The organism is Paracoccus chinensis (assembly GCF_900102885.1).
GTDB classification, from domain to species: Bacteria; Pseudomonadota; Alphaproteobacteria; order Rhodobacterales; family Rhodobacteraceae; genus Paracoccus; species Paracoccus chinensis.
The window spans coordinates 56,173-109,548 of sequence record NZ_FNGE01000007.1; the positions used below are offsets into that span (position 1 = coordinate 56,173).

Annotated in this window: 60 protein-coding genes (2 of these 60 cut by a window edge); 33 read left to right on the top strand and 27 right to left on the bottom strand. The window is 69.2% G+C overall.

Features of this window, described 5'->3' with window-relative positions:
• On the top strand, positions 1 to 1,220 hold the 3' portion of the coding sequence (locus BLQ03_RS08805) for a L,D-transpeptidase family protein (protein ID WP_090754969.1). Its footprint begins 142 nt before the window's first position; only the last 1,220 of its 1,362 coding nucleotides appear in the window; its start codon lies off the left edge, out of view; its stop codon occupies positions 1,218 to 1,220.
• Positions 1,220 to 2,053, top strand: coding sequence for an extensin-like domain-containing protein (locus BLQ03_RS08810; RefSeq protein WP_090754971.1), 834 nt, complete (start codon positions 1,220 to 1,222; stop codon positions 2,051 to 2,053). Before BLQ03_RS08805 ends, BLQ03_RS08810 begins: the two co-directional genes overlap by 1 nt.
• A 3-nt stretch (positions 2,054 to 2,056) precedes the next feature.
• Here BLQ03_RS08810 and BLQ03_RS08815 read toward each other — a convergent pair whose 3' ends face one another.
• The 4 genes from BLQ03_RS08815 to BLQ03_RS08830 all read right to left on the bottom strand — a co-directional run bounded on the left by BLQ03_RS08815 (position 2,057) and on the right by BLQ03_RS08830 (position 5,862).
• Entirely contained in the window at positions 2,057 to 2,740 is a 684-nt protein-coding gene (locus BLQ03_RS08815; protein ID WP_245688780.1) for a Crp/Fnr family transcriptional regulator, read from the bottom strand.
• 215 nt (positions 2,741 to 2,955) lie between these two features.
• Positions 2,956 to 3,864 (bottom strand): YsnF/AvaK domain-containing protein, encoded by a 909-nt coding sequence (locus BLQ03_RS18835; protein ID WP_245688781.1) that lies wholly within the window; start codon positions 3,862 to 3,864, stop codon positions 2,956 to 2,958.
• A gap of 44 nt (positions 3,865 to 3,908) precedes the next feature.
• Complete coding sequence (locus BLQ03_RS08825; RefSeq protein ID WP_217629687.1) at positions 3,909 to 4,400, bottom strand: YsnF/AvaK domain-containing protein; 492 nt, start codon at positions 4,398 to 4,400, stop codon at positions 3,909 to 3,911.
• Between the two features lie 136 nt (positions 4,401 to 4,536).
• Positions 4,537 to 5,862 carry a FliI/YscN family ATPase gene (locus BLQ03_RS08830; protein WP_175558815.1) on the bottom strand — a complete coding sequence of 442 codons (1,326 nt, stop codon included), beginning with the start codon at positions 5,860 to 5,862 and terminating at the stop codon, positions 4,537 to 4,539.
• 96 nt (positions 5,863 to 5,958) lie between these two features.
• Here BLQ03_RS08830 and BLQ03_RS08835 point away from each other — a divergent pair, with 96 nt between their 5' ends.
• The 11 genes from BLQ03_RS08835 (at position 5,959) to BLQ03_RS08885 (ending at position 12,579) form a co-directional block, all read left to right on the top strand.
• Entirely contained in the window at positions 5,959 to 6,342 is a 384-nt protein-coding gene (locus tag BLQ03_RS08835) for a FlgB family protein (RefSeq protein ID WP_090754975.1), read from the top strand.
• 2 nt (positions 6,343 to 6,344) lie between these two features.
• A complete protein-coding gene (gene flgC, locus BLQ03_RS08840) occupies positions 6,345 to 6,734 on the top strand; it encodes a flagellar basal body rod protein FlgC (RefSeq protein WP_090754977.1) in 390 nt (129 codons plus the stop codon).
• Positions 6,735 to 6,745: 11 nt separating this feature from the next.
• Positions 6,746 to 7,054, top strand: coding sequence for a flagellar hook-basal body complex protein FliE (gene fliE / locus BLQ03_RS08845; RefSeq protein WP_090754979.1), 309 nt, complete (start codon positions 6,746 to 6,748; stop codon positions 7,052 to 7,054).
• Complete coding sequence (locus BLQ03_RS08850) at positions 7,054 to 7,320, top strand: flagellar biosynthetic protein FliQ (protein ID WP_090754981.1); 267 nt, start codon at positions 7,054 to 7,056, stop codon at positions 7,318 to 7,320. The genes fliE and BLQ03_RS08850 overlap by 1 nt, the downstream gene beginning before the upstream one ends.
• Positions 7,321 to 7,323: 3 nt before the next feature.
• Positions 7,324 to 8,037 carry a flagellar hook-basal body complex protein gene (locus tag BLQ03_RS08855; protein ID WP_090754983.1) on the top strand — a complete coding sequence of 238 codons (714 nt, stop codon included), beginning with the start codon at positions 7,324 to 7,326 and terminating at the stop codon, positions 8,035 to 8,037.
• Positions 8,038 to 8,048: 11 nt separating this feature from the next.
• Positions 8,049 to 8,834 (top strand): flagellar basal-body rod protein FlgG, encoded by a 786-nt coding sequence (gene flgG / locus BLQ03_RS08860; protein WP_090754985.1) that lies wholly within the window; start codon positions 8,049 to 8,051, stop codon positions 8,832 to 8,834.
• A complete protein-coding gene (gene flgA / locus BLQ03_RS08865; RefSeq protein WP_090754988.1) occupies positions 8,834 to 9,244 on the top strand; it encodes a flagellar basal body P-ring formation chaperone FlgA in 411 nt (136 codons plus the stop codon). The genes flgG and flgA overlap by 1 nt, the downstream gene beginning before the upstream one ends.
• A gap of 11 nt (positions 9,245 to 9,255) precedes the next feature.
• Positions 9,256 to 9,987: a flagellar basal body L-ring protein FlgH gene (gene flgH, locus BLQ03_RS08870; RefSeq protein WP_090754990.1), complete on the top strand. Its 732-nt coding sequence runs from the start codon at positions 9,256 to 9,258 to the stop codon at positions 9,985 to 9,987.
• A gap of 8 nt (positions 9,988 to 9,995) precedes the next feature.
• Positions 9,996 to 10,613 (top strand): flagellar basal body-associated FliL family protein, encoded by a 618-nt coding sequence (locus BLQ03_RS08875; protein ID WP_090754992.1) that lies wholly within the window; start codon positions 9,996 to 9,998, stop codon positions 10,611 to 10,613.
• A gap of 161 nt (positions 10,614 to 10,774) precedes the next feature.
• Positions 10,775 to 11,743 carry a glycosyltransferase gene (locus BLQ03_RS08880; RefSeq protein ID WP_175558816.1) on the top strand — a complete coding sequence of 323 codons (969 nt, stop codon included), beginning with the start codon at positions 10,775 to 10,777 and terminating at the stop codon, positions 11,741 to 11,743.
• Complete coding sequence (locus BLQ03_RS08885) at positions 11,740 to 12,579, top strand: DUF429 domain-containing protein (RefSeq protein ID WP_090754996.1); 840 nt, start codon at positions 11,740 to 11,742, stop codon at positions 12,577 to 12,579. The genes BLQ03_RS08880 and BLQ03_RS08885 overlap by 4 nt, the downstream gene beginning before the upstream one ends.
• A 228-nt stretch (positions 12,580 to 12,807) precedes the next feature.
• Here BLQ03_RS08885 and secA read toward each other — a convergent pair whose 3' ends face one another.
• A complete protein-coding gene (gene secA / locus BLQ03_RS08890) occupies positions 12,808 to 15,513 on the bottom strand; it encodes a preprotein translocase subunit SecA (protein WP_090754998.1) in 2,706 nt (901 codons plus the stop codon).
• 199 nt (positions 15,514 to 15,712) lie between these two features.
• Here secA and BLQ03_RS08895 point away from each other — a divergent pair, with 199 nt between their 5' ends.
• The 4 genes from BLQ03_RS08895 to BLQ03_RS18990 all read left to right on the top strand — a co-directional run bounded on the left by BLQ03_RS08895 (position 15,713) and on the right by BLQ03_RS18990 (position 18,715).
• Positions 15,713 to 16,630 (top strand): peptidylprolyl isomerase, encoded by a 918-nt coding sequence (locus BLQ03_RS08895; RefSeq protein ID WP_245688782.1) that lies wholly within the window; start codon positions 15,713 to 15,715, stop codon positions 16,628 to 16,630.
• Between the two features lie 2 nt (positions 16,631 to 16,632).
• On the top strand, positions 16,633 to 17,964 hold the full coding sequence (gene argJ, locus BLQ03_RS08900; RefSeq protein WP_090755000.1) for a bifunctional glutamate N-acetyltransferase/amino-acid acetyltransferase ArgJ: 1,332 nt from the start codon (positions 16,633 to 16,635) through the stop codon (positions 17,962 to 17,964).
• Between the two features lie 46 nt (positions 17,965 to 18,010).
• Positions 18,011 to 18,433, top strand: a complete 423-nt coding sequence (mutT, locus tag BLQ03_RS08905; protein ID WP_090755002.1) for an 8-oxo-dGTP diphosphatase MutT — start codon at positions 18,011 to 18,013, stop codon at positions 18,431 to 18,433.
• 153 nt (positions 18,434 to 18,586) lie between these two features.
• Positions 18,587 to 18,715, top strand: a complete 129-nt coding sequence (locus BLQ03_RS18990) for a hypothetical protein (protein ID WP_090755004.1) — start codon at positions 18,587 to 18,589, stop codon at positions 18,713 to 18,715.
• 221 nt (positions 18,716 to 18,936) lie between these two features.
• On the opposite strand, the gene infB is transcribed toward BLQ03_RS18990, so the two are convergent.
• The 6 genes from infB to BLQ03_RS08940 form a co-directional block, all read right to left on the bottom strand.
• On the bottom strand, positions 18,937 to 21,480 hold the full coding sequence (gene infB / locus BLQ03_RS08915; protein WP_090755005.1) for a translation initiation factor IF-2: 2,544 nt from the start codon (positions 21,478 to 21,480) through the stop codon (positions 18,937 to 18,939).
• Positions 21,470 to 22,108 carry an RNA-binding protein gene (locus BLQ03_RS08920; RefSeq protein ID WP_090755007.1) on the bottom strand — a complete coding sequence of 213 codons (639 nt, stop codon included), beginning with the start codon at positions 22,106 to 22,108 and terminating at the stop codon, positions 21,470 to 21,472. The genes infB and BLQ03_RS08920 overlap by 11 nt, the downstream gene beginning before the upstream one ends.
• 16 nt (positions 22,109 to 22,124) lie before the next feature.
• Positions 22,125 to 23,798 carry a transcription termination factor NusA gene (gene nusA, locus BLQ03_RS08925; protein WP_090755009.1) on the bottom strand — a complete coding sequence of 558 codons (1,674 nt, stop codon included), beginning with the start codon at positions 23,796 to 23,798 and terminating at the stop codon, positions 22,125 to 22,127.
• A gap of 3 nt (positions 23,799 to 23,801) precedes the next feature.
• Positions 23,802 to 24,479 carry a ribosome maturation factor RimP gene (gene rimP, locus BLQ03_RS08930; protein WP_090755011.1) on the bottom strand — a complete coding sequence of 226 codons (678 nt, stop codon included), beginning with the start codon at positions 24,477 to 24,479 and terminating at the stop codon, positions 23,802 to 23,804.
• 202 nt (positions 24,480 to 24,681) lie between these two features.
• Positions 24,682 to 25,914: a saccharopine dehydrogenase family protein gene (locus BLQ03_RS08935; protein WP_090755013.1), complete on the bottom strand. Its 1,233-nt coding sequence runs from the start codon at positions 25,912 to 25,914 to the stop codon at positions 24,682 to 24,684.
• 26 nt (positions 25,915 to 25,940) lie between these two features.
• Positions 25,941 to 27,041, bottom strand: a complete 1,101-nt coding sequence (locus tag BLQ03_RS08940) for a carboxynorspermidine decarboxylase (RefSeq protein ID WP_090755015.1) — start codon at positions 27,039 to 27,041, stop codon at positions 25,941 to 25,943.
• Between the two features lie 209 nt (positions 27,042 to 27,250).
• On the opposite strand from BLQ03_RS08940, the gene grxC reads away from it, so the two are divergent.
• The 3 genes from grxC to BLQ03_RS08955 are packed head-to-tail and all read left to right on the top strand — an operon-like array spanning position 27,251 to position 28,803.
• A complete protein-coding gene (grxC, locus tag BLQ03_RS08945) occupies positions 27,251 to 27,511 on the top strand; it encodes a glutaredoxin 3 (protein WP_090755017.1) in 261 nt (86 codons plus the stop codon).
• Positions 27,512 to 27,514: 3 nt separating this feature from the next.
• Positions 27,515 to 28,354 carry a carbon-nitrogen hydrolase family protein gene (locus BLQ03_RS08950; protein WP_090755019.1) on the top strand — a complete coding sequence of 280 codons (840 nt, stop codon included), beginning with the start codon at positions 27,515 to 27,517 and terminating at the stop codon, positions 28,352 to 28,354.
• A complete protein-coding gene (locus BLQ03_RS08955; RefSeq protein ID WP_090755021.1) occupies positions 28,351 to 28,803 on the top strand; it encodes a MarR family winged helix-turn-helix transcriptional regulator in 453 nt (150 codons plus the stop codon). The genes BLQ03_RS08950 and BLQ03_RS08955 overlap by 4 nt, the downstream gene beginning before the upstream one ends.
• Positions 28,804 to 28,806: 3 nt before the next feature.
• Here BLQ03_RS08955 and ubiG read toward each other — a convergent pair whose 3' ends face one another.
• Positions 28,807 to 29,553 carry a bifunctional 2-polyprenyl-6-hydroxyphenol methylase/3-demethylubiquinol 3-O-methyltransferase UbiG gene (gene ubiG / locus BLQ03_RS08960; protein WP_090755023.1) on the bottom strand — a complete coding sequence of 249 codons (747 nt, stop codon included), beginning with the start codon at positions 29,551 to 29,553 and terminating at the stop codon, positions 28,807 to 28,809.
• A 60-nt stretch (positions 29,554 to 29,613) separates the two neighbouring features.
• On the opposite strand from ubiG, the gene pip reads away from it, so the two are divergent.
• Positions 29,614 to 30,591, top strand: a complete 978-nt coding sequence (gene pip / locus BLQ03_RS08965) for a prolyl aminopeptidase (RefSeq protein ID WP_090755025.1) — start codon at positions 29,614 to 29,616, stop codon at positions 30,589 to 30,591.
• Positions 30,592 to 30,664: 73 nt separating this feature from the next.
• Here the strand turns inward: pip and der are convergent, their stop codons facing one another.
• The 3 genes from der to BLQ03_RS08980 are packed head-to-tail and all read right to left on the bottom strand — an operon-like array spanning position 30,665 to position 34,232.
• A complete protein-coding gene (der, locus tag BLQ03_RS08970) occupies positions 30,665 to 32,146 on the bottom strand; it encodes a ribosome biogenesis GTPase Der (RefSeq protein WP_090755026.1) in 1,482 nt (493 codons plus the stop codon).
• Complete coding sequence (locus BLQ03_RS08975; RefSeq protein WP_090755028.1) at positions 32,146 to 33,468, bottom strand: PQQ-like beta-propeller repeat protein; 1,323 nt, start codon at positions 33,466 to 33,468, stop codon at positions 32,146 to 32,148. The genes der and BLQ03_RS08975 overlap by 1 nt, the downstream gene beginning before the upstream one ends.
• Positions 33,469 to 33,506: 38 nt before the next feature.
• Positions 33,507 to 34,232: a hypothetical protein gene (locus BLQ03_RS08980; protein ID WP_090755031.1), complete on the bottom strand. Its 726-nt coding sequence runs from the start codon at positions 34,230 to 34,232 to the stop codon at positions 33,507 to 33,509.
• Between the two features lie 185 nt (positions 34,233 to 34,417).
• Here BLQ03_RS08980 and BLQ03_RS08985 point away from each other — a divergent pair, with 185 nt between their 5' ends.
• Positions 34,418 to 35,017, top strand: a complete 600-nt coding sequence (locus tag BLQ03_RS08985; protein ID WP_090755032.1) for a superoxide dismutase — start codon at positions 34,418 to 34,420, stop codon at positions 35,015 to 35,017.
• Between the two features lie 220 nt (positions 35,018 to 35,237).
• Here BLQ03_RS08985 and BLQ03_RS08990 read toward each other — a convergent pair whose 3' ends face one another.
• Both BLQ03_RS08990 and BLQ03_RS18285 read right to left on the bottom strand, forming a co-directional pair.
• Positions 35,238 to 35,522: a hypothetical protein gene (locus tag BLQ03_RS08990; protein ID WP_090755034.1), complete on the bottom strand. Its 285-nt coding sequence runs from the start codon at positions 35,520 to 35,522 to the stop codon at positions 35,238 to 35,240.
• Positions 35,523 to 35,633: 111 nt separating this feature from the next.
• Positions 35,634 to 35,810: a hypothetical protein gene (locus tag BLQ03_RS18285; protein WP_175558817.1), complete on the bottom strand. Its 177-nt coding sequence runs from the start codon at positions 35,808 to 35,810 to the stop codon at positions 35,634 to 35,636.
• 272 nt (positions 35,811 to 36,082) lie between these two features.
• Between BLQ03_RS18285 and ccmI the strand changes: the two genes are divergently transcribed.
• The 4 genes from ccmI to zapE all read left to right on the top strand — a co-directional run bounded on the left by ccmI (position 36,083) and on the right by zapE (position 39,282).
• Positions 36,083 to 37,315 (top strand): c-type cytochrome biogenesis protein CcmI, encoded by a 1,233-nt coding sequence (gene ccmI / locus BLQ03_RS08995; protein WP_090755036.1) that lies wholly within the window; start codon positions 36,083 to 36,085, stop codon positions 37,313 to 37,315.
• Positions 37,312 to 37,779: a Holliday junction resolvase RuvX gene (ruvX, locus tag BLQ03_RS09000; RefSeq protein WP_090755038.1), complete on the top strand. Its 468-nt coding sequence runs from the start codon at positions 37,312 to 37,314 to the stop codon at positions 37,777 to 37,779. Before ccmI ends, ruvX begins: the two co-directional genes overlap by 4 nt.
• The gene (locus tag BLQ03_RS09005; protein WP_090755039.1) at positions 37,776 to 37,949 is read left to right on the top strand and encodes a DUF1289 domain-containing protein; all 174 of its coding nucleotides are present in this window, start codon (positions 37,776 to 37,778) and stop codon (positions 37,947 to 37,949) included. Before ruvX ends, BLQ03_RS09005 begins: the two co-directional genes overlap by 4 nt.
• Positions 37,950 to 38,160: 211 nt before the next feature.
• A complete protein-coding gene (gene zapE, locus BLQ03_RS09010; RefSeq protein ID WP_090755231.1) occupies positions 38,161 to 39,282 on the top strand; it encodes a cell division protein ZapE in 1,122 nt (373 codons plus the stop codon).
• 216 nt (positions 39,283 to 39,498) lie between these two features.
• On the opposite strand, the gene BLQ03_RS09015 is transcribed toward zapE, so the two are convergent.
• Positions 39,499 to 40,770 (bottom strand): bifunctional folylpolyglutamate synthase/dihydrofolate synthase, encoded by a 1,272-nt coding sequence (locus BLQ03_RS09015; protein WP_175558818.1) that lies wholly within the window; start codon positions 40,768 to 40,770, stop codon positions 39,499 to 39,501.
• Between the two features lies 1 nt (position 40,771).
• Positions 40,772 to 41,761 (bottom strand): acetyl-CoA carboxylase, carboxyltransferase subunit beta, encoded by a 990-nt coding sequence (accD, locus tag BLQ03_RS09020; protein WP_090755043.1) that lies wholly within the window; start codon positions 41,759 to 41,761, stop codon positions 40,772 to 40,774.
• 91 nt (positions 41,762 to 41,852) lie between these two features.
• Between accD and cls the strand changes: the two genes are divergently transcribed.
• The 6 genes from cls to BLQ03_RS09050 all read left to right on the top strand — a co-directional run bounded on the left by cls (position 41,853) and on the right by BLQ03_RS09050 (position 47,312).
• On the top strand, positions 41,853 to 43,280 hold the full coding sequence (cls, locus tag BLQ03_RS09025) for a cardiolipin synthase (RefSeq protein ID WP_090755045.1): 1,428 nt from the start codon (positions 41,853 to 41,855) through the stop codon (positions 43,278 to 43,280).
• A gap of 39 nt (positions 43,281 to 43,319) precedes the next feature.
• Positions 43,320 to 44,003 (top strand): AzlC family ABC transporter permease, encoded by a 684-nt coding sequence (locus BLQ03_RS09030; protein ID WP_090755047.1) that lies wholly within the window; start codon positions 43,320 to 43,322, stop codon positions 44,001 to 44,003.
• Positions 44,000 to 44,317, top strand: coding sequence for an AzlD domain-containing protein (locus BLQ03_RS09035; RefSeq protein WP_090755049.1), 318 nt, complete (start codon positions 44,000 to 44,002; stop codon positions 44,315 to 44,317). Before BLQ03_RS09030 ends, BLQ03_RS09035 begins: the two co-directional genes overlap by 4 nt.
• Before the next feature lie 67 nt (positions 44,318 to 44,384).
• Positions 44,385 to 46,118 carry a dihydroxy-acid dehydratase gene (gene ilvD, locus BLQ03_RS09040; protein ID WP_090755051.1) on the top strand — a complete coding sequence of 578 codons (1,734 nt, stop codon included), beginning with the start codon at positions 44,385 to 44,387 and terminating at the stop codon, positions 46,116 to 46,118.
• 16 nt (positions 46,119 to 46,134) lie between these two features.
• Entirely contained in the window at positions 46,135 to 46,920 is a 786-nt protein-coding gene (locus tag BLQ03_RS09045) for a DUF6478 family protein (protein WP_090755053.1), read from the top strand.
• A gap of 8 nt (positions 46,921 to 46,928) precedes the next feature.
• A complete protein-coding gene (locus BLQ03_RS09050; protein WP_090755055.1) occupies positions 46,929 to 47,312 on the top strand; it encodes a hypothetical protein in 384 nt (127 codons plus the stop codon).
• A gap of 4 nt (positions 47,313 to 47,316) precedes the next feature.
• Here the strand turns inward: BLQ03_RS09050 and BLQ03_RS09055 are convergent, their stop codons facing one another.
• On the bottom strand, positions 47,317 to 48,030 hold the full coding sequence (locus tag BLQ03_RS09055; RefSeq protein WP_090755057.1) for a GNAT family N-acetyltransferase: 714 nt from the start codon (positions 48,028 to 48,030) through the stop codon (positions 47,317 to 47,319).
• Positions 48,027 to 48,767 carry a competence/damage-inducible protein A gene (locus tag BLQ03_RS09060; RefSeq protein WP_090755059.1) on the bottom strand — a complete coding sequence of 247 codons (741 nt, stop codon included), beginning with the start codon at positions 48,765 to 48,767 and terminating at the stop codon, positions 48,027 to 48,029. The genes BLQ03_RS09055 and BLQ03_RS09060 overlap by 4 nt, the downstream gene beginning before the upstream one ends.
• Before the next feature lie 99 nt (positions 48,768 to 48,866).
• On the opposite strand from BLQ03_RS09060, the gene map reads away from it, so the two are divergent.
• Positions 48,867 to 49,667, top strand: coding sequence for a type I methionyl aminopeptidase (gene map, locus BLQ03_RS09065; RefSeq protein WP_090755061.1), 801 nt, complete (start codon positions 48,867 to 48,869; stop codon positions 49,665 to 49,667).
• 6 nt (positions 49,668 to 49,673) lie between these two features.
• Here map and BLQ03_RS18290 read toward each other — a convergent pair whose 3' ends face one another.
• From BLQ03_RS18290 to BLQ03_RS09090, 6 genes are all read right to left on the bottom strand, one after another.
• A complete protein-coding gene (locus BLQ03_RS18290; protein ID WP_175558819.1) occupies positions 49,674 to 49,820 on the bottom strand; it encodes a hypothetical protein in 147 nt (48 codons plus the stop codon).
• Positions 49,821 to 49,900: 80 nt separating this feature from the next.
• On the bottom strand, positions 49,901 to 51,706 hold the full coding sequence (locus BLQ03_RS09070) for an ABC transporter transmembrane domain-containing protein (protein WP_090755063.1): 1,806 nt from the start codon (positions 51,704 to 51,706) through the stop codon (positions 49,901 to 49,903).
• A gap of 111 nt (positions 51,707 to 51,817) precedes the next feature.
• Positions 51,818 to 52,210, bottom strand: a complete 393-nt coding sequence (locus BLQ03_RS09075; protein WP_090755065.1) for a DUF1761 domain-containing protein — start codon at positions 52,208 to 52,210, stop codon at positions 51,818 to 51,820.
• A 4-nt stretch (positions 52,211 to 52,214) separates the two neighbouring features.
• The gene (locus tag BLQ03_RS09080) at positions 52,215 to 52,634 is read right to left on the bottom strand and encodes an EVE domain-containing protein (protein WP_090755067.1); all 420 of its coding nucleotides are present in this window, start codon (positions 52,632 to 52,634) and stop codon (positions 52,215 to 52,217) included.
• Positions 52,631 to 52,906 carry a YciI family protein gene (locus tag BLQ03_RS09085; protein ID WP_217629688.1) on the bottom strand — a complete coding sequence of 92 codons (276 nt, stop codon included), beginning with the start codon at positions 52,904 to 52,906 and terminating at the stop codon, positions 52,631 to 52,633. The genes BLQ03_RS09080 and BLQ03_RS09085 overlap by 4 nt, the downstream gene beginning before the upstream one ends.
• Positions 52,903 to 53,376 carry the 3' portion of an NAD(P)H-dependent glycerol-3-phosphate dehydrogenase gene (locus tag BLQ03_RS09090; RefSeq protein WP_090755071.1) on the bottom strand. Its footprint extends 459 nt past the window's final position, so the window shows 474 of its 933 coding nt (coding positions 460-933); its start codon lies off the right edge, out of view — the gene reads right to left on this strand; it ends in the stop codon at positions 52,903 to 52,905. The genes BLQ03_RS09085 and BLQ03_RS09090 overlap by 4 nt, the downstream gene beginning before the upstream one ends.

The window sequence follows — 53,376 nt, forward strand, 5'->3', positions numbered from 1 at the left end:
CGGGCCAGTCGGCGCTGACGGCCAAGGTGCAGATCCTGCTGGACCGCGCGGGCGTGTCGCCGGGCGTGGTGGACGGCTTTCGTGGCGGCATGAGCGAAAGCGCCATCCGCGCCTTCGAGCGGATGCACGGCCTGCCCCAGGACGGGCGGCTCGACCCGCAGGTCTGGGTCCTGCTGCAGGCCCGGGCGGACGCGCCCCTGACCAGCACCTACACGATCACGGCCGAGGACGCGCAGGGCCTCGTCGAGAGCATCCCGAACGACTACGCCGAGAAGGCCAGGATGTCCTCGATGGGCTATACCTCGGTGCAGGAGAAGCTGGCCGAGCGGTTTCATATGGACGAAAGGTTCCTGGCCCAGCTGAACCCCGGCAAGAGCTTCGTGCCGGGCGAGACGCTGAACGTGACCGTGCCCGCCAAGCCCCTGAAGGCCAAGGTCCTGCGCGTCATCGTGGATGCCGAGCGCGGCCGGGTCGCGGCCTATGACGCCAGCGGCCGGATGGTGGCGGATTATCCCGCGACGGTCGGCTCGACCGCGACCCCCTCGCCGCAGGGAACGCACCTGGTCGAGGCGGCGGTGCTGGACCCCGACTATACCTACAACCCCAACATCAACTTCAAGCAGGGCGAGAACGACCAGGTGCTGCGCATCCCGCCGGGGCCGAACGCGCCGGTGGGGAACGTCTGGATCGACCTGTCAAAGCCGACCTACGGCATCCACGGAACGCCCACGCCCTCCAAGCTGTTCGTCAGCCAGAGCAACGGCTGCGTGCGGCTGACCAACTGGGATGCGCGGGAACTGGCCCACATGGTCCAGCCCGGCCAGACAGTGGTGGATTTCCTTGCCCCCGGCGTGACCATCGCCGACGTGACCCCCGCGGTCGAGCCGACGATCCTGCCGGAGGCGGCCGCAACCGCCGCAACGGGCGGGGTGACCGACGGGCCCGACGGCGCCCCTTCCGCCACGATCACGGCCAGCCGGCCCCTGCCCCGTCGGACGCTGCCGGGCACCACCCCGGTGACGGGCACAACGCTGCCTGCGGACGCCCCCGTGACCACGACGGCGACGGCCGGAACCGCCCCTGCCCCGACCGCGCCCCTGCCTGTCGAGGGACGCGACCCGCTGGCCGCCGCGCTGAGCAGCGCAAGCGACGGCGCGCTTAATCCCCAAGCCCTGACCGCCCCGGCGCAGCCCGGCGTCCTGCCTGCGGGCGTGAACTGATGCGGCAGGGGACAGGAGCCGCGCTGCTTCTGGCCTTGGCCCTGTCACTGCCCGCCACCGCGCAGGAGACCGCTCCGCCTCTCCCCAGCCCCGCTGCAACGGCGGGCGCGGATCGTCCGGCTCCTCGGCCCGGGGGCGACGACCCACCTGACAGCCAGGCTGCCCCCGCCCCCGCGGGATCGCTGATCCCGCCCGATGCCTATGCCGAACCCGTCGAGCCCTTCCGCAAGGTGCTGTCGCCTCTCGTGCCAAGGGTGGCGCGCGAATCCGACTTCGACCACGCGGCCTGCCTTTACGGGCTGACGCTGCTGGGCGTGGATCATGTCGAGGTGGCGCCCGTGGTCGATCCGGACGACCGGCAGTGCGGCATCTCGCGCCCGGTCGAGATCCGCGCGATCCAGCCGGGAGTCGTGCTGGAAGGGGACGCGGTGATGCGCTGCGAGACCGCGCGCGCGCTGGCGCTGTGGACGCGCGAGATGGTGATTCCGGCCGCGCAGCGGATGCCGGGCAGCCCGCGGCTGACCTCGGTCGCCACGGGCACGAGCTATTTCTGCCGTGGCGTGGTCGGCGACGGACCCGAGGCGCGGCTGTCGGAACATGCCCTGGGCAACGCGCTGGACATCGCGGGCTTCGGCTTCGGGAACGGCGTGCGGCTGGACATCGCGCCAGCGGCCGACCGGGGCGGGCTGGACACCGCCTTCCAGAACACGGTGCAGTCCGGGGCCTGCCTTTACTTCACCACCGTTCTGGGGCCGGGCAGCAACGCCGCCCATGACGACCACCTGCACCTGGACATCAAGCCGCGCGAAGGGGGACTGCGCCTCTGCCAGTGACGCTCAGCGGCGCTTGCGTTCCAGGTCGAGATAGCCTGGATCGAAGCGCGCAAGGCGGACAAGGCCCGGCCAGTCCAACACCTCGATCTCGGTCCCCGACCAGCGCACCAGCTTGCGGTCGCGCAAGTCGCGGACGGCGCGGTTGATGTGGATGGGGGAATAGCCGAGGATGCAGGCCAGCTCCCGCTGCAGCAGCGGCAGCGTCATCCGGTGGTTCTTCGCCACGCCCACGGCGGCAAGGCGCGTGTAGATCTCGCAGATCAGGTGGGCCAGATGCGCGCTGGACCGCAGCGCATTGGCGGCCACCAGCCACTGCCGGTGGATCGCGCCGTCGATGGCGGTGGTCATCCACAACAGCCGCGTCAGGTGCGGGTGATTCCGGGTCAGTTCCTCGAGATGGCTGTGCTCGACGAACTCGACCTCGGTCAGGCCAAAGGCGACGATGCTTTCCTGAACCTCGGACAGTACGAAGCCGTGCAGGTCCATGAAGTCCCCGGGGACATGCAGGGCGCTGACGACGCGCTGGGTGGTGCGGCCCGGCAGGATGTGCAGCCGCCCCGCCATGCCGCGCAGGACAAGGCAGCTCTCGGTCGGCTCGGTTCCGGCCGGGACGATGGTCTGGCCGTTGTCGAAGCTGCGCGTCCGGGTCGGGATGGCACGCAGCTTCGCCAGATCGCGCGCGCTCAATTCGTCACGCTGTTGAAGGTAACGGATAAAATATTCCGTAAGTGCCATCTTCCACCCCGCCGCACTGGCCAGCGGCTGATTGTCGAGGGACAAGGAAGGATGCAATCCCGGGAAACACCGCTTTAACAAAAGACTATGGAGCCGTTTGGTGCGGTCTGACAAATATCAAAAGGGGCGGACCGTGCCGCCCCTTTCCTCTTCGAGTGCCGATCCGCTCAGCGGCGGTTCAGGTCATCGTCCAGGTTGCGGTCCCCGCCGATCACCTGCCCGCGCTCGTCCTCGATCTCGACCTCGGTCTTGCGCACAGTGTCGCGCACGGTCTCGACGTGCGACTCGACGTCCTTGTTCAGCCCGATCTCCTCGACGACGCGGGCTTCCTTGTGGACCACGGGCGCTTCGGCATATTCGCGCGCCTCGATGCTGCGCTCCTGGAAGTCGGTGGCGCCGGCGGGGCGATCGACCGCGCGGCGCTCGACATGGACGCGCTCGCTGCGCAGTTCCACGTCCTGCTCGACCGGCGTTTCCACCACATAGGAGCGCACGCGGACCCGTCCGCCCTCGGTCTGGCGCTTGGCGACGGTCAGGCGCTCCTCGACGACGTCGATCTTGCCCTCGGCATTCAGGTCGGCGTCATAGGCGGTCTCGCGGGTGGTGGGGATGCCATCCGCCGCCGTGCCCATGCCGATGCCGGAGCCCTCGCTCGTCATGCCGGCGGTGTCAGCGGAGTAGCCAGTCCAGCCCTCGCTGCGCCATTCGGCCTCGCGCGCATCCAGGTCCACCGCGCCTTCACTGTCCAGGATGTCCAGCGCGGTTTCATACTGGTGTTCCGGGATGTTGCGGACGGTCACCAGATAGCCGCCGCGGTTCAGGCCCTCGGCATAGGTGTAGCGGTCTTCCTCGGGGAAGAAGAAGTCGCCGATCGATTCGAAGAAGCCGCGATCGGAACGCGCCTCGCCCGAATAAGCCTGCGTGTCGGCCACGCCGGCGCTGTCGTTACCGGTCAGCACGACGTCGGCCACGCCAGCCGCCTTCAGCGCCTGCACGGCCCGGTCGGCGTCGGCGCGGCTGTCGAACAGCGCCGACAGGCTGCGCATCGACCCGGTGTTCACGGATTCCATAGCCATTTTCACATCCTCACAAGTTACAGATCGCAGTCGGGAAGACCGCCCTAGCCCTCGCCGGGGCCGGGTTCGGCCGCTCCGGGCTCCAGCTGCTCGACCACGGCGCGCTGGCGGCGGAGTGTCACCGGAACCTCGACCGTCTCGGTCACGCGGGTCCGGCGAATGTGGATTTCTTCAACAACGAAAAGCTTCGTGACGAGCACCGCACGCTCTTCCACGACGGGGATGATGGTGACGTCACCCTCCTCGCGCGGGGCGGGCATGGCCTCGACCTCGCGCTCGACCGGGTGGCGGGTGACCTCCACCGTCTCGGCCTCAAGCGCGACCGGGTAGAGCACAGGTCCCTCGTCGGTCACGACCCGCACCCGGACGCCGCCGGTTTCGCGCCGTTCGACGGAAACATGGGCTTGCTCCTGAACGACGGTCAGGACATCTTCGGGGGAAGACACCTCGCCTGCCAGCTGGCCGGCAACCCCCTCGGGACCCTCGCGGTCCGTGGGGCTATGGGTCGTGGGATCACGATCGGTGCTGGCCGTCATGGAGGCTTGTGCCTTTCGTCGTTGTCTTTGTCGCGGCACGTCCACTTCTGCCGCTGTCCCGCAAGAACGTGCCCGCGAGGACTGGGGTTTCGACAATTCACAAAAGTTTTCTCTGCCCCCGGCGCGGCGAGGGGCCTCAGCCGGGACGGCCTGCAGGCCGGGCACGATTCGCCAGGGCATCCTCGAGCAGGCGGAAGCTGTGCCCCGCTTCAGGCGATTGCAGCGCCACGAAGCCGTCCAGAGCGGGCTGGATGCGCACCGCCTCGTCCAGACGAGGGTCGCTGCCCGGCGCGTAAAGCCCGGCCTTTATCATCAGCTCTGATTCCGCATAAAGCCCCAGTGCCGACCGCGCCCGGCCGATCAGCGCGTTCTCGGCCGCCGTCGCCGCATGGGGCAGCGAGCGCGACACCGAGCGCAGCACGTCCACCGCCGGGAACCGTCCGCGTTCGGCAATGGCCCGATCAAGAACCACATGCCCGTCCAGCACGCCGCGCAGGATATCGGCCACCGGCTCCTCCATGTCCGAGCCCGCCACCAGCACGCTGAAGATCGCCGTGATGTCGCCCGCACCCTCCGGTCCCGGCCCCGAGCGTTCGGCCAGCGCCATGATCATCTGCGAGGTCGAGGGCGGGAAACCGCGATAGCTGGGCGCCTCGCCCGAGGCCAGCGCGATCTCGCGATGCGCCTCGGCAAAGCGGGTGATCGAATCGGCCAGGAACAGGACGTGGCGGCCCTCGTCGCGGAAATGCTCGGCCACCGCCATCGCCGCCCAGGCGCAGCGGCGGCGCATCAGCGGCGACTGGTCCGAGGTCGCGGCCACCACCACCGCCCGCGCCATCCCCTCGGGGCCGAGCGTCGTTTCCACGAACTCGCGCAGCTCGCGCCCCCGCTCGCCCACCATGGCGATCACGACCACATCCGCCGTGACCCCGCGCGCAAGCGCCGACAGCAGCGTCGATTTCCCCACGCCCGAGCCCGCGAAGAGCCCGATCCGCTGGCCCCGCACGATTGGCAGCAGCGTGTCGAAGACCGCGAGCCCCGTGTCCAGCCGCGCGCCCAAGCGGCGCCGCGAGGCGGCAGGCGGCGGCGGGCTGCGGTAGCGCCTTTCTTGCGCGCCCCGCCGCAACGGGCGGCCGTCCAGCGGACGTCCCAGTGGGTCGACAATGCGGCCGATCCAGGAGTCGCAAGGTGCAATCAGGGGCCGGAACAGCAGCTCGGCCCGGGTGCCGATGGACAACCCGTCCGTCGGCCCCTCGGGCAGGACCAGGGCGTGTTTCGGGTCCAATGCGATGATCTCGCCGCTCAGCACGCCGTCCAGCAGCGCCACACGGTCGCCGACCGAGGCGATGTGGTTCAGCCCGCCGACCTCGACCAGCCCCGCGCGGATCGCGGCCACGCGCCCGAAATGGCGGCTGACGCGCAGGTCCCGGATGCGCGCCGCGATGGAGTCGATCCTGTCCATTCCGTCCCCCTGGCCTGCGGAAAATGCGTCCGACGAAACGGTTTATAAACCTGTTGCAGTTAAGACCGGGTTTATCGCGGCTGAGGAGGATCCTCTTTGTTTGCACAGATTGACACGATGCGGATGGCGCGCGACCTGGGCGCCCATGCGGCCCAGCGCCAGCGCGTGATCGCCACCAACGTCGCCAACGCCGACACCCCGGGCTACCGCGCCCGCGACCTACCCGAGTTCGGGGACAGCCTTCGTCGCGCCTCGCTGGAACTGCGCGCGACGCGGCCCGGGCACCTGACGGGGGCCCCCTCGGGCGCCCGCGCCCGGGCTGTCGAGGTGGAGGGCGAACCTTCGCCCAACGGCAATACCGTCTCGCTGGAATACGAGATGGTGCGCTCGGCCGACGCCAAGCGCGAGTTCGACCTGTCGCTGTCGGTCATGCAGTCCGGCATGAACCTGATGCGCACTGCCATCGGGCGGAGGGGCTGAGCATGACCGAGCTTTCCGCCACCGCCATCGCCGCCTCGGGCCTGCGCGCGCAGGGCGTCCGGCTGCGCCACATCTCGGAAAACATCGCCAATGCCGACACGCCCGGCTACCGCCGCAAGCTGGTCAGCTTCGAGCCCGGGCGCAATTTCGGCCGCGAGACAGGCGAGGTGCGCGCGGGCCGGATGCGCCACGACCGGGCCGAGCTGCCGCAGGTCTATGACCCCGGCCACCCGATGGCGGGCGAGGACGGCTATTACCTCGGGTCGAACGTGAACCTGATCGTCGAGATCGCCGACGCCCGCGAGGCCAGCCGCAGCTACGAGGCCAACCTGAAGATGTTCGAGCAGTCGCGGCAGATGTCCGCCTCGCTTCTCGACCTGATCCGCCGCTGAAGGGGCTTTCCATGATCTCGCTGACCACCGCCGCCCTGCAGACCGGCAGCCGCGTCGCCTCGGCCTATGCCGAGGCCCGTGCCGCGGCCGCCCCCTCGCCCACAGCCGCCGCGCCGCAGGGCCTCAGCGCCGCCGCACGCGACTTCGCCGCCGTGATGGAGCAGGCCGACGCGACCGCCCTTGGCGCCATGCAGGGCCGCAACGACACCCAGGCGCTGGTCCAGTCCATCGCCGAGGCGCAGATCGCGCTCGAGACCGCGGTCGCCATCCGCGACAAGGTCGTCGAGGCCTATCAGGACATCCTGAGGATGCCGGTCTGATGGACGAGAACCTGATCTTCGACGTGACCCGGCAGGCGCTCTGGATCGCGGTCCAGATGTCGGCCCCGCTGCTGGTCGTGGCGCTGGTCATCGGGGTCGCCATTGGCCTCTTCCAGGCGCTGACCTCCGTGCAGGAGATGACGCTGACCTTTGTGCCCAAGGTGGGTCTCATGCTCGCCGTCTTCTGGGTCACGATGAGCTTCATGACCGCGACGCTGGGCAGCTTCTTCACCGGCCGGATCCTGCCGCTGGTCGCGGGGGGCTGAGGCATGGACAACGCGATCTACGCCGCGCTGACCCGCCAGGCCGGGCTGATGCGCGAGATGCAGGCAGTGGCCAACAACATGGCCAACGGCTCGACCACCGGCTTCCGACGCGAGGGGGTGGTCTTCTCGGAACACATGACTGCCCTCGACCGCCAGCGCGGCACGCTGTCCATGGCGAACGCCCAAGGGCGCGAGGTGGACCTGACCCCCGGCGCGCTGGCGCAGACCGGCGGCAAGCTGGACCTGGCGCTGGAACAGGACGGCTTCTTCATGGTCGAGACGCCGCAGGGCAATCGCCTGACCCGCGCGGGCGCCTTCATGATGTCGCCCGAGGGCGAGCTGGTGAACGGCGACGGCCACCGCGTTCTGGACGAGGGCCAGGCGCCCATCGCCCTGCCCCCCGGCGCCGGCAGCATTGCCGTGGGCGCGGACGGCACGATCTCGGCCGACGGCCAGCCCGTGGGGCGCGTGGGCGTCTTCGACCAGCCCGACCGCGCGCTGCTGCGGCACGAGGGGGGCGCGCTCTTCTCGGCCGAGGGTGCCGAACCCGCCCCCGACGCGGTGGTGCGCCAGGGCTTTCTCGAGGAATCCAACGTCAATCCGGTCCTGGAGATCGCCCGCATGATCGAGGTCCAGCGCGCCTACGAACTGGGCCAGTCCTTCCTCGACGGCGAGGACGGGCGCATCCGCGCCGTCATCTCCGTCGCCGTCCGCTGAAAGGCATCCCGATGAGAGCATTGCAGATCGCGGCCACCGGCATGGCGGCCCAGCAGACGCGGGTCGAGGTCATCTCGCAGAACCTCGCCAACATGTCGACCACCGGCTACAACGCCCGCCGCGCCGAATTCGCGGACCTGGCCTACCAGCAGGTCACGCGTCCCGGCAGCATCGCTGCGGCCGACGGCACCATGGTTCCGGCGGGGGTGCAGATGGGCCTGGGGGTGCGCCCCACCGCCGTCACCCTGACGCTGGCGCAGGGCGCACTGGCGCAGACCGGGGGCGACCTGGACCTGGCCGTGGACGGGCTGGGCTATCTCGAGGTGACAATGCCTTCGGGCATGTCGGGCTATACCCGCGACGGGGGCCTCAAGCGTTCGGCGGACGGGCTGATCGTGACCTCGGACGGCTATCCGGTCGCACCCGGCATCACCATCCCGACCGAGGCGCGCAGTCTGTCGATCAGCGCGTCGGGCGAGGTCTTTGCCCATTTCGACAACCAGATCGAGCCACAGAACCTGGGCCAGATCACGCTGGCGAGCTTCGTCAACGAAAAGGGGCTGGAGGCGGTCGGCTCGAACCTGTTCCTGGAAACCCCCGCCTCGGGCGCGCCGCTGGTCGGCATCCCCGGGGAACAGGGACTGGGCACGCTGCGGCAGGGATACCTCGAGGAAAGCGCGGTCGATCCGGTGCGCGAGATTTCCGAGCTGATCAAGGCGCAGCGGGGCTACGAGCTGAACTCCAAGGTCATCACGGCGGCCGACCAGATGCTGGGCGCCACGGTGCAGGTGCGCTGATGCGACTTATCCTGATGCTGGCCCTTCTGCCCGCTGCCGCGCTGGCCGACGACCTGGTCGCCACCCGCAACCTGCCCGCCGGCACCATCCTGGCCACCGGGGACGTGGCCGTCACTCCCTCGGCCCGCGCGGGCCTGGCCCCTGCCGATGCGCTTGGCAAGCAGCTTCGGACCGCCGTCTACGAGGGCCGCCCAATCTCGAAGGGCCAGCTGACCACGCCCACGCTGGTCAGCCGCAATCAGCTCGTCACCCTCGCCTACGAGAACGCAGCCCTTCGGATCGAGACCGAGGGCCGCGCTTTGGGTGCGGGCGGCGAAGGCGACCTCATCCGGGTCATGAACCTCAGTTCGCGCGCCACGCTGATGGCCCGCATCAATGCCGACGGCACCCTAACCGTCGCCCAGCGCTGAAGGATTCGCGCATGAAGACGAAATACGTCCCCCTCGCCCTCTGCCTGCTGGCCGCTACCGCCTGCGGGCGGGTGGGCGACGTGGGCCAGGTGCCCGAGATGACTGCGCCCCACGCCACGCCCGAGTTCCAGGCGATGGCCGAACCCGTCCTGCCGCTGACCCAGGGCACGCTGCGTCCGGACACGGCGGCCTCGCTCTGGGCGGGCCAGCAGTCCTCGCTGGTGGGCGACCGCCGTGCCGGCGCGCGGGGCGACATCCTGACCGTCGTGATCGAGATCGACGACAAGGCCGAGATCCAGAACAGCTCGGGCCGTTCGCGGACATCCTCGGAGAGCGTGGGCATCCCGCAGATGATCGGCCTGCCGCAGCGGATCGACGAGCACCTGCCCGAGGGTGCGAGCATGGCCGAGCTTGCCTCGGCCAAGGGCGCCTCCACCTTCAAGGGCGCGGGCAACATCTCGCGCCGGGACAAGCTGACGCTGCGCGTCGCCGCGACCGTGATCGACCGGCTGCCGAACGGCGTGCTGCACATCCAGGGATCGCAGGAGGTGCGGGTGAACTACGAGGTGCGCGAACTGACCGTCTCGGGCTTCGTGCGCCCCACGGACATCAGCCGCGACAACGAGGTCGCCTATGACCGGATCGCGGGCGCGCGCATCAGCTATGGCGGTCACGGCCAGATCAGCGACGTCCAGCAGCCGCGCTACGGCCAGCAGCTGGCCGACATCGTCCTGCCCTACTGAGGTCCCCGATGCTGCGCAAACTGCTGCCCCTCCTTCTGTCGCTGGCCGCCTTCCTGGGAGGAGCGGCGGGTGGCGAGATGCTGAGGGGCTCCCCGATTGAGACCGGGGCTGCCGCCGAGGCGGCCGCGGAACATGCCGAAGGGGCCGAAGGCGGTCATGAGCCCGGGGCTGCCGCGACCCCGGCTTCGCATGGCGATGCGGCCGAGGAGGCGGAGCCTGTTGCCGGGGCCCACCCGGCAGGACACGGGGCGCCTTCCGGCGACCACGGCAGCAGCGCGGGCGGGCATGGCGCCGAGGAGGTGCCCGCAACGGCCTGGTTCGAGTTCCCGCAGCAGTTCCTGGTGCCGATCCTTTATGACGGACGCCTGGACAGCACGATGATCCTGACCTTGTCGCTCGAAATGCCGGGAACTGCGCGCGAGACCGTCCATGCCCATGAGATCAAGCTGCGGGATGCTCTGCTGCGGCAATTGCTGATCCACGCCAACACGGGTGGCTTCGACGGCAACTTCACCAGCGAGGCTCAGTTGCGCAAGCTGCGCGCCTCGCTGGTGACGGCGGTGCGGAACGTCGTCCCCGAGATCAGCGACGTCCTGATCGGCGACATCGGCCGGCAGGAGCGATGACATCAGGGACAGGCCGCGACGCGTGCCCGCTTGCCGTGGAACCTGCAGCCACTGGCGGAACACGGTCCCGGGCGCCTGCTTCCCGCCCGCAATGCACTCCGCGGGTCCTCCCGGCCCTTAGCATGCTGGCGCAGCCTTCTGCCGCCGGCTATGCGCGAGCCATGACCCGCATGATGCCCATCGCGATCCTTCTTGCCTCTTGTAACGGGGAGCGGTTCATCGGGACGCAACTCGACAGCCTGGCAGGTCAGACCCATGGCGACTGGCGCCTGATCGTTTCGGACGACGGGTCGAGCGACGACACGCTGGGGGTCGTGCGGCGTTTCGCGGCGGCGCATCCCTCGCGGCGGATCGAGATCCGGCAGGGGCCTCGCGCCGGAGCCACGCAGAACTTCCTGTCGATGATCGACCTGGTCGAGCCGGGCGAGGCGCTGGCCTTCTGCGACCAGGACGATGTCTGGCTGCCCCATCGCCTGTCACGGGGCGTGGCAGCCATTACCGCATCGGGGCCTTCGGGGCGAGGCGTCCTTCATGTCACCCGCACGACCATCTGCGACGAGGCGCTGAAGGTGCTGCGGCCTGCGCCATTGTTCACCCGTCCCCCGGCCTTCCGGAACGCCTTGGTGCAAGCCTGCACGCCTGCGAACACGATGCTGGTCGATCCGGAAGGGGCCGCCCTGCTCAAGGCCGGACGAAATGGCGCGGCAGAGGCCGACGTGATCTCGCATGATTGGTGGGCCTATCAGCTGATCGCGGGCGCGGGCGGGCGGGTCATCCGCGATCCGGCGCAGACGGTGCTGTATCGCCAGCACCGGGGCAACGTCATGGGCCGGAACGATACGGCCCGCGCGATCCTGGCTCGGCTGGGACAGCTGGGCGCAGGTGATTTCGGCGACTGGCTGCGCCAGAACCTAGCCGCGCTGAACGCGGCGCGCGACCTGCTGACGCCCGAGAACGCCCACGTCCTGGAAGAGTTCGCGGCCGCCCTCGGTTCGCCCGGCCCCCTGGCCGCAGCGCGGCTGGCGCGGCTGGGCGTTTACCGCCAGACGCGCGCAGGCACGGCAGCGCTGATGCTTGCCGCAGCAGCGGGACGGCTGCGGTCAGGGACCAGAGATGGCAGGGACCGATGAGTCCGGCGGACAGGCTGCGTTCCTCGATTGTCTTCGGCTTCGACTCGGCTTGGACCGATCGGCCGAAGGCTCCCGGCGCAATCTGCGCCGTGGGGTGCGACCGCGACGGAGACCTCACCTTCCATCCGCCGCGTCTGGTGTCCTTCGCCGAGGCGCAGGAGTTCATCACGACGGTGCGGCACGGCTATGATGTCGCGCTGGTCGCGCTGGATCAGCCGACCGTGGTGCCGAATGCCACGGGGATGCGGCCGGTGGAGAGACTTGCGGCATCGGTCGTCAGCCATGTCGGCGGCGGCGTGCAGCCGGCCAATCGCGGCAGGACCGGCATGTTCTGCGATCTGGCGCCGGTGTGGCGATTCCTTGCGGCTCTCGGTGCCGTCGAAGATCCTTTCCGGGCGCGCGCCGCCGCCGAGGACCTGTTCCTGATCGAGGTCTTTCCCGCCCTCGCCTTGCCCGCGCTGGACGACGGCTTCGCGGGCCGGCTCGCCGCCCCGAAATACAACCCGGCACATCCACGCAAGTTCAGGCTGGAACACTGGCAGGCCGTTGCCCGCACCGTAGGACGCACCGCCCTGTCACTTGGAATCCCCGCGCTTGCAGGCTGGGCCGAGGAGATGATGGCCCTGCAGAAGCCGCGCAAGGCCGATCAGGACCGGCTCGACGCCACGATCTGCGCTTTGATCGGGATCATCTGGAGGGCCGGGCCGACCGAAGGCAGCGCCATGCTGGGCGATCTGGGCCAAGGCTACATGGTAACGCCGATTTCGCCTTTGATCCGCCTGCGGCTGGAAGCCGCGGCGGCGCGGCAGGGCATTCCGTTTCACGTTGCGGATTGAGGCGGAGGAAGGGGCGCGAGTTCTCGCCCAAGCGGGTGACTGCCCGGAACCGCAGCGAGACAGCCTTGTCAGGCGAATTGTGGCAAAGCACGCCTCGGCAGGCCTCCCTGCGTTCGCCGTCGCGATCCCCCGTGAGTGCTTCCATCCCAAGCAGACGGAGGGGCCCTGAGGCGCCCTCCTGTCAACCCGGGTTGATGAGGCAGAACAGAACGTTCTTCTTCAGCCGCCTTACACCAGTCGCCCGTGGCAGTTCTTGAACCGCTCGCCCGAACCGCAGGGGCACGGGTCGTTGCGCGAAGGGTTGCCCCAGGTGGTCGGGTCGTTCTCGACAAAGCCGGGAGCATGGGCAGAAGCCTCGCCGCCCTCGGCCCCCTCATGCTGCGGGCGCGCGGCGGCGGCCTGCGCGGCAAGCTGGGCCTGGTACTGGCGCATCATCTGCTCGCGTTCGGCATCCGTCAGCGGGCGGATGCGGGCGAGGTTCTGCGTGACCTCGCCGCGCAGCCCTTCCAGCAGGTTCTCGAACAGCTGGAAGGCCTCGGTCTTGTATTCCGACAGCGGGTCGCGCTGGGCATAGCCGCGGAAGCCCACGACCGAGCGCAGGTGTTCGAGCGTCACCAGATGCTCGCGCCACTTGCCGTCGATCTGCTGCAGCAGGACCTGCTTTTCGATCTGGGCCATCTGCTCGGGGCCGAACTGCTCGGCCTTCTGGGCCATGTAGCCGTCGGTCGCCTCTCGGATGCGCTCGGCCACGGTCCCACGGTCAACACCGTCCTCGGCCGCCCAGTCGGCGATGGGCAGGTCCATGTTCAAACGCTCGACCACCGCGGCCTTGAAGCCTGCGGTATCCCACTGCTCGGGGTAGGAGCGCTCGGGCATGAACTCGTCCACGAGGTCGTCGATCACCTGATGGCGCATGTCGGCCACGATGTCGCTGACGTCTTCGGATTCCATGATCTCGCGGCGCTGCGAAAAGATCGCCTTGCGCTGGTCGTTCATCACGTCGTCGAACTTGAGCAGCTGCTTGCGGATGTCGAAGTTGCGCCCCTCGACCTTGGCCTGCGCGCGTTCCAGCGACTTGTTCACCCAAGGGTGGACGATGGCCTCGCCTTCCTTCATGCCGAGGGTGGACAGGACCTTGTCCAGACGCTCGGACCCGAAGATCCGCATCAGGTCGTCCTCAAGCGACAGGAAGAACAGCGAGCGGCCGGGGTCGCCTTGGCGGCCCGAGCGTCCACGCAGCTGGTTGTCGATCCGACGGCTTTCGTGGCGTTCCGTCGCCAGGACGAACAGCCCGCCCGCGTTCAGGACGGCCAGCTTGTCGGCGGCGTGCTCGGCCTCGATCCGGGCGCGCAGCTCGTCGGGGTTGGCCTGCGGGTTCGCAGCCAGCGCCTGCAGCACCTTCATTTCCACATTGCCGCCAAGCTGGATGTCGGTGCCGCGGCCGGCCATGTTGGTGGCGATGGTGACGGCGCCGGGCTTGCCGGCCTCGGCCACGATATAGGCCTCCTGCTCGTGCTGGCGGGCGTTCAGGACATTGTGGGGAATGCCCTCGCGCTTGAGCATCTCGGACAGCATCTCGGACTTCTCGATCGAGGTCGTGCCGACCAGCAGCGGCTGGTCCTTGGCGTGCGCCTCCTTGATCGCCTCGATCACGGCTGCGTATTTCTCGGTCGCGGTGCGATAAACGCGGTCGTGTTCATCGACGCGCTGGATCGGGCGGTTGGTCGGAACCTCGACCACCCCGAGCTTGTAGATCTCGGCGAATTCCTCGGCCTCGGTGGCGGCCGTGCCGGTCATGCCGGACAGCTTCTCGTAAAGGCGGAAGTAGTTCTGGAACGTCACGCTGGCGAGGGTCACGTTCTCGGGCTGGATGTCCACGCCCTCCTTCGCCTCGATCGCCTGGTGCAGGCCGTCGGACAGGCGGCGGCCGGCCATCATCCGGCCGGTGAACTCGTCGATCAGCACGACCTCGCCGTCCTTGACGACATAGTTCTGGTCGCGGCGGAACAGCTTGTGGGCGCGCAGCGCCTGGTTCGCGTGATGGACGACCGTGGTCGATTCGGGGTCGTAGAGCGTCTGGTTCGGCGGCAGGACGCCTGCTTCCTGCAGGCGCTTTTCCAGGAACTCGTTGCCGTCCTCGGTGAAGGTGGCGTTCCGGGTCTTCTCGTCGATCTTGTAGTGATCCTCGGTCAGTTCGGGGATGAACTGGTTCAGGGTCTTGTAAAGCTCGCTGCGGTCCTGCGACGGGCCCGAGATGATCAGCGGCGTCCGCGCTTCGTCGATCAGGATCGAGTCGACCTCGTCCACGATGGCAAAGTAATGGCCGCGCTGGGTCATTTCCTCGATCGAGCCCTTCATGTTGTCGCGAAGGTAGTCGAAGCCCAGCTCGTTGTTGGTGGCATAGGTCACGTCGGCGCGGTAGGCGTCCCGCTTTTCCTGATCGCCCTGAAAGGGATAAACAACGCCCGTCGTCATCCCGAGCTGGGCGAAGACCTTGCCCATCCACTCGGCGTCGCGCTTGGCAAGGTAGTCGTTGACGGTGACGACGTGGACGCCCTTGCCGGTCAGCGCGTTCAGATAGGCGGGGAAGGTCGCGACCAGCGTCTTGCCCTCGCCCGTCTTCATCTCGGCGATATTGCCCTGGTGCAGGAAGATGCCGCCCATCAACTGGGTGTCGAAGGCGCGCAGGCCCAGGGCGCGGCGGGCACCTTCGCGGCAGTTGGCGAAGGCCTCGGGCAGCAGGCGGTCCAGATCCTCGCCCGCCTGGGCGCGGCCCTGCAGCTCGCGCGTCTTGCCGATCAGGTCGGCGTCCGACATCGCCTGGAACTGCGGTTCCAGCGCATTGATCTGCTGAACCAGCGGCCTTACCGATTTCACCTTGCGGTCGTTGGGAGTGCCGAAGATCGACTTTGCCAGATTTCCGATGCCGAGCATGGTGTCCTGTCAGGTTTGGCGCGGCAGGCTTGACACCCACTTGCCCCGACCGACGGCCTTGCCCTATCACGAGGCCGGAAAATCGGCGGCGGGCGCGCATTTTCGGTTGCGCCGGATGTAGGCCCCGCCCGCCCTACTGTCAACGCCGACGCCCCGGCCGGGATGGCCGCAAGGCGGACCTTCAAAGGACTTCCGTGCCATGCTGAAATCTCTTCCCGCCCTGCTGGCCACCGCCGCGCTGATGACGCAACCCGTGCTGGCGCAGACCGCGCCCGAGACGCCCGCTCCGGCCGAGGCGCCCGCCCAGGCCACCCCGCCCGCGACGGCCGAAGCCGCCGGCGCCCCCAGCGCCGACACCGTGGTCGCCACCGTGAACGGCGAGGCGATCACGCTCGGTCAGATGATCGCGATGAAGGAGGGTCTGCACGCCGGCTCCGTCCAGGGGCTGCCCGATGCCGCCCTGTGGGACCTGATGCTGGACCAGATGATCCGCCAGACCGCCGTGGCCCAGGTCGCGGCCCAGTCGCCCACCAAGCGCGACAAGGCCTTCCTGGAAAACGAGCGCCGCGGTTATCAATACGCCTCGGTGCTGGAGCGCGTGGCCGCGCCCGAGCCGACCGACGAGGAGCTGCGCGCCGTTTATGACGCCGCCTTCGGCCAGCAGACCGAGCCCAAGACGGAATACAACGCCGCCCATATCCTTGTCGCGACCGAGGAAGAGGCCAGGGCCATCGCCGACGAACTCGCCAAGGGCGCGGACTTCGGCACGCTTGCCGAAGAGCGGTCGACCGACAACAGCTCGGCCAACAAGGGCGACCTGGGCTGGTTCACCGCCGACAGGATGGTCGAACCCTTCGCCAAGGCCGTCGAGGCGCTGGAAAAGGGCCAGGTTTCCGCCCCCGTCCAGTCGCAGTTCGGCTGGCATGTCATCAAGCTGAACGACGAGCGCACCCAGACCCCGCCCGAGTTCGAGGCCGTGCGCGAGCAGCTTGCCACCGAGGTCCGCCGCAACAAGGTCGAGGCCGAGATCCAGAGCCGGGTCGATGCCGCCGCCGTCGAGAAGACCCAAGGGCTCGACGCCGCGCTGCTGAACCGCTCCGAACTGCTGGACAACTGATCATGGCCAAGGACAAGGACGACGCCGAAAAGGCCGCGAAGAAGGCGGCCAAGAAGGCGAAGAAGGCCGAGAAGAAGGCCCAGGCCGCCAAGGAGGTGCTTGTCTCGCCCCTGGCGCCCGAGCGCTTCCCCGACCTGCCGGTCATCAAGGGCGTCCGCTTCGCCGCCGGCTCGGCGGGCATCAAGTACCAGGACCGCACCGACGTGACCCTGATCAGCCTGCCGCCGGGCACGGCCATCGCGGGGGCTTTCACGCGGTCCTCGACCCGGGCGGCCAGCATCCTGGACTGCCAGGAAAAACTGACCGGCACGCAGGACACCGACGGGGGTGCCGCGATCATCGTGAACTCGGGCAACGCCAACGCCTTCACGGGCGCCGAGGGCCAGCGCGCGGTGGATGCGGTGACGGATGCGGTCGCGCAGGCGCTGGGGGTTCCGGCGCGGCGCGTCTTCTCCTCCTCGACCGGCGTGATCGGCGAGCCCCTGCCCGCGCAGAAGATCACCGCGGTCGTGGACGAGCTTGCCGGCTCGCTGGACGAAAAGGGCATCGCCGCGGCGGCCCGCGCGATCATGACGACCGACACCTTCCCCAAGGGCGCGGGCGCCACGATCGAGGTCGGCGGCGGCACGATCCGCATCGCGGGGATCGCCAAGGGCTCGGGCATGATCGCGCCCGACATGGCGACGATGCTGGTCTACATCTTCACCGACGCGAAGGTGGAACCCCTTCTGCTGCAGCGGATCCTGTCCTCGCAGATGGACGAGACCTTCAACGCCATCACGGTGGACAGCGACACCTCGACCTCGGACGCGCTGATCCTGGCCGCCACGGGCCGGTCGGACGCACCGGCGATCACCGACCTGCGCAGCAAGGCCACGCGCCAGTTCACCCAGACGCTGCGCGGCGTGATGCTGGACCTGGCCCAGCAGGTCGTCCGCGACGGCGAGGGCGCGACCAAGTTCGTCGAGGTGCAGGTGACGGGCGCGGCCAGCGACGGTGACGCCCACAAGGTTGCCATGTCCATCGCCAACAGCCCGCTGGTCAAGACGGCCATCGCGGGCGAGGACGCCAACTGGGGCCGCGTCGTGGCCGCCGTGGGCAAGTCCGGGGCCTTGGCCGACCGCGACCGGCTGTCGATCCGCTTCGGTGACATGGTGCTGGCCGAGAACGGCTGGCGCGCGCCGGGCTATGACGAGGCCGCCGCCAGCGCCTACATGAAGGGCGACCGCCTGGTGATCGGCGTGGACCTGGGGATGGGGCGCGGCAAGCGCACCGTTTGGACCTGCGACCTGACGCATCGCTACATCGACATCAACGCCGACTATCGGTCGTAAGGCCGAACCGGGGGCTTCGCGCCCCCGGAACCCCCGCGGGATATTTATGACGAAGAAGAACGAGGAGGCTGTACGTGTCGTGCTGGTCGCGGCCGTGGCCCTGATCGACGCGGATGGTCGGGTCCTGCTGGCACGCCGACCGGCGGGCAAGGAAATGGCGGGCTTGTGGGAGTTTCCGGGCGGCAAGGTCGATCCCGGAGAGACGCCCGAAGCGGCCCTGATCCGCGAGTTGGACGAAGAGCTGGGCATCGAGACCTGGAACTCCTGCCTTGCGCCGCTGACCTTCGCCAGCCACGCCTATGACAGCTTCCACCTGCTGATGCCGCTTTACGCCTGCCGCCGCTGGCAGGGCACGCCGCGGCCGCGCGAGGGGCAGGAACTCGCCTGGGTTCGCGCGTCGGACCTGGCGCGCTATCCCATGCCTCCTGCAGATCTTCCGCTGGTCCCGATCCTGCGGGATTGGCTGTGACTTGAGACCATGGTCTCAAACGACTGTGGCGCCGTTGCGTCACTTAGCCGTTACACTGGCGTCTCCTGACTGGAACGCTAACTTTTTATAAACCATTTACAAGGAACCTGACGGAACCTCGAGTCAGGGCGGATTTCCGGAGGGGAAAAGAAGATGATTCGGACGATCACCGTGGGTAGCTGCATCTCTGTTCAAGGCATGTTCGAACGGGATCTGGGAAATGGCCAGATCGCTGTCCGCGTGGGCGAGCAGACCTATGTCGGAAAGCCGGTGGCACGCTGAGAAATCGGCAGCCTGGTCATCCGGGCAGCAGACGAAGGATGAGAAAGGCCGGGCAGCTTGCCCGGCCTTCCTTTTTTCCTGGCTGCCTTCAACTTGCAGCAGGCCCGCCCCTAGTCGGACCAAGCACGCGGCAGGGCCCCTCCCCTCGCCACCTCAGCCCTTGGCAAAGAAAAACAGCGCGCCCCAAGGGGACGCGCCGTTCCTGATTTCGGAAGGTCCGCTTACAGCCGGCGTTCGACCTCTTCGCGCTCGAAGATCTCGATGATGTCGCCCTTGCGGATGTCGTCGTAGTTCTCGAAGGCCATGCCGCATTCCTGGCCCGACTGCACTTCCTTGACCTCGTCCTTGAAGCGCTTGAGCGTCTTGAGCGTGCCCTCGTGGATGACGACGTTGTCGCGCAGCAGGCGCACGCCCGCCGAACGGCGCGCCACGCCCTCGGTGACAAGGCAGCCCGCGACATTGCCGACGCCGGTGACACGGAAGACTTCCTTGATCTCGGCATAACCGATGAAGTTCTCGCGCACTTCGGCCGACAGCAGGCCCGAGGCCGCTGCCTTGATGTCGTCGATCAGGTCGTAGATGATCGAGTAATAGCGGATCTCGACGCCCTTCTGGTTCGCGGCATTCCGCGCCGGAGCATTCGCCCGGACGTTGAAGCCGATCACCGGCGCCTTGGACGCCTCGGCCAGGCCCACGTCGGATTCGGTGATCGCCCCTACGCCGTAATGCAGGACCCGGACGCGCACCTCCTCATTGCCGACCTTTTCCAGCGCCTGGACGATGGCCTCGGCGGAACCCTGCACGTCGGCCTTCACCACCACCGGCAGCTCGGCCACGCTTTCGTCCGCCTTGGCCTTGGCCATCAGCTCCTGCAGCGTGGTCGCGGCACCGGCGGCGGCGCGCTTGTCCTTGGCCGCCTGGATGCGGTAGTCGGCGATCTCGCGGGCCTGAGCCTCGGTCTCGACGACGTTGAGGACGTCGCCCGCCTCGGGCGTGCCGTTGATGCCCAGCACCTCGACTGGAACCGAAGGACCGGCCTCGGTCACGCGCTCGCCCTTGTCGTTGATCAGCGCCCGGACCTTGCCCCACTGCTCGCCGACGACGAAGATGTCGCCCTGCTTCAGCGTGCCGTTCTGGACCAGCACCGTCGCGACGGGGCCGCGGCCCACGTCCAGCTTGGCTTCGATCACCGCACCCAGCGCCGCCCGGTTCGGGTTGGCGCGCAGTTCCAAGATCTCGGCCTGCAGCGCGATGGCTTCCAGCAGCTGGTCGATCCCCTGCCCGGTATGGGCCGAAACCTCGACATCCTGCACGTCGCCCGACATCGCCTCGACCACGACCTCGTGCTGCAGCAGGTCCGTGCGGACCTTCTGCGGGTTGGCCGTGGGCTTGTCGATCTTGTTGATCGCCACGATCATCGGGACGCCCGCCGCCTTGGCGTGGTTGATGGCCTCGACCGTCTGCGGCATCACCGCGTCATCGGCGGCCACCACCAGCACCACGATATCGGTCACGTTCGCGCCGCGCGCCCGCATGGACGTGAAGGCGGCGTGACCGGGCGTGTCGAGGAAGGACAGCAGCGCACCCGATTCCGTCGTCACCTGGTAGGCGCCGATATGCTGGGTGATGCCGCCGGCTTCGCCTGCAACGACATTCGCCTGCCGGATGAGGTCCAGCAGCGAGGTCTTGCCGTGGTCGACGTGACCCATGATCGTGACGATCGGCGGACGCGCCTGCAGATCCTCGGCCTTGTCCTCGACGGTCTGGATGACCTGCTCGACATCCGCGTCCGACACGCGGACGGCACGGTGACCGAATTCCTCGATCACCAGTTCGGCGGTGTCGGCGTCGATGGTCTGGTTGGCCGTGACCATCATGCCCATCTTCATCAGCGACTTGATGACGTCGGCCGCGCGTTCCGCCATGCGGTTCGCCAGTTCGCTGACCACAATGGTTTCCGGCAGCTGCACGTCGCGCACCTGCTTTTCGGCACGCTGCATCTGGCCCATTGCCTTGGCGCGGGCCTTTTCCTGCTTGCGCTTCATCGCAGCAAGGCTGCGCTGACGCCCGCCCTCGCCCCCGGCAAGAGCCTGGGTCAGCGAGAGGCGGCCCGTGCGGCGGCTTTCCTCGGCCTTGGCCTTGGCCTTGGCATCGCTGTCGCCGCCTGTGTCGCGGCGGTCGCGGTCGGTGCGGCGGGGACCCGCGGCCACGCCCGGCTTTTCGGCGCGCGCGGCGGCAGCCTCGGCCGCGGCGCGGTCGGGGGCGGCGGTGCGCTCGGCAGGCTTGGCGGTGACCTCGGCCTTCTTCTGGGCGCGCAACTCGGCTTCACGCAGCTTGCGGGCATCCTCTTCAGCCTTCAGCCGCAGGGCTTCCTCGCGCTCGCGCTCCTCGCGCTCCTTCGCCTCGATCTCGGCGCGGCGGCGCTCGCGTTCTTCCTCGCGGGCCTTTTCCTCGGCGGCGCGGCGCGCGTTGTCCTCGGCCTCGCGCGCCTTGGCGGCGGCAAGGGCCTTGAGGCGGCGCTCCATTTCGGCTTCGGTGATCCCGGCCGGGCGCTTGGACGGATCCGAGGCCACGGACGCAGGCGAGTTCGGCCGCAGCGCCGGGTTCGGGCCCGTCGCCGGCTTGGGCGTCACGACGCGCTTGCGCTTGGTCTCGACCACCACGTTATGCGTACGCCCGTGGCTGAAGCTCTGCTTCACCTGGCCGGACCGCCCGCCCGTGCCGCCGCCCAGACCCAGGGGCTTCTTTCCGTCTCTATCGTTCATCCGCTCTCGAATCCTTCCCGGCAGCCGAACTGCCGATATGCCCGCGCAGACCGTTCAGTCTGCTGGCGTCCCTGATCACCTTGTCGGTCAGGCCCCCCGGCGCGAGCGCGCTGTGTATGACATGATCGCGCCCAAAAGCCAAACCCAATTCCGATGCCGTGAGGCACCCGAACCAGCGGCCGCCGGTCGGCGTCCACAGCTTGCCCTTTCCCCGGTCCGAGCCGTCGCTGGCCTGGAACAGCACCTTCGCCTTCCCGTCGGCCAGCCAGCCCTTGACCTTCTCGAATCCCGCCACTGCGTCGCCGGCCTTGCGGGACAGCGAGATCAACTCGACCACCCGACGCGCCAGCGCCGCTTCGATCCCGTCCACGAGATCCGGCTCTGCCCTTACATGGGACTTCGCGCCGCGGGAAAACAGCCCCTTGTCGGCAGCTTTTTGCAAGGCAGGCCTGTCCGCCGTGACCCAGAAGCCCCGGCCCGGCAGTTTCTCGGCAAGATCGGGCACGACCGTGCCGTCCGGCCCCGCGACAAAGCGGATCAGCCCGGCCTTGGGCCCCACCTCGCCCGTGACAAGGCAGCGCCGTTCCGGCGCCGCCTCGCGGTCCTTTTCACGACCCCCGCGCGTCAAGCGGCACTCCGGGGCGTTACACCCCGGCCTCCTCGGCTTGGGTTTCGTCCTCGTCGGACGCGGGGTGCAGCTCGTCGGGGTCCACCCAGCCCAGCATGACGCGGGCGGTCATCACCATGTCCTGCGCCTGTTCCAGCGACACGCCGAAGGGTTCGAGGATGCCGTCGTCCTTGGTGCGCTGGCCGTTCTGCGTGGTCCAGCCGCCCGCAAGCTCCCAGTCGGCGCAGGTGGCGAAGTCCTCCAGCGTCTTGATGCCGTCCTTGGCCAGCGCCTCGACCATCTGCGGGGTCAGGCCCTCGAACTCGATCAGGCTGTCCTCGGCACCCAACTCGCGCGCCTTCTCAAGCGCGGCGCGGTTGGCGGCTTCCAGGTGATCGCGGGCGCGGGCCTGCAATTCCTCGGCCGTGCCCTCGTCCACGCCCTCGATAGAGAGAAGCTCGTCCAGGTCGACGTAGGCCACTTCTTCCAGGTTGGTGAAGCCCTCGGCCACCAGCAGCTGCGCGAAGAACTCGTCCAGGTCCAGCGTATCCATGAACAGCTGGGTGCGGGCGTTGAACTCGGCCTGGCGGCGCTTGGACTCCTCCTCCTCGGTGAGGATGTCGATGTCGAGACCGGTCAGCTGCGAGGCGAGCCGCACGTTCTGGCCCCGGCGGCCGATGGCGAGGCTCAGCTGCTCCTCGGGGACCACGACCTCGATGCGGTTGCCGCCGTCCTCGTCCACGACGACCTTGGCCACCTCGGCCGGCTGCAGCGCATTCACGAGGAAGGTCGCCTGGTCCTCGGACCACGGGATGATGTCGATCTTCTCGCCCTGAAGCTCGCCCACGACAGCCTGCACGCGGCTGCCGCGCATGCCGACGCAGGCGCCGACCGGGTCGATCGAGTTGTCATAGGAGATCACGGCGATCTTCGCGCGGCTTCCGGGATCGCGGGCCACGGCCTTGATCTCGATGACGCCGTCGTAGATTTCCGGCACTTCCATCTTGAACAGCTCGGCCATGAACTGCGGGTCGGTGCGCGACAGGAAGATCTGCGGACCGCGCGCCTCGCGGCGGACGTCCTTGACATAGGCGCGGATGCGGTCGTTCGGACGATAGCTTTCGCGGCCGATCTTCTCGTTGCGGCGCAGGATGGCTTCACCGCGGCCCACGTCCACGATGATGTTGCCGTATTCCTCGCGCTTGACGACGCCGTTGATGATGGTGCCGGCGCGGTCCTTGAATTCCTCGTACTGGCGGTCGCGCTCGGCCTCGCGGACGCGCTGCAGGATCACCTGCTTGGCCGATTGCGCGGCGATGCGGCCCAGCTCGACCGGGGGCACCTGCTCCTCGAAGATGTCGCCGACCTGCGGGCCACCGGCGAAATCCGTCAGCGGCGCGCCGTCGCGCAGCCAGCGCGCGTCCTTGCGGGACTCGAAATAGGGCTTGGCGTCCCGGACGGTGAACTGCGCCTGGTAGTTCTCGAGCGCCTCGTCCTCGACCACGGTGCGGACGCGGGTGAAGCGCGCGTTGCCGGTCTTGCGGTCGATGTTGACCCGGATGTCCATTTCCGCGCCGTAGCGGGACTTGGCCGCGCGGGCGAGGCTGTCCTCCATGGCCTCGATGACGAGGCCGGGGTCGATCATCTTCTCGCGCGCGACCGCTTCGGCCGTTTGCAGCAGTTCAAGCTGGTTGGCAGAGGTGATGGCCATCAATCACTCCTTGGTCGCGGCATCACGGCCGCCCTGTTCGGTTTCGGGGTCCAGCCCCTCGTCATCCATTTCGATCTCGTCGAAGCCCGCGTCGTCCGGGTCGATCGCCCGGCCGTCACCGATGCCCGCGCCGGCTTCCGCACCGGGGGGCAGCGTGCCCGCCTCTTTCCGCTGCTTCAGCATCAGCGCGATCAGCTCGTCAGTCAGCAGCAGCTTGGCGTCGCTGAGCCAGTCGAAGTTCAGGCCGATGGTGTGGGTCTCGCCATGTTCCTCGATGTTCAGCAGGACCTCGTCGCCCTCGACGCCCGCCAGCACGCCCTTGAAGCGCTTGCGGCCGTCGATGGGCTGGTTGGTTTCCAGCCGCGCGTCATAGCCTTCGAAGGTCGCGAAGTCCTTGAGGCGCGTCAGCGGCCGGTCGATGCCGGGGCTGGAGACCTCGAGATGATAGGCGTCCTCGAGCGGGTCTTCCACGTCCAGCGTGGCGCTGACGGCCGTCGAGATCTCGGCGCAGTCCTCGACGTTGATGCCGCCCTCGGGGCGGTCGGCCATGATCTGCAGCGTGGCGGTCCTGCCGCCCTGCAGGCGGATGCGCACGAGTTCGAAGCCCATGCCCTCGATCACCGGCTGGATGATCTCGGCCAGGCGCCGGTCGATGGCGGTCTTGGCGATGAGGTCGGTCATTGTCCGATCCTGAAAATGAAAAACGGGCCGTCAGGCGGCCCGTGCAAGCATCCGGTGGGCGAAGTTTGGACCCCCGCGCCGCTGTGAGGCCTAGATAGGGGAAGACTGTCCCGATTGCAAGGCCCGCGACGGCCTGACGGCCTTTTCCCGTCGGCGACACTGGCGGCCGAGCCTAAACAGCCCGACCGCCCCTTGTCGCGGCTCAGATCGGGCGGTCGCCCTCGGCGTCGATGACGCGGGTGGGCAGGCCCATCTCGCCCAGCAGTTCCAGGAAGGGACGCGCGGGCAGATCCTCGACATTGGCCATGCGCTTCACGTCCCAGGGGCCGCGCGCAATCAGGATCGCCGCCGCGACCGGCGGCACGCCCGCCGTGTAGCTGATGCCTTGGCTGCCCACTTCCTCATAGGCCTCCTTGTGGTCGGCGACGTTGTAGATGAAGACCTCGCCCGGCTGGCCGTCGCGGGTGCCCTTCACCAGGTCGCCGATGCAGGTCTTGCCGGTATAGTCGGGCGCGAGGCTTGCCGGATCGGGCAGCACCGCCTTGACGACCTTGAGCGGCACGACCTCCTGCCCCTCGGCGGTCGTCACCGGCTGCTCGGACAGAAGGCCGAGGTTCTTTAGGACCGTGAAGACGTTGATGTAATGCTCGCCGAAACCCATCCAGAAGCGCACGTCGGCCTGCGGATAGCGGGCGGACAGGCTGTGAACCTCGTCATGGCCCGAGAGATAGGCGGTGCGCTTACCGACGACCGGCAGGTCCCATTCGCGGCCGACCTCGAACATGCTGTTCTCGCGCCACTCGCCGCCCTGCCAGGAATAGACGGTGCCGGTGAATTCGCGGAAGTTGATCTCGGGGTCGAAGTTCGTGGCGAAGTAGCGGCCGTGCGAGCCCGCGTTGATGTCCACGATGTCGATGGACTCGATCCTGTCGAAATACTCGTCCTCGGCCAGCCGGGCATAAGCGTTGACGACGCCCGGATCGAAGCCCGCGCCCAGGACGGCGGTGATGCCCGCGGCCTCGACGGCCTCGCGCCGCTTCCATTCGTAGTTGCCGTACCACGGCGGCGTTTCGCAGATCTTCGCCGGGTCCTCGTGGATCGCCGTGTCGATATAGGCCGCGCCCGCGTCGATGCAGCCCTGCAGCACCGTCATGTTGATGAAGGCCGAGCCCACGTTGATGACGATCTTTGCTTCCGTCTTGCGGATGAGGTCCGCGACCGCCGCGCTGTCCATGGCGTCCAGCGCATGGGTCGTGATCGTGCGGCCCTTGGCATGGCCCTTCGCCCTGATCCCCTCGACGATGGCGTCGGCCTTGGACTGGGTCCGGTTCGCCATGTGGATGTCGCCGAACTCGTCGGCCCATTGCGCGACCTTGTGGGCCACGACCTGGGCGACACCGCCGGCGCCGATGATGAGGACGTTGGGTTTAGCCACCGCAGCGATCTCCTTTCGAGGTTGGGTCAGGACAGCGAGTCCCGGTAGTCGTCGTAGCCGAACGAGCGGACGGTCGTGATGGTGCCGTCAAGCTCGCGGATGCAGATGGCGGGCATGGCGACGCCGTTGAACCAGTTCTTCTTGACCATGGTATAGCCCGCCGCGTCCTGCACGCTGATGCGGTCGCCGACCCTCAGCGGCTGCGGGAAACGCGCATCGCCGAAGATGTCGCCCGCAAGGCAGGACTTGCCCGCGATCTGGTATTCGTGGTCGCCGTCCTGCGGCAGCTTGGCATTTTCGCGGTAGATCAGCAGGTCGAGCATATGCGCCTCGATGCTGGAATCGACCACGGCGACCTCTTTCCCGTTGTTCAGGATGTCCAGCACCGTGAGTTCCAGCGTCGTGGTGCCGGTGATGCTGGCCTCGCCCGGTTCCAGGTAGACCTGCACGCCGAAGCGGTCGGAAAACGCCTTGAGCCGGTCGGCAAGGTCGTCCAGTGGATAGCCTTCGCCCGTGAAATGGATGCCGCCGCCGAGGCTGACCCATTTCAGCTTTTCCAGGAAGGTGCCGAACTCGGCCTCGATCCGGTCGAGTTGGCCCGAGAAGAGGTCGAAGTCCCGGTTCTCGCAGTTGTAGTGGATCATCACGCCGGTGATCCGGTCCAGCGCCTGTTCCAGCCGTGCCATGTCCCATTCGCCCAGGCGCGAGAACTTGCGCGCGGGGTCCGCGAGATCGAAGCCGCTGGTGGAAAAGCGTGGGTTCAGCCGCAGCCCGCGCGCGATCCCCTGTGCCCGGTCGCCGAAGCGGTCCAGCTGGCCGAGGCTATTGAAGATGATCTTGTCAGCATAGGTCACCGCCTCGTCGATCTCGTGATCGGCCCAGGCGACGGAATAGGCGTGCGTCTCGCCCCCGAACTTCTCGCGTCCCAGCCGCAACTCGTTCAGCGAGGACGAGGTGGTGCCGTCCATGGACTGCGACATCTGGTCGAAGACGCCCCAGGTCGCAAAGCACTTCAGTGCCAGCAGCGTCTTTGCACCGGAACGCTCGCGCAGGCGCACCATCCTGTCCATGTTCGCCTGCAGCTTCGCACGGTCGATCAGGTAAAAGGGCGTCTGCGGTTCGGTCATGGACGGAAGCCTCGGGCGGGAAAGGGAAACCGGGCATATAGGGCTGCGGACCCTGCCTGACAAGCAACTGCGACGCTGGCGTGACGCCCCTTGCCGGAACGGGTCACGCCTCTCCGCGTTGCGGTTGCGCTGCGCCCTGACGCTCGCCCATCTGGTGCGTCGGGGATTTCGCCCCTAGATCGTCACCATCGCCTGACAGGAGCCTTGCCATGACCGCCCGCGTCGAGATCTACGCCACCCAGAGCTGCCCCTATTGCCACGCCGCCCGCGGGCTTCTGCAGAAGAAGGGCGTGGATTACGAACTGATCGACGTCGGCCGCGAGCCCGAGCGCCGCTCCGAGATGACCCAGCGCGCCCATGGCCGCCGCACCGTGCCGCAGATCTTCATCGACGGCACGCATGTGGGCGGGTCCGACGACATCCACGCGCTGGACCGGCAGGGCAAGCTGGACGCGATGCTGGGCCTGTAATCCATGCGCGCCGCCCTGATCCAGTTGAACGTCGGCGACGATCCGGCGGCCAACCTGCCCGTGACGCTGGACTTCATGCGCCAGGCGGCGGCGGGCGGCGCGACCCTGCTGCTGACGCCCGAGGCCACGAACATCGTGACGCCCGACCGCGACCGGCAGCGGGCCCTGCTCGTCCCCGAAAGCGATGACCCGACGCTGGCCGCCCTGCGCGAGGCCGCGCGCGAGCTGGGCGTCTGGCTGTCCATCGGCTCGCTGTCCCTGCGCCACGACGACCCGGCCGAGGAGCGCCTTGCCAACCGCGGCTTCCTGGTCTCGCCCGAGGGCGGGATCGTGGCGCGCTATGACAAGATCCACATGTTCGACGTGGATATCGCCGAGGGCGAAAGCTTCCGGGAAAGCGCGTCCTTCCGGCCCGGCAACCGCGTTGTCGTGGCCCAAGGCCCCGAGCCCATCGGCATGACCATCTGCTACGACCTGCGCTTCCCCGCGCTTTACCGCCGCCTGTCCAGGGCCGGCGCGCGCATCCTGACCGTGCCCGCGGCCTTCCATCCCCAGACGGGCGAGGCGCATTGGCATGTCCTTCTGCGCGCCCGCGCGATCGAGACGGGCTGCTTCGTGCTGGCCGCCGCCCAGACCGGCACCCATCCTGCCCCGCACAGCCCCGACAGGAAGCCGCGGCAGGGCTATGGCCATTCGCTGGCCGTGGCCCCCTGGGGCGAGGTGCTGGCCGATGCGGGGACCGAGCCCGGCGTCACGCTGGTAGACCTGGACATGGCCCGGGTGGACGACGCCCGCGCCCGCGTGCCCGCCTGGCGCCACGATCCCGTGGTCTGGGGACCATGAGCGACGACGGCGAATCCACCGCCTCGCTGGCGGCAAGCCTGTTCGCCGAAGTCATCATCAGCGAACAGATGGCCCGCGCGCTGGTCACCCGCGTCCTGCCCAAGGGAATGCAGCTGTCGCATTTCTCGGTGCTGAACCTGCTCGCGCATCTGAACGAGGAACGCACGCCCGCGCAGCTGGCCGAGGCTTTCCACGTCAACCGCAGCGCCATGACCAACACGATCAGCCGGCTGGAATGGGCAGGCCATGTCCATGTCCGCCCCGACTGGGACGATGCGCGGCGCAAGTGGGTGGGGATCAGCCCCTCGGGGCGCAAGGCGCGCGACGCGGCGCTGGCGGCCTTCATGCCGCGCCTGACCGAGGTCGTCCGCGACATCGGCCCGGCCGAGGTCCGCCGCGCCCTGCCCATCCTTCGCCGGCTGCGCGAGCGGCTGGAGGAAGAGGCGTAAGGCCTACTGCCTCACGCCCGTCACCAGGTAGTTCACCGACAGGTCGCGCTTGGACAGCGACCAGGACCAGCCCAGCGGATTGAAGACCATCCCGCTGCGGTCCACGACGGTGACGCCCGCGGCCTCGAACATGCCCGCGAGTTCATCGGGGCGGATGAAGCGCGACCATTCATGCGTGCCGCGCGGCAGCCAGCGCATGATCCACTCGGCGCCCACGATGGCAGCGGCAAAGCTTTGCGGTGTGCGGTTCAGGGTGGATGCGATCAGCAGCCCACCCGGCCGCAGAAGCCGAGCGCAGGTCGTGATGAAGGCCTGCGGGTCAGCGACATGCTCGACGATCTCCAGCGCAAGGACCACGTCGAAGCGGGCGCCTTCGGCCAGGATCGCCTCGGCCGTGGTGGCGCGATAGTCGATGGGCAGGTCCGACTGGGCCGCATGGACGCGGGCGACCTCGATGTTCTCGGCACCGGCATCGGCACCCGTGACGGCGGCGCCAAGGCGCGCCATCGGTTCGGACACCAGCCCGCCGCCGCAGCCGATGTCCAGCAGCCGCAGCCCCTCGAAGGGCCGCAGGGACTTGCGGTCGCGCCCGAACTCGGCGGCGATCTGGCCGGCGATGTAATCCAGCCGCACCGGGTTCAGCATGTGCAGCGGCTTGAACTTGCCGGCCGGGTCCCACCATTCGGCCGCCATCGCCTGGAACTTGGCGACCTCGGCCGCGTCGATGCTGCTGGGTCCGGTTGTGTCCATCTCAAGTCCCTCGTTCCGCGCCGGTTGGCGTCCGCCCGGCGCGCGGTATATATCTCAGCCATGGACCGCATGGCAGACCGAAACGCCGCGTCACCCTCGCATGGCCGGCTTTACCCGCCGATCGAGCCCTTCGACGCCCGCATGATCGACCGGGGCGATGGCCACCGCATCTATGTCGAGCAATGCGGCAACCCGCAGGGCCGCCCGGTCATGGTCCTGCACGGCGGACCCGGCGGCGGCTGCAGCCCGATGATGCGGCGCTTCTTCGACCCCCAGCACTGGCGGATCGTGCTGTTCGACCAGCGCGGCTGCGGGCGCTCGCAACCCCATGCCTCGGTCATCGCCAACACCACCGCGCATCTCCTGTCCGACATCGACGCGATCCGGGCCGAGCTTCGCCTGCCCCCGGCGGTGCTGTTCGGCGGATCGTGGGGCGCAACGCTTGCACTGGCCTATGCCGAGGCGCGCCCCGAGGCCGTGTCGGCGCTGGTCCTGCGTGGCGTCTTTCTGGGGCAGCGATCGGAACTCGACTGGTTCTACGGCGGCGGCGCAGGCCGGTTCTGGCCCGAGCTCTGGCAGCGCTTCCGCGACGTGATCCCGGAACCCGAGCGCGGCGACCTGATCGGGGCCTATCACCGGCGCCTCTTCAGCGGCGACCCGGCGATCGAGACCCGCTATGCGATGCCCTGGCTCGCCTGGGAAAACGCGCTGGCAGGTCTGGACAACGCCTCCTCCGGCCATGCGCCCCCCGCCTATGCACGCGCCTTCGCCCGGCTGGAAAACCATTACTTCGTCAATGCCTGCTTCCTGGACGAGGGCCAGTTGCTGCGCGACCGCCCCCGGATCGAGCACCTGCCCGCCGTGATCGTTCAGGGCCGCTACGACATGGTCTGCCCGCCGCTCAGCGCCTGGACTCTGGCGCAGGGCTGGGCGAGGGCGGAATTGCGCATGATCCCCGCCTCGGGCCATGCCCTGACCGAGCCGCGCATCGCGGCCGAGCTTGTCCGCGTCATGCAGGCGATGGCGGGCCTCGACTGATCCGCACAGGCCCCCTCGGGCCGGAGGCAAATATCCCAGGGTCCGGGGCAGCGCCCCGGTCCGGCGCCGAGGCTCACGCCTCCTTGGGCTTCTGCCGGTCCTTGTGCTTGGCCAGCGCCCCGGTCTGCCGCTTGTTCGACTTGTCCTTGTAGGGGTTCTTCGATCCCTGGTCGCGGAAGGTCAGCCGGATCGGCGTCCCCGGAAGATCGAAATCCTGCCGCAGCCCGTTCACCAGGTAGCGGCGATAACTTTCCGGGATCTGGTCGGTATGCGTCGCCATGACGACGAAGCCCGGCGGGCGCGTCTTCACTTGCGTCATGTAGCGCAGCCGGATGCGGCGGCCGCCCGGGGCGGGCGGCGGATGGGCCTCGGTCATGGCGGTCAGCCACTGGTTCAGCCGCGCCGTGCTGATCCGGCGGTTCCAGACCTCATGCGCCTTCAGGATCGCGTTGTGAAGCCGGTCCAGCCCCTTGCCCGTGCGGGCCGAAACGGTTACCAGGGGCGCGCCCTTCAACTGCGGCAGCAGCCGCTCGAACGCCTCGCGCAGCTCGTTCAGCTTCTGGGGCTTGTCCTCTTCCAGGTCCCACTTGTTCGCGGCGACCACGACCGCCCGGCCCTCGGTTTCCGCGAAATCGGCGATGCGCAGGTCCTGCTGCTCGAAGGGGATCGCGACGTCCAGCAGCACCACCACGACCTCGGCGAAGCGCACCGCGCGCAACCCGTCGGCCACGGAAAGCCGTTCCACCTTGTCGGTGATCCGCGCCTTCTTGCGCATGCCTGCGGTGTCGAAGATGCGCATGGGGGTACCCATGAACTCGGACCTGACCGAGATCGAATCGCGCGTGATCCCCGCCTCGGGGCCGGTCAGCAGCCGGTCCTCGCCGATGATCTTGTTGATCAGCGTGGACTTGCCCGCGTTCGGCCGGCCGATTACGGCGATCTGCAGCGGCCGCGCGGCACTGGGGCGCCAGTCCTCGGCCCCCTCGCCCGATTCCGCCTGCTCATCGGTCAGGGTGACGTCGGTTTCCGGCGCGATGGGCGCAGGGCGCTCGGACTCGACGATCTCGGACAGCGGCTTCAGGGCGCGGTAGATGTCCTCGAGCCCCTCGCCATGCTCGGCCGAGATGCGCAGCGGCTCGCCCAGGCCCAGGGACCAGCCCTCGGTGGCCCCGGCCTCGCCCGCGGCACCCTCGGCCTTGTTGGCGGCCAGGATGACGTGCCTGGCGCGCCTGCGCAGGATATCGGCGAAATATTCATCCGCCGCGGTCACGCCCACGCGGGCGTCGATGACGAACAGGCAGATGTCGGCCTCGTCCACGGCACGCTCGGTCAGGCGCCGCATCCGGCCTTGCAGGGAATCGTCCTCGACCATCTCGAGGCCCGCCGAGTCGATCACGACGAAGCGCAGGTCGCCCAGGCGCGCGTCGCCTTCGCGCAGGTCGCGGGTGACGCCGGGCTGGTCATCGACCAGCGCCAGCCGCTTGCCCACCAGGCGGTTGAACAGGGTGGACTTGCCGACATTGGGCCGTCCGACGATGGCGAGTGTGAAGGTCATTACCTGTACGCGTGAAGCTGGCCGTCGCGGCCGGTGACATACAAGGTGCCGCCCGAGACGACGGGCGCGGTTGCGGCGCCCCCGGGGATCGGCGCCTGCCCGACCGGCGCGCCGGACCGAGGATCGAAGCTGCGCAGGATGCCGTCCGAGGAAGCCACGAACAGCCGCCCGCCCGCCAGCACCGGACCGTAGTGGGCATGGATCGAATCCTGCCGCCGCACCCGCCTGTCGGTGTAGTAAGGCAGGTTGACCGCGAAGATGCGCCCGCCTGTCGCCGCGTCCAGCCGTACCAGTTGCGCCTGGTCGGTGACCGCGAAGACCGATCCGCCCGCAAGCAGCACCGGGCTGTTCGCGCCGTCCTTGTCGGTCCAGATCTCGGTGCCGGTCGCGCGGTCGAAGGCATAGATCCGCCCCGAGGACGATCCCGCCAGCACCACGTCGCCCGCGATCACCGGATCGCCCGTCAGGTCGCGGATGAAGGCAATGGCGCGGCCGCGGCGAGTGCCCGCGACCTGCGCGTTCCACCGTTCGAGCCCCGTGGCCGTGTCCACGGCCAGAAGCTGGCCCGAGGCGAAGGGGAAGATCACCAGGTCGCCGTCCACGGCGGGGGCGGCGACGCCGGTCACGCCCGACTGCGCCCGGATGCCCGAAACCGTCCACAGGACGCGCCCGTCGGCTGCCCGCACGGCCCATCCGGTCGCATCGCGCCCGACCACGTAGATCACGCCGTTCTGCACCGTGGGCGCCCCGCCGATGGGCGAGTCCACCCGCTGGCGCCACAGCACCGCGCCCGAGCCCGCGTCCAGCGCGACCAGCTCGCCATAGCCCGTGGTCACGAAGACCCGCCCGCCCTCATAGGCGATGCCGCCGCCCGAGGCGCTGTCGCCCCGCTCACCCGCGGGTGTCAGGTCGCGCCGCCAGGCCGTGGCGCCGTTCAGCGCCGTCGCCACCACCTGCGCGCGGCTGTCAAGCGTGAAGGCCCGCCCGCCCGCGACCACCGGGTCGGCGGTGATGCGATAGCGCCGGGCCGAGCCTTCGCCGATCGGCGCCGACCACAGGCGCTGCTGGCCGCTGCCCGCAAGCGCGGCATGGGGCATCCGGTGCGCGGGGTTGGCCGCCCGGGCGGTCCATTCCACCGACACCGGCGCCGACAGGTTCAGCGCCGTCGAGGACACCCCTGCCGGCCCCTCGACCGCGGGGCCCTCGGGCGAGACGATCTCTCGCGGGTCCAGCCGCGTGCCGGGCAGGATCTCGTCGCGCTGCTGGCAGGCCGCCAGCGCGGTCAGGGCGATCAGGGGCAGCAGCGTGGTCAGTCTGGTCATGGAAGGCTCCGATGCGGCGCGGGCGGAAACGTGCGGTCTCAACCGCCCGTCGCGGGCGGCATCACCTCGGCCGCGAGGGTCGAGTCGGGGGCGGTCTGGCTGTCGGTCTGGGGCTCGGGATCGACGCCCAGGGTGATGAGGTGCTCGGCCAGGCGCTGGCGCATTGCCTGGGTCAGCCCGTCCTTCTGCTGGATCTGGCGGATCAGCGTCACGGCATCCTCCTTGCGGCCCGCGCCCGACAGGGCGACCGCCTTCAGTTCCAGCGCGATCATCTCGAAGGGCGCGCCGGGGGCCGAGAGCTGGGCCAGCACGGCGTCGCGTTCGGCCGGGTTCATCCCGCGCCCCTGCGCGATCACCGCCTTGAGCGCGGCGAGGTCCCGCACCACGAGGTTGTCGCCTGCCGCCGTCGCCACCGCGTCATAGCGCTGTGCGGCCCCGGCCGGATCGTCTGCCTCGACAAGGGCGTTCCCCGACAGGATGTCCCGCAGCCCCGCCTGGCGCGGATTGGCCGCCGGCACCGCGGCAAGGGCCGCCGCGCGCGCAGCGGGGTCCGCCTCGGCCTCGGCGGCAAGGATCGCGTCACCGAAGGCGCGGGCCGCCGCACGGTCGCGCGACGAGGCATATTCGCGCCAGGCCGCCCCCGCCACCAGGGCCAGGATCAGCAGCACGGCGATCCAGCCATAGCGGCGCATCATCAGGAACAGCCGGTCGCGGCGCAGGTCCTCGGTCACCTCGTCGATGAAACGGTCGTTCTGGTTCGCCATGCGCGCCCGCGCCCCTGCCCTTTGTCGTGTTCCCGCCCTTCTACACACGCGCAGGGCGGTTTGCCAACGCCCGCGCAGGACCCTTGCCGCAGACCCGCAAGGAACCGCTGCCCCTTGCAAGGCGTTGTCGCGGCGGCGAGACTGCGTTCCGACGCACCAGACAAATCCCTGAAAGGACTGCGAACATGGCTTTCACCCTGCCCGACCTGCCTTATTCCCACGATGCGCTGTCGAGCGGCGGGATGTCGAGGGAGACGCTCGAGTTCCACCACGACAAGCACCACAAGGCCTATGTGGACAAGCTGAACGAGCTGATCGCGGGGACCGAGTGGGAAAACGCCTCGCTCGAAGAGATCGTCAAGGGCACCTACCAGGAAGGCGCGGTCGCCCAGAACGGCATCTTCAACAACGCCAGCCAGCACTGGAACCACGCCCAGTTCTGGGAGATGATGGGCCCGAACCCCGGCAAGATCCCGGGCAACCTGGAAGCCGCGCTGATCGAATCCTTCGGCTCGGTCGCGGACTTCAAGAAGAAGTTCACGGAAGCCGGTGTCGGGCAGTTCGGCTCGGGCTGGGTCTGGCTGGTCCGCAACGGTCAGGCCGGGCTGGAAGTCACCAAGACGGAAAACGGCGTGAACCCGCTCTGCAAGGGCCAGACGGCGCTTCTGGGCTGCGACGTGTGGGAGCATTCCTACTACATCGACTTCCGCAACGCCCGGCCGAAGTACCTGGAGAACTTCCTGGAGAACCTCGTGAACTGGGAAAACGTCGCCTCGCGGATGTGAGCCGCAAGAACCCACGAAGCAACCAGGGTCCGCCATCAGGCGGGCCCTTTCCTTTGCGCCAGTCACCTATTGCCCCAAGCGTGTTCTTCTTCGCCCAAATATCCTGGGGGGAGGACCCGCAGGGGCCGGGGGGCAAAGCCCCCGTGCCTGCAAGCAGCCCCACCGGCCCGCCACCAAGGCAGACAGCCGCCCGGCACCGGCCGGACGGCCGCATCTCGCCTCAGTTGCTTCCGCGGGTGATGTCGGTGCCCGTCCCGGGCGCGAGGTCCGGGTTCGCCGGGGCCGCGCCGGGTGCGCCGGGCTGGGCGGCGCTGGTCTGGCCGGTGACTCCGGCGGGCTCGCCCACAACTCCTGTCGCCACCGGGCTGTCGGGGCTGGGGACAGGATCCTGCAGCGGGGCGAACAGGAAGAACAGGACGATCACCAGGATGACGGCGGCGGCGGCGATGACAAGCGTCCAGGGATTGATACCGCTGCCGGTTCGGGGATTGCCGGAATTTGCCATGAAAGGACCTCTGCATGTTGGACATTGATCGCCGGGCTCGGCCGGCCTGGACCGCGCCCTGCGAGCCATCCTGCAGGACGCGGCGTGACTTCGTTCAGCCGGGCGCGCCGCTCAGGTGCCACCGGCCTGCGCCATGACCGGGCCGGGCGGCGGGGCTATCCCGACATCCGCGACACTGGCGCCCGGCAGGCTGCCCGAGCCCAGGAACCAGGCAAGGATGGCGGCGCTGAGCACCACCAGGGCTGCGATGATCCAGAGGTTCCTGTTCGACGGGTTGCGGGTTGCCATGATCGTCTCTCCTTGCGATCCCCAAACGCCTGCGGCCCGGCGCGGGTTTCCCGACCAGGATCAACGCATCACACTGCCGTCACGCATCCATCGTTGAAGCGTCCCGGCCGAGCGGCCGCTCGTCCCGGCGACGCTCAACTACAAAGGAAGAAGCTGCAGACGCCAGGCTCCGTCGCTGGGGGCCGTGCCTGCGCAATGCCCTCTGCGGCGTCCGGCCGCTTTCGCCCGGCCGGGTTATTCCTTATCTGGTCCGTCAAGAAAGCGAGGCGGCGATGTTCTGGATCCTGACGGCGGCAATGACGGCGATGGTGGCGGCGGCGATCCTGCGGCCCTTCTTCCGGGGCTCCGCTCCCGTTGCAGAGCCGGCCGCGGCCTATGATCTCGGCGTCTACCGTGACCAGCTGCGCGAGGTGGACCGCGATGTCGCGCGGGGCGTGCTGACCGAGACCGAGGCCGGGCGGCTGCGGACCGAAATCGGGCGCAAGATCCTTGACGCCGATCGCGCCATGGTCCGCCAGGCTGTGCCCCAGGGCCGGGGCTCGCGTCCCGTGATTGCGGCCGTGCTGCTGGTCGCTGCGCTGGCTGCCAGCGCCGCCGTCTACTGGCGGCTGGGCGCCCCGGCGATGCCCGACCTGCCGCTGGGCGCGCGCATCGCCGCCGCCGACGAGCGGCTGCGCGACCTTCCCACCCAGGCCGATGCCGAGGCCCGCGCGCCCGAACGTCCGACGCCCCAGGCCGATCCCGACTACCTGCGCCTGATCGAGCAGTTGCGCGCCGCCGTGGCCCAGCGCCCCGATGACGCGCGGGGCCTTGCCCTTCTGGCCGAGCACGAGGCGCGGCTGGGCAACAGCGCCGCCGCCCGGCAGGCGCAGGAACGGCTGATCGCCATCCGGGGCTCCGAGATTCAGGCGCTGGATCACACACGCCTGGCCGCGCTGATGATCGAGGCGGCGGGCGGGTTTGTCTCGGCCGAGGCGCGCGGGCAGATCGAGGCGGCGCTGCGGATCGACCCCGCGAATGGTCAGGCGCGTTACCTGCAGGGGCTGATGTATGCCCAGAACGACCGCCCCGACATTGCCTTCGGCATCTGGCGCGACCTGCTGGAAACCGGCCCTGCCGGCGCCCCCTGGATGGGTCCGATCCGCCAGCTGATCCCCGACCTCGCCTGGCTGGCCGGGCAGCCGGACTATGTCCCGCCCGAGGCCCCTTCTACTCCCGCCCTGCCCGGCCCCGATGCCGACGCGATGGCGGCGGCAAATGACATGACGCCCGAGGAACGCCAGCAGATGATCGCGGGCATGGTCCAGAACCTGGAAGCCCGGCTCGCGACCGAAGGCGGCACGCCCGAGGAATGGGCGCGGCTCATCACCTCGCTGGTCCGCATCGGCAACGAGCCTCATGCACGCGAGATCCTGGCCGAGGCCCGCACCCGCTTCGGCGCGACGCCGGACGCCAGCGCCGTGATCGAGGCCGCCGCCGCCGAGGCGGGGCTGTCCACCCCATGATCTGCACGGCCTTCGAGGATTTCGCCGCCGCCCTGCCCCGCATCGGCGCCATTGCCGGGCTGGACCTGGGCACCAAGACCATCGGCGTCGCGGTCAGCGACGGGCTGCGGCAGGTCGCCTCGCCCCTGACGGTGATCCGCCGGCAGAAGTTCACGCTGGACGCGGCCGAGCTTCTGCGGATCGCGGCCGATCGGGGCCTGGTCGGGCTGGTGCTGGGCCTGCCCCTGAACATGGACGGCAGCGAGGGGCCGCGTGTCCAGTCCACCCGTGCCTTCGCCCGCAACCTCGAACGGCTGACGCCCCTGCCCCTGGCCTTCTGGGACGAGCGCCTGTCCACCGTCGCAGCCGAGCGCGCGCTGCTGGAGGCCGACGCCTCGCGCCGCAAGCGGGCCGAGGTCATCGACCAGGTCGCGGCGGGCTATATTCTGCAAGGCGCGCTGGACCGCCTGCGCCACCTCGCATGAGCGTCGAAAGCCCCTGCCGAAAGCTCTGTGCCTTGGATCCCGCCACGCGGGTCTGCGCCGGCTGCCTGCGCACCTTGGACGAGATCGCCCGCTGGGGCCGGATGAGCGACGAGGAAAAGCGCGGCGTCCTGCGGCGGATCGAGTCCGTGGCGGGCGGCGTGGAGCCTTGAGGCCGAACCCGGAACCTGCCGCCTGAAGAAAGCCGGTCGCGCGGCACGGCATTGCCACGTGGCACTGACATCAGGGCTTCTTCCTCGTCCAAATATTCCGGGATGAATGGGGTTGGGGGCCCCGTCCATGGGCAGCGCCCGGCGTTATTCCCGCCTCACCCGCATGACAGGCGGCCTTGCGGGCGCGCCCGTTCTTTGGCACGGCTCGGGCATGTCCCATTCCCCTTCGCATCCCGTCACCGCCGCCTATGACCGCCGTGTCGCGGACGGCGCCATCAAGGACGACGCGGCCCAGCGCGCCGTGCTGCCCGCGCTCGACCGGCTGGCCGCGGCACTGGCGCGGCCGCATCCGGCCAGCAAGCCCGGCGGGCTTCTGGGGCGTATCTTCGGGGCCAAGGCCAACCCGCCGCCCGATCCGTCACGCCGGGGCATCTACCTGTGGGGCGGCGTCGGTCGCGGCAAGTCGATGCTGATGGACCTCGTGATGGAGACGGCTCCCCTTGCCGAGAAGCGCCGCGTCCATTTCCACGAGTTCATGCAGGAGGTGCAGGCCGGTCTGAACGAGGCCCGCGCCCGCGGCGACCAGGACGTCGTGCGCCCCGTGGCCGAGGCCATCGCCGCCCGCACGCGGCTGTTCTGCTTTGACGAGATGCAGGTCACCGACATCGCCGACGCGATGATCGTCGGGCGGCTGTTTCAGGTGCTGTTCGACCGGGGCGTGGTGGTGGTCACGACCTCGAACCGGGTGCCCGAGGATCTCTACAAGGACGGGCTGAACCGGCAGCTGTTCCTGCCCTTCATCGCCCTGATCCGGGACCGCATGCAGGTGCTGCATCTCGAATCCCCCCGCGACCACCGGCAGGGGCGCCGCGCGGGCGGAGAGGTCTGGTTCACCCCCGCGGACGCTGGCGCGGCAGAGGCGATGGACGAGGTCTGGGCCGACCTGACCGGCGAGGCCGCGCCTCAGCCGCGCGAGCTGGCCGTGAACGGCCGCAGCGTGACGATCCCCGCCGCCGCGGCCCGGGTCGCGCGCACGGACTTCGAGGAGCTGTGCGGCAGGCCGCTGGGCCCTGCGGACTACCTCGCCATCGCCGAGGCCTTCGACGCGCTGCTGATCGACGGCATCCCGACGCTCGGCCCCGCGAACCACGACCGCGCCAAGCGCTTCGTCACGTTGATCGACGCGCTTTACGAGGCCAAGGTGCGCCTTTACGCCAGCGCCGCCGCCGAGCCAGAGGCGCTTTACCCCACCGGCACCGGCGCCTTCGAGTTCGAGCGCACCGCGAGCCGCCTGCGCGAGATGCAGGCGGCGGGTTGGGGAAAGGCGTCCTAGAGGCCCCTTTCCGAAGGCACCGGCCTTGGTCTGGCCTTCACGATTGGTATCCGGGTCAGGACGAAATCCGCTGCCGGGTTCGGGGAAAGCACGGTGTTGCGCCGAGGCGTTCGACAAGCGCGGCATCCGTTTCCGAAAGGCTCGCCGCCAGTTCCTTGCAGGTGGCGCGAGAGGTCGGCAAGCGAACGGGAGAAGCGGTGACGTGTCGGGGACGGCTCAGCCGTTGTCGCGCAGCACCCGCCCCGCGAGATACAGCGAGCCGCAGATCAGGATGCGCGCGCCCGGATGCGCTTGGGCCTGCGCGCTGACCGCCTCGGAGACACCGGGCGCGGTCGTGGCCCGGATGCCCGCGCCTTCGGCGGCGGCGGCGGTCGCCTCGGCGGGCAGGGTCGCGGCCTCGCCCTCGATGGTGACGGCGGTCAGGCTCTCGACCTGCGGCGCGAGCGGGCGCATGTAGCCCCTGACGTCCTTGGTGTTCAGCATTCCGCAGACCAGATGCGTGGGCTTGCGCGGCATGGCGGCGAGCGTCGCCGCGACCGCCTCGCCCCCCGCCGGGTTGTGGCCACCGTCAAGCCACAGCTCGCACGTCCCTGCCGCCTGAACCAGAGGCCCGTGCGTCAGGCGCTGCATCCGGGCGGGCCATTCGACCCGGGCCATCGCGGCAGAGGCCTCGGCCTGCCCCAAGCCAAGCTCGCGCAGGGCGGCAATGGCGGTGCCCGCGTTGTCGATCTGGTGCGGTCCCGGCAGCGCCGGCAGCGGCAGGTCCAGAAGCCCGCGCTCATCCTGATGAACCAAGGCATCGCCTTCGCGCGCGACGGTCCAGTGCTGGCCCGCGACGGACAGGGGACAGCCGAGGCGGGCGGCCTTGTCCTCGATCACCGCCAGCGCCTCGTGGGGCTGGCGGGCGACAACGCAGGGCACCCGGCGCTTGAGGATCCCCGCCTTCTCGCCCGCGATCTGGGAAAGCGTGTCGCCCAGGTATTGCGTATGGTCGATGCTGATGGGGGTGATGACGGTCAGGCGCGGCGCCTCGACCACGTTGGTCGCGTCCAGACGTCCGCCCAGGCCCACTTCCAGCAGCGTGTAATCGGCGGGGACCCGCGAGAAGGCGAGGAAACCCGCGGCGGTCGTCACCTCGAAGAAGGTGATGGGGCGCCCGGCGTTCACGGCCTCGACCTCGGCCAGCGTCTCGGCCAGCATCTCGTCGCCGATCAGTTCGCCCGCCAGGCGGATGCGTTCGTTGAAGAAGGCGAGATGCGGCGAGGTATAGGCGTGGACGCGCAGCCCGGCCGCTTCCAGCCCTGCGCGGATGAAGGCTTGGGTCGAGCCCTTGCCGTTCGTCCCCGCCACGTGGATCACCGGGGGCACCCGGTCTTGCGGGTCACCCAGGTCGGCCAGAAGCCGCCGCATCCGGTCCAGCGACAGGTCGATGACCTTGGGATGCAGCGTGGTCAGCCGCTGCAGGATCGCGTCGGTCGCCCCGCTCACGTCAGTCCCGCGCGGCAACCGCTTCGGGCGCCGGTTCGGCCTCGGGGGCAAGGGAACCGGCGGGCGGGTCCGACGCTTCGGGCGCATCCGGCAGGGCCGAGGGCAGCACGCCGGGCGCAGGCAGGTCGGCCACAACGGGCGCGGACTGGCCCGTCAGCATCCGCAGGATCGAGATCAGTTCCTCGCGCAGCTTCTTGCGATGCGTCACGCGGTCCAGCATCCCGTGTTCCAGCAGGTATTCGGCGCGCTGGAAGCCCTCGGGCAGCTTCTCGCGGATGGTCTGCTCGATCACCCGGGGTCCGGCGAAGCAGATCAGGGCGTTGGGCTCGGCGATCTGGATGTCGCCCAGCATGGCATAGCTGGCGGTCACGCCGCCCGTCGTCGGATGGGTCAGCACGACGATATAGGGCAGCCGCGCTTCCTTCAGCATCTGCACGGCGACAGTGGTGCGGGGCATCTGCATCAGCGACAGGATGCCTTCCTGCATCCGCGCCCCGCCCGAGGCGGAGAACAGCACCAGCGGGCGCTTCAACTCGACCGCGCGCCTGGCTGCCGCGATGATGGCGTTGCCGACATACATGCCCATCGATCCGGCCATGAAGTCGAAGTTCTGCGCCGCCGCCACGATGGGGGTGCGGCCCATCTCGCCCTCGGCCACCAGCATCGCGTCGCGCTCGCCCGAGGATTTCTGCGCGGACCTCAGGCGGTCGGGGTATTTCTTCTGGTCCTTGAAGCCCAGGGGATCGGCCACCGGCTCGGGCACCTTGACCTCGACAAAGACGCCGCCGTCGAACAGCGCGGTGAAGCGCGCGCGCGGGCTGATCGACAGGTGGTGGTCGCAATTGGTGCAGACGTTGAGGTTGTCGGCCAGTTCGCGGTGGAACAGCATCGTCCCGCATTCCGGGCACTTGGTCCACAGGTTCTCGGGCACCTCCCGCCGCGAGAACAGCGAGTTGATGCGCGGGCGGACGTAGTTGGTGATCCAGTTCATGGCGGCCCTCGGCGTTGTCCCGGCGTCGGGCCGAAATATGCCGGGGGCCGCGCTATTGCAATCGCGCGCGGTCTCGGCAAGCTGCCGGACCATGTGGGCGGACGTGCCGATCATCCTCCATGCCGCGGCGGCCTTGTCCGTGTCGGCCCGGGTGCTGATGCGGCCCCGGCTGGAACCTCCGGTCAGGCTGGCCTGGGTGCTGATGATCGTCGTGGTGCCGCTTGTGGGCATCGCGGCCTATGTCCTGTTCGGGGAGATCCGCCTGCGCCGGGGCTACCTCCAGACGCGGCGTCACGTGCGCGAACGGCTGAGCGGGCGCTGGCGGCGCGGGCCCCACGACCTGACCGCCCTGCCCGGCCAAGCCAGGCCTGTGCTGCAGTCGGGCCGCGCGGTGGGCGGCTTTTCGGCGGTCGAGGGCAACGAGCTGCATCTTCTGCCCGAGGACGACAGCGCCATCGAGGCGATCGCAGCCGAGGTCGAGGCCGCCCGCGATCACGCGCATCTGCTGTTTTACATCTGGCTGCCCGACCGTTCGGGTGCCCGCGTGGCCGAGGCCTGCATCCGCGCGGCCCGGCGCGGCGTCGCGGTGCGTGTGATCGTGGACGCGGTCGGCTCGCGCCTGCTGCTGCGGTCGGACCACTGGGTGCGGATGAAGGCCGCGGGGGTGGAATGCCGGGCGGCCTATCCGGTGGTCTATCCCTTCCTGCAGGTACTGTTCCAGCGCATCGACCTGCGCAATCACCGCAAGATCGTGGTGATCGACAATGCCGTGGCCTTCACCGGCAGCCGCAACTGCGCCGACATGGCCTTTGCCATCAAGCCGCGCTTCGCCCCCTGGATCGACATCCTCGTGCGGATCGAGGGGCCGGTCGTGCGCCAGATGCAGACGGCCTTCCTGGCCGACTGGATGAGCTACACGGGCCAGGACCTCAGCCACCTGCTGGACGGCGCGGGGGCCCGCGCGCATCCGGGCGCGATCGCGCAGGTGATCGCCACCGGCCCCGACCGGCGGCAGGCGTCGATGTCGGACACCATCACGACGCTGATCCATTCGGCGCGCGACCGGCTGACGATCACCACGCCCTATTACGTCCCCGAGCAGCCGCTGGATGCCGCCATCCGCACCGTCGCCCGGCGCGGCGTGCGGGTCACGCTGATCCTGCCCGAACGGAACGATTCGCTGTTCGTCAACGCCACCAGCGAGGGGCTGTGGCACGGGCTTCTGTCCTCGGGCGTCGAGATGCGGCTGTTCCGGGGCGGGCTGATCCATTCCAAGATCATCACCGTGGACGGCAGCATGGCGATGCTGGGCAGCGCCAACCTCGACCGCCGCAGCTTCGAGCTGAACTACGAACTGAACCTGATGGTCGTGGACGAGACCCTGACCACTGAGATGGACGAGCGCCAGCGCAGCTATGTCGCCCGGTCGCGCCTGCTGACGCTGGCCGAGGTGCGCCGCTGGCCTTGGTGGCGGCGGCTGCGCAACAACATCCTGGCGCTGGCCGCGCCGCTGCTCTGACGGCTGGAACATCACTCCTGCGGGTGGCACAGGGCAGGCATGAGACACGACCTGCCACCTGACAGCTTCCGCGCCGGGCTGCGCGCGGCGATCCCCATCGCCATCGGCTACCTTCCCGCGGCCTTCGCCTTCGGCGCCGCCGCGACCGGCATCGGCTTTGGCGTGGCCGAGGTCGGCGCCATGTCGGCAATCGTCTTTTCCGGCGCAAACCAGGCCTTCCTGCTGGCCGCGATCCCGGCGGGAATGGCCATCCCCCTGATGATCCTGCTGACCGGCGCGGCAAGCCTGCGGCACTTGCTTTACGGCCTTGTGCTGCGCAGCCGCATCGCCGCGGATCGCACCCGGCGCGCGGTCTTCGCCCTCGGCCTGACCGACGAGGTCTTCGCCACCGCATTGGCAGCAACCGCCAACGGCTGGCGGCCCGGCGGGCGCTGGCTGATCGCCGTGGCCCTGACCGCATGGGCCGCATGGACCGGCGGCAGCATCATCGGCGCGGCTGCAGGGGACGCGCTGCGCCAGATGAGCGAATCGGCCGCCGCCGCCATGGGCTTTGCCCTGCCCGCGCTGTTCATCGGACTGATGCTCGGCTCGATCCGGCGCGAGGTCGCGGTACCCGTGGCGCTGGCCGCCGCCATTGCCGCGCTGGCGGTGCTGACCGGCCACGACAAGCTGGCGATCCCCGGCGGCGCGCTCGCCTGCCTTTCCGCGCGGTGGTTCCGATGACCGGGGCGCTCTGGGCAGCCTTCGTCGTGATCGGGGCGGTGACCTATCTCACCCGCGCCCTGCCCCTGCTGCGCGACCGCCGCCCAGGCGCGCCCGACGCGCCGCCGCCCGCATGGCTCGACGCACTGGGGCCCTGCATCCTCGCCGCCATCGCAGTCGCGGTGCTGCTGCCCGAGGCAAGGGCGGCAGTCGCCAGTGGCAGCCTGCGCCCCTTCGCGCTGGGCGCCCTTGCCGCCGCGGCGGCGATGCTGTGGCGGCGGGACGCGGGGCTTGCCACGGTTGCGGGCGTTCTCGCCTACTGGTTGTCGATCTGAACGCCCCTTGCCCTTGCCCGCCCTGCCGCGCGCGACTATTCCCGGACGCAAGCCAAGGGGGATAGCCATGCACAACACGCGCTTCGACAAGTCGAAACTGCCCAGCCGTCACGTGACCGAGGGGCCCGCGCGTGCCGCGCATCGCAGCTATCTCTACGCGATGGGCCTGTCCGAAGAGGAAATCCACCAACCCCTCGTCGGCGTCGCCACCTGCTGGAACGAGGCCGCGCCCTGCAACATCTCGCTGAACCGCCAGGCGCAGTCGGTGAAGATGGGCGTCAAGAAGGGCGGCGGCACGCCCCGCGAGTTCACCACCATCACCGTGACCGATGGCATCGCCATGGGGCACGAGGGGATGCGGTCTTCGCTCGCCTCGCGCGACGCCATCGCGGACACGGTCGAACTGACCATGCGCGGGCACTGCTATGACGCGCTGGTTGGCCTTGCAGGCTGTGACAAGTCCCTGCCGGGGATGATGATGGCGATGGTGCGCCTGAACGTGCCCTCGGTCTTCATCTACGGCGGCTCGATCCTGCCCGGCCGCTACCAGGGCCGCGACATCACCGTGCAGGACATGTTCGAGGCGGCGGGCAAGCACGCAGCCGGGCTGATCTCGGACGCGGAACTGGACATCATGGAGCGGGTCGCCTGTCCCTCCTCGGGTGCCTGCGGCGCGCAATACACCGCCAACACCATGGCCTGCGTGTCCGAGGCGATCGGTCTGGCGCTGCTGAACTCCTCGGGCGCGCCCGCGCCTTACGAATCCCGCGACCAGTTCTGCGACGCCTCGGGCGTGGCGGTCATGAACCTGATCGAGAAGAACATCCGCGCCCGCGACATCGTCACCCGCAAGTCGCTGGAAAACGCGGCTCGCGTCGTCGCCTGCACGGGCGGATCGACCAACGGCGGCCTGCACCTGCCCGCCATCGCCCATGAGGCGGGGATCGACTTCGACCTGTTCGACGTTTGCGACATTTTCCACGACACCCCCTATTTCGTGAACCTGCGTCCGGGCGGCGAATATGTGGCGAAGGACCTCTACGAGGTCGGCGGCATCCCGGTCGTGATGAAGGAACTGGCCAGGGCGGGCCTGCTGCATCTCGACTGCATCACCGCCTCGGGCCGCACCTTGGGCGAGGAGCTGGAGGAGATCCGGGGCGAGCCCGACGGCAAGGTCATCCACCCCGTCGCCACGCCGCTGACCAAGACCGGCGGCGTCGTGGGGCTCAAGGGCAACCTCGCCCCCGACGGCGCCATCGTGAAGGTCGCGGGCATGAGCGAGGCCGAGCAGGTCTTCACCGGCCCCGCCCGCGTCTTCGAATGCGAGGAGGACGCCTTTGCCGCCGTCCAGGCCCGCACCTACAAGGAAGGCGAGGTCATCGTGATCCGCAACGAAGGGCCGGCAGGCGGCCCGGGCATGCGCGAGATGCTGGCGACCACCGCCGCGCTGTCCGGACAGGGCATGGGCAAGAAGGTCGCGCTGATCACCGACGGGCGCTTCTCGGGCGCGACGCGCGGCTTCTGCGTGGGCCATGTCGGCCCCGAGGCCGCGCATGGCGGCCCCATCGCGCTGGTCCGTGACGGCGACATGATCACGCTGAACGCCATCGAGGGCACGATCTCGGTCGACCTGTCGGACGAGGAACTCGCCCGCCGCAAGGCCGAATGGGCCGGGCCGCGCAACACCGACTATGCCTCCGGCGCGTTGTGGAAATACGCCAGGCTCGTGGGCTCGGCGCGTTATGGCGCGGTCACCCATCCGGGGGCGCAGGCGGAAACCCATATCTACATGGACCAGTGACGGCAGAGGGTCCGGCATGGCGTTTCGTCCGCGTAGGTGGGTGGCAAACCGGGTGCGGCGCCGAGCGGCCGCGCAATGGTCCGAAATGGCGGCGGATACCGGCAGCCTGAGCCGCCACGCCCTCCGCTCGCTTCAGGCCGAGGGGCAGGAATTGCGCCGCAGTCTCGACCGCTTCCTGTCGCGGGCGCAACTGCGGCTGGACGGGGCGGCGCGCTCCGCCGACGTGCTGAACCTGCCCGCCGGCACCGACTGGCGCTGGCGGCCCTCGTTCCTGTCGTCCCGGATCGCGCCCACGGGCATCGCGGCCCCCGCCAGCGGCGAGGGCCTGGGCGAGGAAGCCGCCGTCTGGCACGACTGCTCGGCCCGGGCGCTGATCCTGCGCCAGATCCCCAACCGCAGCGCGGCGGACCTTGCCCCCTACGGGCTGCAGCTGGAAACGCTGGGCTTCACGGGCAGCTACCTTTCGGTGGCGATCAACCTGCCCCCGGAAAGCCTGGACGGGCTGACCCGGTCCCATATCGTCCGGCTGGACGCCACGCTGGGCGTCGAGCGCCCCATGAGCATCTATGCCCGGCTGAACGTCGGCCACGGCCCCAACACCGACGACCTGCTGCGCCACTTGGGCGACCTGGTGCCGGGGATGTCAACGACGCGGGTGATCGAATTCGACCTGCATTATCTCGACATCAACGAACGGCGGCTCGAGCGGATGTGGCTCGACCTGATCTTCGAGGCGCCGCAGATGAACTCGGTCCGCATCCGCGACCTGTTCCTGTCGCGCCACCTGCGCGCGGATGTATAGAGGGTGAGATGATCGGGAATTTCGCTTCGCTGGGCCTGAAGGGCGGCGTCTGGGAAGGCGCGCTGCACATCGACGAGGCGCCCGCCCGGATTGCCCTGACCCTGAGCGGCCGCACCGTCGGGCTGGCCGAGGTCGAGCCCGAGGGCGAGGGCCTGTGGCGCATCCGCGCGCGCGTTCCGGCCGAGACCTTGGCCGAGGGGATGCAGACCTACATGCTGATCGCCGACGACGGCGAGGGGCTGGAGGCGCCACGGCCCGGCGCGCGGCGCGTCGGCTACCTGCCCCTGCTGGCCGGCGAGGGACTGGACGGCGACCTGCGGGCCGAAATCGACCTGCTGCGGGCCGAGCTGGACCTGCTCAAGCGCGAGTTCCGGCGGCTGGCGACCGACTGAACGCTCAGTCCCGCCGCCAATAGGCATAAGCGCCCACCTGGGCGAAGCCCAGCCGCTCATACATCACGCGCGCGGGCGCGTTCGCCGCCGTCACCGCCAGCGCCAGCTCCTGCGCCCCGTGCTCCAGTCCGAAACGGGCGGCGCGCCGGACCATCCAGGTCCCCAGCCCCCGGCCCCGCGATTCCGGCAGCACCGCCAGCGCGTGCAGCATGGCATATCGCCCATGCACCGCGACAAAACCCACGCCCGCCGCGCGGTCCCTGGTGCGCCCGAGGATCGCGGCCTTGGGATGCCCGGCGCGATCGATGATCGCCTGCCTTTCGGGACCGATGCCGGTCTGCGCCCACAAGTCGCGCTGGATCGCCAGCGGAGGCCAGCAGTCCATCGCCGTGACGGGCGGGATCGGCGGCTCGGCCAGGGAGGCCAGCGGCGCAGAGAGAACAAGCGTCGGATCAAGTTCCCGGTAGCCGCGCGCCGCCAGCACCTCGGCTAGGACGCGGTCCCCGGCGTCCACCGAGAACAGCAGCGGCTGCCCCCAAGCATGGTGCCGGGCCTCGGCTGCGGCGATGGCGGCCTCGGACCAGTCCGCCACGGCACGGGCGGCGCTGACGCGGCCGCCTCCGCCCTCGCCGCGCGCGACCACGAAGGCCCCCTCGCGCGCGTATTCAGCGGCAGGCCATGTAGCCGTCCAGGCCGCCTCGAACTCGGGCGAGATCAAAGGGCCAGCCGTGCGACCAGTGCGGCGCGGGCCTGCGCCACCTCCTCGGCGTCGAGGCCCCGGATCACCAGGTTCGTGCCGTAGCGCCCTTCCTCGGTGAAGGGGTAGCTGCCCAGCGACAGCCGGGGATAGCTGCGCGCGACCTCTCGCAAGCCGTCGGCAATCTCGGACTCCGGGCGCTCGGCCCGGATCGTTTCCGACACGGGCGGACGGCCGGGGGTCAGGCGGGGCAGCAGTGCCTCGACCATGCTGCGGAAGACGGACGGCACCCCCGCCATGACATGCAGCCCCCCGATCGAAAAGCCAGGCGCGGCCGATTCGGCGTTCTCGATCAGCGAGGCGCCCACGGGGATGCGGGCCATGCGCAGGCGGCTTTCGGTGACGGGAGTGCCAAGGCGGTTCCAGCGCTCCTCCATCACGCGCTTCGCCTCGGCGTTGATCTCCAGCGGCACGCCATAGGCGTCGGCGACCGCGTCGGCGGTGATGTCGTCATGGGTCGGCCCGATCCCGCCCGAGCTGAAGACCATGTCCCAAGCGCCGCCCAGATGCCGGTCCAGCGCCCGGATCGCGGCCACGATCGCCTCGTGGTCGTCGGCCACCACGCGGATTTCGCGCAGGTCGATGCCCACCGCGTTCAGGATGCCGGCCAGGTGATGGGCATTGGCGTCGCGGGTGCGGCCGGACAGGATCTCGTCCCCGATCAGCAGGATGGCGGCGGTGGGATTGTCGGACTGCATGGGGCTGCCTTTCTGTTCGGGCGCCATATTGCCAGCGCGCGGGACTGGAACAAGTGGCCTTCCGGGACTATCTGGCAAGTCAAGCGAAAGGACTGCCCGATGAACGAAGCCCGCGTCACCCCCGAGGGAATCCGCATCCACGCCCGCGAGGACTTCGAGGGCATGCATGCCGCCGGCCGCCTGACCGCCCGGATCCTGGACGAGGTCGGCGAACGCGTCTTCCCGGGCACCACCACGGGCGAGATCGACGATTTCATCCGCACCCGGGTCGAGGAACTGGGCGCGACCAGCGCCACCATCGGTTATCGCGGCTACCAGCACGCAAGCTGCATCAGCGTGAACCACGTCGTCTGCCACGGCATCCCCGGCGAGAAGCGGCTGGTCGATGGCGACATCCTGAACATCGACGTGACGGTGATCTTGGACGGCTGGTTCGGCGATTCCAGCCGCATGTATGTCGCGGGCACGCCCTCGGTGAAGGCGCGGCGGCTGATCCAGGTGACCCATGACGCGCTGATGAAGGGGATCGAGGCCGTGCGTCCCGGCGCGACCTTCGGCGACATCGGCGCGGCGATCCAGACCTATGCGGAAGGGCACCGCATGTCGGTCGTGCGCGACTTCTGCGGCCATGGCATCGGGCGCGTCTTCCACGCGCCGCCGAACGTCCTGCACTTCGGCCGCCCCGGCAAGGGCCCGAAGCTGGAGGAAGGGATGTTCTTCACCATCGAGCCCATGATCAACCTCGGCCGTCCCGAGACCAAGGTTCTCGCCGACGACTGGACCGCCGTGACCCGCGACAAGTCCCTGTCGGCGCAATTCGAGCATGCCGTGGGCGTGACCGCGGACGGCTGCGAGATCTTCACCCTCTCGCCCGCAGGCAAGTATTTCCCCGCGATCTGAGCGCGCTCAGCGTCTGGCACCCTTTGCCAGCGCGACCGCGCCCTTGGCCGCAAGCCCGGCCAGGGTGGTCACGGCCAGCGCCACGGTCTTGCGGTTGCGGATAACAAGGCGCGCGACCTTCAGGCCGGTCTTGATGTTGCGACGATAGGACATGGCCAGTCTTCCTTTGGGATGGGACTGGCTCAATGCATCCGGCGCGCCGAAGTTTCAGCGCGCCGCTTTGGCCCGAGGCCTCACGCCAGGACAGGAGCCGGCGCCTCGACCGGCCCGTCGGTGAACTGGAGCCGCGCGAGCCGCGCGTAAAGCCCCCCCTGCGCCACCAACTCCTCATGCGTGCCCTGCTGGACGATGCGGCCCCCTTCCATCACCACGATCCGGTCGGCCTTCTTCACGGTGGCCAAGCGATGTGCCACGATGATCGTCGTGCGCCCCTGCGCCAGGGCGTCGATGGCGTCCTGCACCAGCCGCTCGGACTGGGCGTCCAGCGCGCTGGTCGCCTCGTCCAGCAGCAGGATCGGCGCGTCGCGCAGGATCGCGCGGGCGATGGCGATGCGCTGCTTCTGGCCGCCCGACAGCATCACCCCACGCTCGCCCAACTGGGTGTCGTAGCCTTCGGGCAGCGACATGATGAAGTCATGGGCATTGGCGGCGCGGGCAGCGGCCTCGATCTGAGCGTCCGTCGCGCCGGGCTGGCCGAAGCGGATGTTGTCCCGCGCGGTGGTGGCGAAGATCACCGGGTCCTGCGGCACAAGGGCGATGGCGCGGCGGAAATCGTCGCGGGCCATGTCGCGCAGGTCGATGCCGTCGATGCGGACGCGGCCATGGTCGGGGTCCCAGAAGCGCTGGATCAGCTGCACCACGGTCGTCTTGCCCGCGCCCGAGGGGCCGACCAGCGCCACCGTCTCGCCTGGGCGGATCGCCAGCGTCACGTCGTCGAGCGCCGAGATGTCGGGGCGGGTCGGATAGCGGAAGCCCACCGCGTCAAAGTCGATGCGGCCCGCGACCGGACGGGGCAGCGGCACCGGCTTGGCAGGATCGCGCAGCGTGTCCTCGGTCGCCAGCAGGTCGCCCAGCCGTTCGGTGGCACCGGCGGCGCGCTGAAGCTCACCCCAGATTTCGGACAGCGCCCCCAGCGAGCCTGCGACGAGGACGGCGTAGATGACGAACTGCACCAGCTCGCCCACGGTCATGACCTCGGCGCGCACGTCCCGCGCGCCGACCCAGAGGACGCCCACGACGCCCGCGAAGATCAGGAAGATCACCAGCGCCGTCATCACCGCGCGGATGCGGATGCGCCGCTCGGCCGAGCCGAAGGCGGTCTCGGTCACGCGGGCGAAGGCGGCGCGGGTGGGCTCCTCGGCGGTGAAGGCCTGCACGGTCTGGGCGGCCAGCAGCGCTTCCGAGGCCGTGCCCGAGGAACTGGCGATCCAGTCCTGGTTTTCGCGCGACAGCACCCGCAGCCGGCGGCCCAGCACGATGATGGGCACGATCACCACCGGCACCAGCAGGAACAGAAGGCCCGTCAGCTTGGGCGAGGTGATGAGCAGCATCACCAGCCCGCCGATCACCACGATCGTCTGGCGCAGCGCCAGCGAGACGGAACTGGAGATCACCGACAGGATCAGCGTGGTGTCGGTGGTGATGCGGCTGATGATCTCGCCCGTCATCACCCGCTCGAAGAAGGCGGGCGAAAGACCGATCACCCGGTCGAAGACGGCGCGGCGGATGTCGGCCACGACGCGCTCGCCCAGCCGCGTGACCAGGGCGTAGCGCAGCGCCGTGCCCAGCGCGAGGGCGGCCGCGATGCCGAGGGCGGCAAGGAAATACTGGTCGAGAAGCTTCGCCCCCTGGTCGAAGCCGTCCACGATGCGGCGGACGGCGATGGGCAGGACCAGGCTGACGGCTGCCGTCGCCAGCAACGCCACCAGCGCCGCCGCCATCATCGCCCGGTAGGGGCGCAGGAAGGGCCAGAGCGCCCTCAGCGCACCGATGCGGCGGGTGGTCGGGCGGTCGATCGTCGGCTTGGGTTGGCGGGCCAAGGGCTTGCTCCGGCGCTGGGTCCGGGATGGTGTAGGCATTGGGCCGCCTTGGGGCAACCCGAAGCCCTGCGGCATCCTGCCCTGACGGCCCCCTTGGTGCGGGAAGTTCCCTCAGACGCCGCCCATGATCGCGCCGATCACCGCGCAGGCCAGAATCGCATAACCCATGTCGATCAGGGTCATCACCATGGGGCGGGGCGAATAGGTGTTGGTGATGAAGAACCAGGGCGCCACGATGGCCGCGCCGATCCCCCCACCCCAGCCGAGGCCCGGGACGACCCCGTCGATGCCCGCGCGCACGTAGAGGATGCGGATCATCGCCGCGATGGCGACCAGCGCCACGCCCGCCAGCAGGTAGGGCGTGACCGACCGCGACAGCGGGTGGCCGATGTTCTGCACCTGCAGGGCCGAGGCGTTGCTGTAGACCCGGTCGTTCAGCCGATACCAGATCGCGCCGACCACCCAAGCGAGAATGGCGGCCGCAATGACGATCATCAGTTCCATGCGCTCACCCCTTCGCGCCCGAAAGCGCCAGCACCGCGTCCCATTCCTCGGGCTGCACCGGCTGGACCGACAGGCGCGAGTTCTTGACCAGCACCATCTCGGCAAAGCGCGGATCGGCCTTGATCTCGGCCAGACCCACGGCGCGTGGCAAGGGCTCGACCGCGCGCAGGTCCACGCATTCCCATTTCGGGTCGGCGGCGGTCGAGTCGGGATGGGCCTCGGCGATCACCTCGACGATTCCGACCACGGCCTTGCCGAGATTCGAGTGGTAGAAGAACCCCCGGTCGCCCAGCTTCATCTCGCGCATCAGGTTGCGGGCCTGGTGGCTGCGAACGCCGTCCCATTCTTCGCCCGCGTCACCCTTCGCGACGAGGTCGTCCCAGGAAAACACGTCCGGCTCGGACTTGAAGAGCCAGCGGTTCATCCGATGGCCTTGCGCCAGGCCATGACCTCGACCGAGTCGAAGACATCGGCCGCCGCATAGGGGTCTTCCGCGACCCAGTTCTTCGCCGCGTCAAGGTCGTCCGCCTCGATGATCAGCAGCGAGCCGCAGGGATTGCCGTCCTCAAGGAAGGGGCCGGCCAGTTGCACCCGGCCCGATCCGTTCAGCCAGGCGAGATGCGCCTCGCGCGTGGTCAGGCGGGCATCCAGGCGACCGGGCTTGTCCCGGCAGATCACGGCAAACAGCGGCATCATTCCTCCTTGAGCGGGCGTGCGAGCAGAAGCTCCACCGCCTGTTTAACGCCGAGGCGGCCCCCGGCAAGCCCGGCGATCAGGGTCGAGACGGGCATCTCGATCCCCTCGCGCGCGGCGATGGCGGCGACGGCGCGGGCGGTGGCCGCGCCTTCCACGGTGACATGGGGATCGAAGGCCTCGGCCCGGCCCAACGACAGGCCATAGCGGAAGTTGCGCGACTGCTCCGAGGTCGCGGTCAGGATCAGGTCGCCCAAGCCCGACAGGCCGGTCAGCGTTTCGGGGTCGGCGCCCTTGGCGACGGCGAAGCGGGTCATTTCCGCGAACCCGCGCGTGATGATGGCGGCGCGGGCGGAATCGCCCAGGCCCGCGCCGATGGCAACGCCTGCCGCGATGGCGATGACGTTCTTCAGCGCGCCGCCAAGCTCCGCCCCCGTCACGTCGGTCGTGCGGTAAAGCCGCAGCACGGGGGT

What these genes read in the sequence shown, in the direction of transcription:
- flgG (WP_090754985.1), top strand. Translation starts at nt 8,049, where the DNA reads ATGAGAGCATTGCAGATCGCGGCCACCGGCATGGCGGCCCAGCAGACG.
- BLQ03_RS08830 (WP_175558815.1), bottom strand. Translation starts at nt 5,862, where the DNA reads ATGGACAGGATCGACTCCATCGCGGCGCGCATCCGGGACCTGCGCGTC.
- BLQ03_RS08940 (WP_090755015.1), bottom strand. Translation starts at nt 27,041, where the DNA reads ATGACCGAACCGCAGACGCCCTTTTACCTGATCGACCGTGCGAAGCTG.
- pip (WP_090755025.1), top strand. Translation starts at nt 29,614, where the DNA reads ATGGACCGCATGGCAGACCGAAACGCCGCGTCACCCTCGCATGGCCGG.
- BLQ03_RS08985 (WP_090755032.1), top strand. Translation starts at nt 34,418, where the DNA reads ATGGCTTTCACCCTGCCCGACCTGCCTTATTCCCACGATGCGCTGTCG.
- grxC (WP_090755017.1), top strand. Translation starts at nt 27,251, where the DNA reads ATGACCGCCCGCGTCGAGATCTACGCCACCCAGAGCTGCCCCTATTGC.
- mutT (WP_090755002.1), top strand. Translation starts at nt 18,011, where the DNA reads ATGACGAAGAAGAACGAGGAGGCTGTACGTGTCGTGCTGGTCGCGGCC.
- BLQ03_RS09080 (WP_090755067.1), bottom strand. Translation starts at nt 52,634, where the DNA reads ATGAACCGCTGGCTCTTCAAGTCCGAGCCGGACGTGTTTTCCTGGGAC.
- accD (WP_090755043.1), bottom strand. Translation starts at nt 41,761, where the DNA reads ATGAACTGGATCACCAACTACGTCCGCCCGCGCATCAACTCGCTGTTC.
- BLQ03_RS08990 (WP_090755034.1), bottom strand. Translation starts at nt 35,522, where the DNA reads ATGGCAAATTCCGGCAATCCCCGAACCGGCAGCGGTATCAATCCCTGG.
- BLQ03_RS08850 (WP_090754981.1), top strand. Translation starts at nt 7,054, where the DNA reads ATGGACGAGAACCTGATCTTCGACGTGACCCGGCAGGCGCTCTGGATC.
- BLQ03_RS08855 (WP_090754983.1), top strand. Translation starts at nt 7,324, where the DNA reads ATGGACAACGCGATCTACGCCGCGCTGACCCGCCAGGCCGGGCTGATG.
- BLQ03_RS08880 (WP_175558816.1), top strand. Translation starts at nt 10,775, where the DNA reads ATGACCCGCATGATGCCCATCGCGATCCTTCTTGCCTCTTGTAACGGG.
- ccmI (WP_090755036.1), top strand. Translation starts at nt 36,083, where the DNA reads ATGTTCTGGATCCTGACGGCGGCAATGACGGCGATGGTGGCGGCGGCG.
- BLQ03_RS18290 (WP_175558819.1), bottom strand. Translation starts at nt 49,820, where the DNA reads ATGTCCTATCGTCGCAACATCAAGACCGGCCTGAAGGTCGCGCGCCTT.
- BLQ03_RS08825 (WP_217629687.1), bottom strand. Translation starts at nt 4,400, where the DNA reads ATGACGGCCAGCACCGATCGTGATCCCACGACCCATAGCCCCACGGAC.
- argJ (WP_090755000.1), top strand. Translation starts at nt 16,633, where the DNA reads ATGGCCAAGGACAAGGACGACGCCGAAAAGGCCGCGAAGAAGGCGGCC.
- BLQ03_RS09085 (WP_217629688.1), bottom strand. Translation starts at nt 52,906, where the DNA reads ATGATGCCGCTGTTTGCCGTGATCTGCCGGGACAAGCCCGGTCGCCTG.
- zapE (WP_090755231.1), top strand. Translation starts at nt 38,161, where the DNA reads ATGTCCCATTCCCCTTCGCATCCCGTCACCGCCGCCTATGACCGCCGT.
- der (WP_090755026.1), bottom strand. Translation starts at nt 32,146, where the DNA reads ATGACCTTCACACTCGCCATCGTCGGACGGCCCAATGTCGGCAAGTCC.
- cls (WP_090755045.1), top strand. Translation starts at nt 41,853, where the DNA reads ATGTGGGCGGACGTGCCGATCATCCTCCATGCCGCGGCGGCCTTGTCC.
- ilvD (WP_090755051.1), top strand. Translation starts at nt 44,385, where the DNA reads ATGCACAACACGCGCTTCGACAAGTCGAAACTGCCCAGCCGTCACGTG.
- BLQ03_RS08950 (WP_090755019.1), top strand. Translation starts at nt 27,515, where the DNA reads ATGCGCGCCGCCCTGATCCAGTTGAACGTCGGCGACGATCCGGCGGCC.
- flgH (WP_090754990.1), top strand. Translation starts at nt 9,256, where the DNA reads ATGAAGACGAAATACGTCCCCCTCGCCCTCTGCCTGCTGGCCGCTACC.
- infB (WP_090755005.1), bottom strand. Translation starts at nt 21,480, where the DNA reads ATGAACGATAGAGACGGAAAGAAGCCCCTGGGTCTGGGCGGCGGCACG.
- BLQ03_RS09050 (WP_090755055.1), top strand. Translation starts at nt 46,929, where the DNA reads ATGATCGGGAATTTCGCTTCGCTGGGCCTGAAGGGCGGCGTCTGGGAA.
- rimP (WP_090755011.1), bottom strand. Translation starts at nt 24,479, where the DNA reads ATGACCGACCTCATCGCCAAGACCGCCATCGACCGGCGCCTGGCCGAG.
- BLQ03_RS09060 (WP_090755059.1), bottom strand. Translation starts at nt 48,767, where the DNA reads ATGCAGTCCGACAATCCCACCGCCGCCATCCTGCTGATCGGGGACGAG.
- BLQ03_RS08980 (WP_090755031.1), bottom strand. Translation starts at nt 34,232, where the DNA reads ATGGCGAACCAGAACGACCGTTTCATCGACGAGGTGACCGAGGACCTG.
- BLQ03_RS18990 (WP_090755004.1), top strand. Translation starts at nt 18,587, where the DNA reads ATGATTCGGACGATCACCGTGGGTAGCTGCATCTCTGTTCAAGGCATG.
- map (WP_090755061.1), top strand. Translation starts at nt 48,867, where the DNA reads ATGAACGAAGCCCGCGTCACCCCCGAGGGAATCCGCATCCACGCCCGC.
- BLQ03_RS08810 (WP_090754971.1), top strand. Translation starts at nt 1,220, where the DNA reads ATGCGGCAGGGGACAGGAGCCGCGCTGCTTCTGGCCTTGGCCCTGTCA.
- flgA (WP_090754988.1), top strand. Translation starts at nt 8,834, where the DNA reads ATGCGACTTATCCTGATGCTGGCCCTTCTGCCCGCTGCCGCGCTGGCC.
- ubiG (WP_090755023.1), bottom strand. Translation starts at nt 29,553, where the DNA reads ATGGACACAACCGGACCCAGCAGCATCGACGCGGCCGAGGTCGCCAAG.
- secA (WP_090754998.1), bottom strand. Translation starts at nt 15,513, where the DNA reads ATGCTCGGCATCGGAAATCTGGCAAAGTCGATCTTCGGCACTCCCAAC.
- BLQ03_RS08955 (WP_090755021.1), top strand. Translation starts at nt 28,351, where the DNA reads ATGAGCGACGACGGCGAATCCACCGCCTCGCTGGCGGCAAGCCTGTTC.
- BLQ03_RS08885 (WP_090754996.1), top strand. Translation starts at nt 11,740, where the DNA reads ATGAGTCCGGCGGACAGGCTGCGTTCCTCGATTGTCTTCGGCTTCGAC.
- BLQ03_RS18835 (WP_245688781.1), bottom strand. Translation starts at nt 3,864, where the DNA reads ATGGCTATGGAATCCGTGAACACCGGGTCGATGCGCAGCCTGTCGGCG.
- BLQ03_RS09030 (WP_090755047.1), top strand. Translation starts at nt 43,320, where the DNA reads ATGAGACACGACCTGCCACCTGACAGCTTCCGCGCCGGGCTGCGCGCG.
- BLQ03_RS08975 (WP_090755028.1), bottom strand. Translation starts at nt 33,468, where the DNA reads ATGACCAGACTGACCACGCTGCTGCCCCTGATCGCCCTGACCGCGCTG.
- BLQ03_RS09005 (WP_090755039.1), top strand. Translation starts at nt 37,776, where the DNA reads ATGAGCGTCGAAAGCCCCTGCCGAAAGCTCTGTGCCTTGGATCCCGCC.
- fliE (WP_090754979.1), top strand. Translation starts at nt 6,746, where the DNA reads ATGATCTCGCTGACCACCGCCGCCCTGCAGACCGGCAGCCGCGTCGCC.
- flgC (WP_090754977.1), top strand. Translation starts at nt 6,345, where the DNA reads ATGACCGAGCTTTCCGCCACCGCCATCGCCGCCTCGGGCCTGCGCGCG.
- BLQ03_RS08875 (WP_090754992.1), top strand. Translation starts at nt 9,996, where the DNA reads ATGCTGCGCAAACTGCTGCCCCTCCTTCTGTCGCTGGCCGCCTTCCTG.
- nusA (WP_090755009.1), bottom strand. Translation starts at nt 23,798, where the DNA reads ATGGCCATCACCTCTGCCAACCAGCTTGAACTGCTGCAAACGGCCGAA.
- ruvX (WP_090755038.1), top strand. Translation starts at nt 37,312, where the DNA reads ATGATCTGCACGGCCTTCGAGGATTTCGCCGCCGCCCTGCCCCGCATC.
- BLQ03_RS08895 (WP_245688782.1), top strand. Translation starts at nt 15,713, where the DNA reads ATGCTGAAATCTCTTCCCGCCCTGCTGGCCACCGCCGCGCTGATGACG.
- BLQ03_RS09035 (WP_090755049.1), top strand. Translation starts at nt 44,000, where the DNA reads ATGACCGGGGCGCTCTGGGCAGCCTTCGTCGTGATCGGGGCGGTGACC.
- BLQ03_RS09075 (WP_090755065.1), bottom strand. Translation starts at nt 52,210, where the DNA reads ATGGAACTGATGATCGTCATTGCGGCCGCCATTCTCGCTTGGGTGGTC.
- BLQ03_RS18285 (WP_175558817.1), bottom strand. Translation starts at nt 35,810, where the DNA reads ATGGCAACCCGCAACCCGTCGAACAGGAACCTCTGGATCATCGCAGCC.
- BLQ03_RS09045 (WP_090755053.1), top strand. Translation starts at nt 46,135, where the DNA reads ATGGCGTTTCGTCCGCGTAGGTGGGTGGCAAACCGGGTGCGGCGCCGA.